Source organism: Fictibacillus arsenicus, assembly GCF_001999465.1.
In the GTDB taxonomy this organism is placed as follows: domain Bacteria; phylum Bacillota; class Bacilli; order Bacillales; family Fictibacillaceae; genus Fictibacillus; species Fictibacillus arsenicus.
On the sequence record NZ_MQMF01000005.1, the window covers coordinates 1 to 57,671 of the forward strand.

The following is a 57,671-nucleotide window of genomic DNA, read 5'->3' on the forward strand; positions in this document are numbered from 1 at the left end:
TCGGCTGCGCCTTGATTTATGAGCTCTAAATACAAAAAAATAAGCTGCCTCATTTATAAGAGACAGCTTATCACCGTTTTTACGCTTCCTTTTTGCAATATTCTTCAAAAGCGCTTCTTAATTTATTTACAACTTCCATTGGTTCATGTCCTTCGATCTCATGGCGTTCAACCATCATTTGAATCTCTCCGTCTTTTAATAGAGCAAATGAAGGCGATGATGGAGGATACCCTGTAAAGTAAGAACGTGCTTTTTCAGTTGCTTCTTTATCCTGACCAGCAAAAACAGTAACGAGATGATCTGGACGAACCTCTTGTTTTACTGAAAATGAAGCCGCTGGACGTGCGATTCCTCCTGCACATCCGCAAACGGAATTAATCATCACAAGTGTTGTACCTTTGTTACTAAACGCTTCTTCTACATCCTCCGGCTTAAAAAGCTGTGTATAGCCAGCTTCGGCCATTTCTTTGCGAGCCGTTTCTACAACATCGTTAAATAAATTGAATTGAAAGTTCATTTCGTCAGCTCCTTTCCTTCTTATTGTACTCAAAAAAAGAAATATAAAAAAGAAAAATGCCGTAACACTTACGGCATTTTTCTTAGGGGGTTATGGGGTTTGGAGGTGTTGATGTTAAACTCTACCCTGTTTCAAACCTGCATAAACCACTTTTTTAATATTTTTTAATAAATTGATGTGTTTTCTTTTGTCATGTTTTCAAGACGTTCTTTTACACGTGCTAAGAAACGTCCGCAAACAAGTCCGTCAAGTACACGGTGATCAAGTGATAGGCAAAGGTTTACCATATCACGTACTGCAATCATCCCATTGTTCATTACTACGGGACGCTTCACAATGGATTCAACTGAAAGAATTGCCGCCTGCGGGTAGTTAATGATTGGCGTTGACATAACAGATCCAAAAGAGCCTGTATTGTTTACTGTAAATGTGCCGCCTTTCATATCATCGCCTGAAAGTTTATTCGTTCTTACTTTATCAGCAAGCTCTTTAACATCACGAGCGATTCCCTTGATCGACTTCTCATCTGCATTCTTGATTACTGGCACATACAGTGCATCATCAGTAGCCACTGCGATTGAGATATTAATATCCTTCTTCTGGATGATCTTATCTCCAGCCCACATAGAATTCAATTGCGGAAATTCTTTTAGCGATTCTACTACTGCTTTAATAAAGAATGGCAAGAAAGTAATGTTATAGCCTTCTTTTGATTTAAAATCACCCTTTACAGAATTACGGTATTCCACAAGATTTGTAACATCAACTTCAACCATCGTCCAAGCATGCGGTGCTTCGTGTTTTGAACGAACCATGTTTTGAGCGATCGCTTTACGGATACCTGTAACAGGGATTTCCACATCGCCAGGCATAGATTCAACAGGGATTGGTTTTAAGCCTGATGCAGTTTCTTTTGACTGTGAAATAGCTTCTTGTTTAATTTCAGAAACTGCTGGAGCCGATGCAGCTGCTGGTTTGTTGTCTGCAGTTGGAATCTGACCAGAATCGATAATCTGCTGCAGATCTTTTCTTGTAATTCTTCCGCTTTGACCTGTTCCTTCAACTTGGCTCAAGTCAATTCCGTGCTCAGACGCCATTCGTACAACAGCTGGCGAATAACGGCCTCGTGCAGCTGTATCTTTTTTAGGAGCGGCTGCTGCATTACTCGTTGGAGCAGGTGCTTTATCAGCCGTTTTTTCTTCTTTTTTAGCAGGAGCAGGTTCAGCTGAACTGCTTCCTTCTTCAGTATCGATATAGCAGATTAGTTCACCTACAGAAAGAGTATCTCCTTCTCCAGCAACAAGTTCTTTAATTGTGCCGCTAAATGATGAAGGGACTTCAGCATTAACTTTATCCGTCATCACTTCAGCTAGAGGATCATATTTCTTTACTGTATCACCAGGCTGTACAAGCCATTTACTTATCGTTCCTTCTGTTACACTTTCCCCGAGTTGAGGCATTGTGATTTGTTCTGTAGCCATTTAAGTTCCCTCCTTTTTGTTAAAATGCCGCAAGATCTCTCATTGCTTTTTCTACCTTATCAGGATTCACCATAAAGTGTTTTTCCATAGTCGGTGCATATGGCATTGCTGGAACATCAGGACCAGCAAGACGCTGAATCGGTGCATCTAATTCAAACAAGCAGTTTTCAGCAATAATCGCTGCAACTTCACTCATGATGCTTCCTTCTTTGTTATCTTCTGTAACAAGAAGTACTTTCCCGGTCTTAGAAGCAGCTTCAATGATTGCTTCTTTATCCAATGGATAAACAGTACGAAGATCTAGGATATGAGCAGAAATCCCGTCTTTTTCTAACTTTTCAGCAGCCTGTAATGCGAAATGAACACAAAGTCCATATGTAATTACCGTAATGTCATCACCATCACGTTTAACATCTGCTTTTCCGATCTCCAGCGTGTACTCTTCTTCTGGAACTTCCCCTTTAATTAAGCGGTATGCACGCTTATGTTCAAAGAATAAAACAGGGTCCTCATCACGGATTGCTGCCTTTAATAGACCTTTTACGTCATAAGGTGTTGAAGGCATAACAATCTTTAAACCTGGAACATTAGCAAACAACGCTTCAACTGACTGAGAATGATAAAGAGCACCATGTACACCGCCGCCATAAGGAGCGCGAATGGTAATCGGACAAGACCAGTCATTATTTGAACGATAACGGATTTTAGCAGCTTCCGAAACAATTTGGTTTACAGCTGGCATGATGAAATCAGCAAATTGCATTTCTGCGATCGGACGCATCCCATACATAGCTGCACCAATTCCTACACCAGCGATTGCAGATTCCGCAAGTGGTGCATCAATTACTCTTTCCTCACCAAATTCTTCGATTAAACCAGTAGTTGCACGAAAAACTCCTCCGCGTACCCCAACATCTTCTCCTACAACGAAAACTTTTTTATCACGCTGCATCTCTTCGCGGATCGCATGCGTTACAGCATCAATATATGAAATTACCGGCATCTCGTTTTCCCCCTTTACTCTGCGTAAACATGCAGAAGCGCACTTTCAGCATCAGCGTATTTTGCGTTCTCTGCGTATTCTGTAGCTTCATCCACTTCTTTTTGGATATCTTCAGTGATCTGTTTCTCTAACTCTTCCGTTAAAATTCCATTCTCTCTTAAGTATGCAGCAAACGTATGAATCGGATCTTTTGCTTTTGCTTCCTCTACTTCTTCACGTGTTCTGTATGCACGATCATCGTCATCAGAAGAGTGAGGTGTTAAACGATAAGCAACCGTTTCAATAAGTGTAGGACCTTCACCTCTTCTTCCGCGGTCAGCTGCTTCTTTTACAGCTTCATAAACTGCCAAAGGATCGTTTCCGTCAACTGTTACACCCGGCATACCGTATCCAATCGCACGATCAGAAACGTTCACACAAGCCAATTGTTTTGAAATTGGAACTGAAATCGCATACTTATTGTTTTCGCACATAAAGATAACAGGCAGTTTATGAACAGAGGCAAAATTTGCACCTTCATGAAAATCTCCTTGGTTAGAAGATCCCTCTCCAAACGTAGTAAACGTTACAATATCTTTACCTTCCATTCTTCCGCCTAATGCAATACCTACAGCGTGAGGAACTTGTGTAGTAACAGGAGATGAACCTGTCGCAATTCGAAGCTTTTTAGAGCCGAAGTGACCTGGCATCTGACGCCCGCCGCTGTTTGGGTCTTCCGCTTTTGCAAATCCGGATAGCATTAGATCTTTCGCAGTCATTCCAAACTGCAATACAACACCCATATCACGATAGTAAGGCAGTACATAGTCTTTTTCGTTATCAAGTGCCATAGCTGCACCCACTTGAGCAGCTTCTTGACCTTGGCATGAGATAACAAAAGGAATTTTACCAGCGCGGTTTAATAACCACATGCGCTCATCAATCTTTCTTGCTAAAAGCATAGTTTTAAACATATGGATAACATCTTCATTCGTCAAACCTAATTGTTCATGACGTGTTTCTGCCATTATTTTTACCCCCTTAAAAATGAATTGCTTTTCCTTCAACTGCTAATCCAGCTTCACCAAAAACTTCTGAAAGAGAAGGGTGCGGATGGATCGTATGTGCAATCTCCCATGGTGTTGCATCTAGTACTTTCGCCAGTCCTGCTTCAGAGATCATATCTGTAACATGAGGACCAATCATATGTACCCCGAGAAGATCTTCTGTATCTTTGTCTGCTACGATTTTTACAAATCCGTCGCTTTCTCCGTATACAAGCGCTTTTCCTATCGCTTTAAATGGAAACTTTCCAACTTTAACATTGAAGCCTTGATCTTTCGCTTGTTTTTCTGTCAGACCTACGCTAGCCATTTCTGGACTCGAGTAAATACACTTTGAGATATTGTCGTAATTAATCGGCTCCGGCTTTAAATTACAAAGGTGTTCTACAGCTGTTATTCCTTCGTGAGAAGCTACATGTGCCAGCTGAAGGCCTCCGATAACATCTCCAATGGCATAAATATGACTTTCAGCAGTTTGGAAATACTCATTCGTCTGAATGTATCCGTTTTCAACTTTTATGGTGGTGTTCTCTAAGCCAATTCCTTCTGTATTCGCTTGTCGGCCAACAGAAACGAGCATTTTTTCAGCTGAAAACTGTTTCGTTTCCCCTTTATGTTCCGCAGAGATCATAACGCCATTTCCTGTTTCTAACGTATCAGGAAGTACTTTTGCAGATGTAACAAGTTTAATGCCTTTTTTCTTTAACACACGAGCCGCTTCTTTAGAGATTTCTTCGTCCTCGGTAGGTACGATTCTATCTGCATATTCTAATACAGTTACTTCAACTCCAAGGTCATTTAGCATAGAAGCCCATTCGATTCCAATGACTCCGCCTCCAACAATAATGATAGATGCCGGAAGTGTTTCCATCTCAAGAGCTTCGTCACTTGACATAACATATTTACCGTCAATTTCTAACCCCGGTAAAGAACGCGGTCTAGATCCTGTGGCAACGATTACATTTTGCGGGATTAAAATCTCGTTCTCTGTGCCGTCATTAAACTCTACTGATACAGTTCCTGGCATTGGAGAAAAGATAGAAGGTCCAAGAATGCGCCCTGTTCCTTCGTAAACTTCTATTTTACCTTTTTTCATAAGGCTTTGAACGCCCATATGAAGCTGATTGACAATCGATTGCTTTCGTTCCTGCATTTTTGAAAAATTAAGACCTAATCCTTCTATATCTACACCGAAGTCAGCAGCTTTTTTAGCTGTTTTGTAGACTTCAGCACTTCTCAACAATGCTTTACTCGGAATACAGCCTCTATGCAGACATGTTCCGCCAAGCTTACCTTTTTCAACAACTGCAACCGTTTTACCTAATTGAGCAGCACGGATGGCGGCTACATAGCCGCCTGTTCCTCCGCCCATTATGACCAAATCAAAATCTTTTGACATCGCTCATATCTCCTTTTGCTGTTAATCCAGCGGCAATTCTGCAGGAGTCTTCCCTCCTGGATATTCCTTCGCCTTCTCTTCATTCCTTAAAACACGAAGTCCGCCTTCTGCTAACGCTTGAAGTTCATTCTCTCCAGGCTGAATGATACAATCAGAAATCCACTCAACACGATCTGTTATTTTTTTGACAAATTCTTTGCCAAAAGCTAGCCCGCCTGTTAGAACGATCGCATCAACTTGACCGTGAAGGACCGTACTCGCGGATCCAATTTCTTTAGCGACTTGATAAGCCATTGCATTATAAATAAGTGCAGCTCTTTCATCGCCGTTCTCAATTTTCTCTTCCACTGTTCTTGCATCATTAGTTCCCAGATAAGCAACAAGTCCTCCTTGTCCCACGAGCTTTTTCATTACTTCATCCGCGTAATATTCGCCAGAGAAACAAAGAGATACTAAATCACCGATTGGCACTGTACCTGCACGTTCAGGGGAAAAAGGTCCTTCACCATGCAGGCCATTGTTTACATCAATTACCCGTCCGTTTTTGTGAACTCCTACCGTAATCCCTCCTCCCATGTGTACAACAATGAGACGAAGTGATTCATAGGATTTATCGAGCATTTTTGATACTCTTCTTGCTACCGCTTTTTGATTTAACGCATGAAATATACTTTTTCGTTCGATATCAGGTACACCTGATATACGAGCAATCTCATCCATTTCATCAACTACAACAGGATCTACAATAAATGAGGGAATATTTAATCCTTCTGCGATCTCATAAGCTAGGATACCGCCTAGATTAGAGGCATGTTCTCCATTAAAGCCTGTTTTCAGATCATGAAGCATTGGTTCGTTGACGCTGTAAGTTCCACCTTCGATTGGTCTTAATAACCCTCCGCGGCCAACCACACAGCTTAATTTTGAAATGTTAATTCCTTCATAATGCAATGCCTCTAGAATGGTTTCTTTTCTAAACGTATATTGATCAATAACAGAATCGAATTGATTAATGGTATCTATATCATGTCTTATTGTTTTTTCAAAAACAGGCCGTTCATTATCAAAAATACCTATCTTGGTAGAGGTTGAGCCCGGATTGATCACTAGTATGCGAAATTCTTTTTGATGCACGTTTCAAACCTCCATTAATACAAACTCTTAGCGAGTTCGGCTTGACAGAATGTGTCGTTCATTTAATAAAAATTGACTTCTTGATTTTCTCATTCGCTCGATGCGCTCTTCAGCAAGACGGTCAGCTGCAAGGTAAGTAGGAATGTTATCGCGCTTAGAAATTTCAATAACACTTGCAATATTGTCATAAATGGTTTCAACTTTCTTAAGTGCTCTTTCTCGGTTGTAGCCATTAAGTTCGTCAGCAACATTTATTACTCCGCCAGCATTGATTACATAATCTGGAGCATAAACAATACCCATTTCATGGAGAGCATCACCATGTCTTGTTTCTTTTAGCTGGTTGTTTGCAGCACCTGCAATAACCTTGGCTTTAATCTTTGAGATCGTGTCATCATTAATGATCGCACCAAGTGCACATGGAGCAAAAATATCGCAGTCAACACTATAAATATCATCGATGTCTACAGCTTTAGCGCCGAAATCTTCAACAGCACGCTGTACAGCTTCTTTGTTGATATCCGTCACAATGAGAGAAGCCCCTTCTTCATGAAGGTGTTTACAAAGTGTATAAGCAACATGTCCTACACCTTGAACGGCGATTACTTTTCCTTCTAACGTATCTGTTCCGAACGCTTCCATAGCTGCTGCTTTCATACCGCGATAAACACCATAAGCTGTTACTGGAGAAGGATTTCCACTTGAACCAAACGCTGGTGAAACACCTGTTACAAATGGTGTTTCCTGATAGATTAGATCCATATCTTCAACAGTTGTACCCACATCTTCTGCTGTAATATAACGGCCATTTAGACCTTGGATGTAGCGTCCGAATGCACGGAACATTTCTTCGTTTTTATCTTTCTTAGGGTCTCCGATAATAACTGTTTTCCCTCCGCCAAGGTTCAAACCAGCTGCAGCATTTTTGTAAGTCATTCCTCTTGCAAGTCTCAATGCATCTTCGATTGCTGCATCTTCAGAATCATATGTCCACATTCTTGTTCCGCCTAGAGCAGGACCTAATGTCGTGTCATGGATACAGATAATCGCTTTTAATCCAGATTGTTTATCTTGGCAGATCACCATTTGTTCGTAATCGTAAGTCTCCATATATTTGAAAATTTCCATTTTGTATTCCTCCTAAAGTTTCTTATCAGTGATGACAGATTTCACAGCCAAAGCAATTGAGAGGTATTTACTCTCAGAAGAATCAGCTCTTGAAGTTAGGACAATTGGCGCTTTAGCACCGCAAATGACTGCTCCAACTTTTGCACGGGCAAAATAAATGAGTGATTTGTATAAAATGTTGCCCGTTTCAATGGTCGGTACAAGTAAAATATCCGCTTTCCCTGCTACTTTTCCTGAGATTTCTTTATGTGCTGCCGCTTCCATCGAGATGGCATTATCAAGAGCTAAAGGTCCCTCCACAATTCCGCCAGTAATTTGGTTTCTTAGATTCATGACAGTAAGACTGGCAGCATCCAGAGTCGCTTGCATGGCAGGATTAACAGTTTCTACTGCAGCTAAAACGGCCGTTTTAGGCTGAGCTACACCTGTTTGCTGCACAAAGTCTATTGCATTTTGCAGTATTTGACTCTTCTGGTTAAGGTCAGGGTTGATATTCATTGCTGCATCTGTAACAAAGATCAGTCTGTCGTATCCAGAGATCTCAAACGCGGCTACGTGTGACAGAACTTTACCTGTCCTTAAACCAAATTCTTTATTTAATACAGCTTTTAAGAGTACAGAGGTAGAAACGAGTCCTTTCATCAAAATATCCGCTTTCCCATCATGCACTGCTTTTACAGCATCTGTTGCCGCTGTCGCCGTATTTGTTGAAACAATTTCAATTCCAGGTGTAGAATCGTTTGTATTCTTTTCTAGCCAGTCAGAAATTACTTCCCCATTTCCAAATAATATAAAATGAGCAATGCCCTCTTTATAAGCACGTAAAACACTTTCCATTACTTCTTGATCGCCTGCTTCTGCCACTGCGATGACTGGTTTCACTTGCTGATTTTTGGCTTGGCTGACCAAGTCTTCCAAAAGCATGTTATCCCCCCTTGTTAAGCACACATAATAACTATGCAAGTTTCATGCCAAGTTAATTCATAAGTTTTCAATATAAAAAGAGCAGGTTTTTGCAATACTTTGCAAAAAACACGCAACTTTTTGCATGAAATTATTTGCGCACCTTATCATCTAAGCCGTATTTTTCAAGTTTATAATAAAAATTACGCAATGAGATTCCTAGAGCTTTTGCGGTTTTCGTTTTATTGCCTTTATATCTGTTTATAGCATCTGTTAAAATGGTCATTTCAAACTTATCCATCTGTTCTGCTAAAGTGATTTCTTCCGTTGATTCGTTAAAAGACCCGTCCGAGTCTGAATTTGGCTTGTTATGATTAGTCTGCTGAAGCAGCGAAATATGTTCCCGGTTAATAATTGAATCTGTATGACTCATGTGAATGATCGCCCGGCCCAAAACATTTTCAAGTTCTCTAACATTTCCCGGCCAATGATATTGAAGCAGGAAATCTTCCGCGTCACTGCTTATAGTGTCAATATTTCGTCCGTAATCCTGATTCAGTTTTTGTAAAAGATGATTTGCCAGCATTAAAATATCGCTATTCCTTGCTCGAAGTGGCGGAATATAAATCGGCATCCGGTTTAAACGGTAATACAGATCCTGTCTGAAAGTGCCATCAGCTATCATCTTTTCAAGGTTTACGTTCGTTGCCGCAATAACTCTGACGTTTATGGGAATCGCTTTTGTGCCTCCAACTCGTCTAATTTCATTTTCTTGTAATACACGCAGCAGTTTAGCTTGAGTATTCTGTGAAAGCTCTCCCACTTCATCTAAAAAGATACTTCCTCCGTTAGCTTCTTCAAAGAGACCTCTTTTACCGCCTCTTAAAGCGCCTGAAAATGCTCCTTCTACATAGCCGAAAAGCTCACTTTCTAAGAGAGATTCTGAGAGTGCTGCACAATTGACCCTTATAAATTTATTGAACTTCCTGTCACTCGCGTTATGGATCGCATGAGCAAAAAGTTCTTTTCCAGTACCTGATTCGCCGCGCAGCAGGACAGTTGCAGGTGTTGAAGCTGCTAGCTTTGCTTGATCAACCGCAAACTTCATCTCATCTGATTCACCTATTATGTCTTCAAAAGAATATTTAGCTTCAAGTGTACGGATAATCTGCCTTGCCCTATTCAATTCCTCAGTTAAGCCTTTTATCTCAGAAACGTCATGAATCACACCAACGCTGCCTTTTAATAATCCATCAACAATAATTGGCGCGACATTAACGATTACATCTTTTCTTTTAGGACCAACCCTAAGTCTGGCTCCCCTCACTGGTTTCCTCGTCCTTAAAACTTGCATATGAATACTTTCACCTTCAGAAATATCTGTTGTTGCTGGCTTTCCAATCACCTGCTCTGCTGTGTAGCCAGTAAGTTTTGTGTAAGCAGGATTTATCATAATCCCTTTTCCTTCTTCATCCACAACAGATATAGCTTCCTCTGATGAATTGATAATTGAACTAAGCATAATTTGAATACTTTTTAAATTTGTAACTTCTTCTGCAAGGTCTACGATTTCAGTTATATCTTTAAAAACAGCAAATGCACCATGTTTCCTTCCAGACTGATCTAAGATCGGCGTTCTTGTGGTATAAATTTTTGTACCGTTAGCAAGAATCTGTTCTTGGTTTACTTCCTCAATTCCTGAATCCAAGACTCTTGGAAGCTGGCTGTTTGGCATGACTTCCAGAATAGATCTGCCTATTGCTTCAACAGCAGATAGCCCCGTCATTCTTTCGGCACTTTTATTAAAAATAGTGATGTTTAGTCTTTGATCAATAACGATCATACCGTCATGAGTATTATCTAAAATCGTTCTGAATTGCTGAAGATTTGCTTCAGCATCCTTAGATTGTTTAAGTTGATTTGCTATCTTATAAAATTGAGAATCTGAAATAATGTCTGATTCATGATAAACATCTTCCTGCAGCTGATGGGCTATTTTTTTATTTGAAGGTGAATAGACTACATAATTCGCCTCAAGCTTAGGTGGAGATGAATATGAGAAAACAGCCACATCATCATCCGTTTTTTCTGCACCTATTTCAGAAACAAAAACCCCTATAAGTTCAAAAAAGCTTAAAGACTTTATTAAACGAAGAATCTTCTTTGTTTCTTCAGGAGCGGTCATTAACAATACAGTTTGCAACAATACCCCTCCAAATTCTATGTAAAGTGGATGTGCAATATTTTTCACACATTTATCATACCGTAGCATGAAAGGGTTTGCAAACTGTAATTTCATCGACAATAAAATAAACTTTATGTACAATACATGTAGAGGAGTGAAACAATCATGAGCAGGTATGCAGCATTAGTAATCGTTTTGATTCCTGGTATCATGGCCGTAATGGGCATTAAATGGATGAGAGATACGTTATTCGGAGTATTGCAATTTCCTTTCCCCGTTTTATGGCTTCAGTTTATCGCAGGATTTATCAGTTTTTCGGCTGGATTGGCCTTTGTTGGGGGATTTATATTTTACCGTGATCGAAAAAGAAATAAAGTACAATTAAAGTTTAAGAAAAAATAACCAGACCACTTAGAGAAGTTGGCTGGTTATTTTAAATTGAGCGTAATATTATGTATGTTAATCGCACATACACATAAAGATTTCTGAGCGAGCGTGTAAAATTAAAGGCTGTTTTCGCATACTTTGTTGCTTTTGAAAGCGGTTGATTTCCGCTCCAGGATGCTCGCTTTCCACGGGGCGTGCGGTGAGCAGAGCCAAATTTATAGAACAAGTACTGTAAAACGGAAAAAGAACTAACTCAAACGAGTTAGCTCTTTCTATATTATCCAGCTTTGTGTTCAATTCTCAGTTTATCAGCGACCATCGCAATGAACTCACTGTTCTGAACGCTATAACCTCCGCTAAACTTACGTTAAACAACTTAACGCTAAGCTAACCGAATTTCCCTCCTTCCAATAAACATTATAGAAATTAGTCCGAACCTTTACCAAAAATTCTTCGTAAAAGGAGACGTGCAATATCATGCAAAAATACGGATTTATGAAACGAAAAGCTAGCCACAAACTAACGCTAAACCTTAACGAATGCATCGCGTTGTTTACCGCCGCTAAACGGTTGCAGAAACGTAGTGAGAGGATCTTAAACGTATCGAGCGTTTAACAGATGGCTTAAAGAGAGAAGCTACGATTATGTAGACGGTAGTATTGCTCGTGAATATATCGAATATATCTCGTTCGAAAAATGCCGGTGGGACGATCACCCTACGAGTCCGGACGGTGAACGCGGATTATCTCCGCGCGCGGTAAATAATACGCTCATAGAATACTGCATAAAGGTATCTGAAAGGTGAGGTTACTGAGGGTCGCGTCGGCTGGTTGCGTGCAGTTGGTGATATGACATATTAGCACCGGAATAAATCGCATATGTTAAACGATGTTAATGCGTTATATATCGTTCCATATTCCCTCCGTCTTCTTACGTTGTCTTTCGTATGCTGCTTTCATTTAATTTCGAAATCGTAATATTAGTTTACGCAAAAAGACCGCCAATACCCTGGCGGTCTCTTAACGAAATATATTCGATTATTTTCGGTATTTAGATACTAATGGTTGTAAACTTCGGACAACTTTATCGGTATTATGGATGGTTAACTTATCGGAATGATTTACGGAGGTTCCGATAAACTTTCGGGCAAACTTCCGTATAAGCTAACGTCAAACTAGCGTGGTTATGCGTTATGCCATCGCCTTATGTTCGATTCTCAGTTTATCAGCGACCATCGCAATGAATTCACTGTTCGTCGGTTTCGCTTTAGACATGGATACTGTGTAGCCGAATAGAGAAGAGATGCTGTCGATGTTGCCTCGGCTCCAAGCTACTTCGATCGCATGGCGGATCGCGCGTTCAACACGGCTTGACGTGGTGTTAAACTTTTTAGCGATATCAGGATACAATACTTTTGTAATTGATCCTAATAATTCGATATCGTTGTATACCATTGAGATAGCTTCTCTTAAGTACATATAACCTTTTATATGAGCAGGAACTCCGATTTCATGGATGATGCTTGTTATACTTGCGTCTAGATTACGCGGTTTATTTATTGATTGGAAACTGCTTCGATTATTTCCGGATGCACGCTGAACTGTTGTTTTCTCTGATCCGCAAATCTGGCGGATCTGACTAGCTAAATTATCCATATCAAATGGTTTTAAAATAAAATAAGAAGCTCCAAGATCAACAGCTTTTTTCGTTACATCTTCTTGTCCAAAAGCAGTTAGCATTATTACATTAGGCTGAGGCAGATCATCACTTGATCTGATTTTTTCTAAAACAGCTAATCCGTCTAAATGCGGCATGATAATATCGAGTACGAGTACATCAGGATTTTTATTTTCTAAAACGGAAAGACATTCTTGACCGTTATAAGCTACCCCAATTACTTCCATGTCATCTTGACTTGAAAGATATTCCCTCAAAAGACTAATTAATTCACGATTATCATCAGCTAGACACACTTTAACTTTTTGCACCATTAATTCCTCCCCATCCAACAATTTCTTGTTTTTCCCAATGTAAGATTTCAACAATAAAACTTAAATCCCTTTATTTTGTTTTAAATTTTTTAAAATTATTTTATTTTTGTTGTAGAAAAAGCTGTTTTCTTCAATTTACTTCGAATTTCGACAGTTATTAGTATGTAGACACATAATTTTGTCGAATTTTCTTTACAACTTCCATTATACAAAATTTTGTTAAAGATGTCTAAACAATAAAGAAAACCTTTTCATTAGATATTATAATCAGGCTATAAAAGCTTCTTTTCTGAAAGTTGTTGGCTAATAAGAGATTTTCAAAAGTTCTTCTTTGAATAGTTAATTGGAGCAGAAGGGCGAGACTCCTTCAGGACGAGCGGACAGGTGAGACCACTCATTGATCGCAGTACGGAGGGGGCTTAAAACCGAGCAACTGCAGAGAGAAGTAACCACTTTCAAAAGATTGTTGTTTTTGTCTTCGTAGAAAAAGTTGATTGAAGTGCAAGGTGCGTGCCAACTACATGAATACTCTTCTCGCAAGGCATGCGACGAGGAAAAACGCGCGTCAGGATTTGCTTGTAGACGCAGGAGCATATTACTTCCTTGAAGGTGAGACTCCTCAAGGCGCAAAGCGCCAGGAGGCTCACCGCACGCCCCACGGAAAGCGAGCGACCTAGAACGGAAATCAACTATTTTTTCAAAAATCAACCACTTCTAATAGCAACAAATTTTAAAAAAAACAGGCAACTGCATCAGCTCGCCTGTTTTCTTTCTTCGTATATATTTATACCAGCTTCATCAAGCATCCACTCAATATGAACACCATATCCTGAAGTCGGGTCATTTACAAATACATGTGTTACTGCACCAATAATTCTTCCGTTTTGAATGATTGGACTTCCGCTCATACCTTGAACGATTCCACCGGTAATTTTTAAAAGTTCAGGATCAGTTATTTTAATTACCATACCTTTTGTTGCTGGAAACTTTTGCGGAACAGAACTGATTACATCTACATCAAATTCCCTTACCTTTGAACCGTTAACAACGGTAAGGATTTTTGCAGGACCTTCTTTTACTTGATCTGACAATGCAATTGGCAGAGGCTTGTTCCAGCTGCCGTTAGAAATCTTATCGTTTAACCTTCCAAATATTCCAAAAGGGCTGTTTTTTGAAATATCACCTAAAACTCGTTGATCGTTTGAGAAACGTGCTAATTTTTCTCCAGGATGTCCATTCGAACCTTTTTCAATCGACGTTACTGTCGAACCTAAGATCTCGCCATTGTTTACTTTGATCGGCTTTTTGGTATCCATGTCTGAGATAACATGTCCTAAAGCTCCGTATTTAAATGATGCTGGGTCATAAAAAGTAAGGGTACCGACTCCAGCAGCAGAATCTCTAATGTACAATCCAATTCGATATGACTGATCATTTTTATCCTGAAGGGGTTTAAGCGTTTTGTGCAGGAATTTGCCGTCTCTGATAATTGTTACATCAAGAGGTTTTTGAGATTCCCCAGATTCTCTGACAAAAGGGCTGACATCGCCCATCTTTTTAATATCTTTTCCATTGATTTTGGTAATAATATCTCCTACCTGGATATCGGCAATTTCCCCTGGAGACTGCTTACCTGTACTTGTATTCACAAGATGATGACCAACAATAAGGACTCCGAGTGTATTTAGTTTTACGCCTATAGATTGTCCGCCGGGTACAACCTTTAAATCGGAAAGTACTTTTACATCCATCTTTTTAATGGGAAAACTTCCTGCTTCGAGAGTTGCCATATGATCACCATTTGTTTTGGCTTGTATCGAAACGATCTTTTCACTTTCCATTGCTGTTGTATAAATTTCATTCTCTTCCTGTTGAATCGATGTACCAGCAGGAAGTGACTGAATAGAATTTTGTCCTTCAAAAATCGTCACAGATTCAGGCAGTTTCACATAATCACGCACTGGAGACAAAAAACCGATTCCCACTAAACTTCCAAGGAGAATAACGCCGATCATTCGCCGAAGTAAATCCTTAAACATCTTTCACTCTCCTCGCTCCAAGCTCACACCCTCACCATGGCTGTACCTTTAATTTAGCCTACGGACCTTAAGATTATAACCGGCAAAAAAGAAAAAGCTATTCCTTAAATGGATAGCTTTTTCATGCATAAATGTTTTAAGATGATTTTTTTATGGTCTCTGCTAGCTGTAGCAATTCCTGTGCGTGCTGTTTAGTCAAATCAGTAATTTCCACACCAGAAATCATCCTGCCGATTTCATGAACTTTTTCATCAGTCTTTAAAGAAAGCACTTTTGTCACAGTTCTGCCTTGGAGAGTTGATTTTGAAATATGGAGATGTGTATCAGCCATAGCAGCAACTTGAGGAAGATGGCTTATGCATAGCACTTGTGAACCGACTGACACACGGTAGATCTTCTCTGCAATAGCCTGAGCAACTCGTCCCGATACTCCTGTGTCCACTTCATCAAAGATAATAGCAGTAATTCCTTGATTTTCAGAAAAAATGGTTTTCAAAGCCAGAATTACCCTGGATAGTTCTCCGCCAGAAGCAACTTTTGATAAAGGCTTCAAAGGCTCACCTTGATTGGGAGAAATAAAGAATTCTACAGAATCCATACCTGTCTTCAAGAACTGATTATCTTCCGTTCTATCCATCACAACCTCAAATTCTGTTTTTTCCATGTAAAGCTCTTTAAGCTGCTGCTGAATGGCTTTCTTTAAAGTTTTCGCTGTTTCTGATCGCCTTTTTGTTAGCTTTTTACCTGAAGTCTCTAATTTCGAAATGATTTTTGACTGCTTAATTTTAAGTTCTTCTATATGGTTATCTTTGTTTTGAATAAGTTCAAGTTCCTTTTTGACCTTTTCTCCATAACTTAAGATTTCCTTTACAGAAGTACCGTATTTGCGTTTCAGTTTACTTATTTCGTCAAGACGCATTTCGATGCTATTTAATCTTTCCGGATTATATTCCAATGAATCAAACATATCGCGAATTTTGTACGTCAGTTCTTCAAGCACGTAGAAACTGCTTCCAAATTGCTCTTCGTCCGCCTTTAGTGATTCATCCAGTGCTGCTACCTGTGAAAAATCAGCCATGGCACTTGAAATAAGTTCAAGACCTTTACCTTCTCCATAAAGACTGTGATATGCGTCCTGGAGGTGTCCATGAATTTTTTCAAAGTTGCCGAGCATTCTTTTTTCTTCTTCAAGCTTAATATCTTCATCCTCGAGCAAATTTGCTCCAGTAATTTCATCGTATTGATACTCTAATAAATCAATTCGCTGAGCGATCTCTTGTTCATTTCTTGATAGTTCAGAAAGCTGTTTGCTTATATCTTTATATTCTTTAAATGCTTCTTCGTAAGTAAAGAGCTCTTTCTTAAAATCTTTGTCACCGAAACTGTCTAATAAGAATAGATGTTTATCGGGCTGCATTAAATATTGAGTTTCATGTTGGCCGTGAATATCAACTAAGGCTTGTCCAATTTCTTTTAATACAGAAAGTGTGACCAGCTTTCCGTTTACTCGGCAGATGCTTTTTCCACTTTCAGTTATATCACGTTTGAGTACAACCATTTCATCCGTTATGGTTATCCCGACTTCCTCACATTTCTCGTAAACACGATGGTCCTCAAGAATGTAGAATAATCCTTCGATTTCTGCTTTTTGTGTTCCATAACGAACGAACTCAGTTGAGCCGCGCCCTCCTATTAAGAGGCCTATTGCATCAATAATGATCGATTTTCCTGCACCAGTTTCCCCCGTTAGAACAGTTAGCCCTTTTTTAAAAGAAACGCTTAAAGAATCGATAATAGCAAAATTACGAATATTTAATTCTGCTAACAAGTACATCACACCTTATTAAAAGATTTACAGCATATCTAAAAAGCGCTGCGAAATATCTGAACTTACATCTTTTGAACGGCAAATGATTAAAATGGTATCATCACCGCAAATCGTTCCCATAAGATCTTCCCAATCCAACCTATCGATCAATGCACCTATTGCATTTGCATTACCTGGAAGGGTCTTCATAATAATCAAATGATCGGCATGATCTATGCTTATGAAGCTGTCTGTCAGGGTTCTCCGAAGCTTTTGAAGAGGGTTGAACCTCTGATCAGCCGGAAGACTATATTTATAACGTCCGTCATTCATGGGAACTTTTACAAGGTGAAGTTCTTTAATATCACGCGAAACCGTCGCTTGCGTAACATTAAAGTTTGCTTTCTTTAATAGTTCAACAAGATCATCTTGGGTTTCAATATCATGATTGCTGATCATCTCTCGAATTTTAATATGTCGCTGTCCTTTATTCACTAGTAAATCCACCTCAATTTTTACACTGTCACATTCTGCCTTTATCTTATACTATTGTGCATAGGATGTAAATTTTTCATTAATGGAATAAAAAGAAAAGACTCTTTTCTAAAAGATTGTTGCTTTTAAGTAGTTTTTTTTTCCTTCACTGACAAGTTGATTGGAGTGGAAGGTGCGTGCCTACCACATGAGAAGCTTCTAGCTAGGCATGCGACAGGAAGCTAAAATCTGTAGCATTTACTTGTAGACGCAGGAGCAAGGGTACTTCCATGAGGCGGTCAGGTGAGACCACTCAATGGCGCAAAGCGGCGAAGGGGGCTCACCGCACGCCCCGCGGAAAGCGAAGCAACCTGGAACGGAAATCTACTACTTTCAAGAGCAACAAAGTTTGCGAAAACAGCCAAAGAAAAAGAGCAGGAATCTGGCTATTCCCGCTCTTTTTTAAAAGTATTATGTGCTTCAGTAACCACTTCTTTAATTCTTTGGTCAGAAATCGCTGGTCTATCCTGCTTATTTACTTCCCCATGAAGCAGAAATTCAATATTTCCGTCTCCACCTGTTATTGGTGAATATGACAAACCTACAGGATTAATGCCTGTTTTATTGGCAAATTCAATGATTTCAAAAATAACTCTTTCGTGAACTTTCGGGTCTCTGACAATTCCTTTTTTGCCTACTTCTTCTCTGCCCGCTTCAAATTGAGGTTTAATAAGAGCTATTACTTCTCCCTCTTCCATAAGCTGAGTGAGAACTGGAAGAATAATTCTCAGTGAGATAAAGGAAACATCAATTGTGGCAAAATCCGGAATTCCATTTTCAAGCTGGTCAGGAGTTACATAACGAAAGTTGGTTCTTTCCATTACAGCAACACGAGGGTCATTCCTCAGCTTCCAAGCTAACTGGTTATACCCCACATCGATGGCATAAATAAATTTAGCACCATTCTGCAGTGCGCAATCAGTAAAGCCCCCTGTTGAAGCCCCAATATCCATACCCGTTTTATCTTTTACATCAAAAGAAAAGACTTTTAAGGCTTTTTCTAGCTTTAAACCGCCTCTTCCCACATAAGGGATTAAATTCCCTTTAACGTGCAAAGGGGCATCGGTTTCAATTTTTTCTCCAGGCTTCTCCATACGTGTTGTTCCAGAATAAACAAGGCCTGCCATGACAGACCTTTTAGCTTTTTCTCTCGTTTCACACAACCCGCGGTTGACAAGCATCACATCTACACGTTCTTTTTTCATGTAAAAAGACCCTTTTCTGCTTTTCTCTTCACCAGTTTTTTAACTCGTTCAACAAGATCTGGAGTCGTTAGACCGATCTCTTCAAGAAGCTTTGTCACACTTCCATGTTCGATAAAGCAGTCAGGGATACCCATGCGGTCTATTAATACGTTCACTTGATTATCGGCGGCATGTTCCAGCACAGCACTGCCGAAACCGCCCTGTAAAATAGCTTCTTCCAAAGTAAGAATCGGCATGTTTTGAGCATAGAGATCGTTCAGCATTTTAAAATCCAGCGGCTTAATGAACCTTGCGTTAATTACACGGGCAGATACTCCAGATTTCGCGAGGATTTCCCAAGCCTCAAGCGCCATAGGAACTGTTGTCCCAAAAGTAAGAATGGCAACATCATCGCCTTCTTTCAAGACTTCCCAAGATCCAATTGGAATATTTTCAAACTTATCGTCCATTTGAACACCAATTCCATTGCCTCTAGGGAACCGGATAGCGATTGGTCCGTCTTCATATTTCAGCGCTGAATATACCATATGCTGAAGTTCGTTTTCATCTTTACCCATCATTAGCACCATGTTTGGTATATGGCGCAAAAACGCAATATCAAAAACACCTTGGTGTGTTTCTCCATCTGCACCAACTAAACCTGAACGGTCAATAGTAAATAGAACATTCAAGTTTTGTCTCGCAACATCATGTACTACTTGATCATACCCGCGCTGCAAGAAAGTAGAGTAGATGGAAAGCACCGGTTTCATGTTTTGTGTAGCAAGTCCTGCGGCCATAGTAGTTGCATGCTGTTCAGCAATTCCTACATCGAAAAGACGGTCTGGAAAGGCTTTTCCATAGTCTACAAGCTTCGAACCAATTGTCATAGCAGGTGTTATAACTGCTATCCTCTGATCTTTATGCGAGAGCGTTTCTAATGTTTTACTAACAACACCACTGTATGAAGGACCTGTTTGCTGAGGCTTGATTTGTTCACCGGACTCAATCTTATATGGTCCAACACCATGCCAGCTGTCTTTTTTATCACTTTCAGCTGGTTCATATCCTTTTCCTTTTTTAGTAAGAACATGAATGATAACAGGACCTTTTGTTTTCTTTGCATATGAAAGGTTTTCAATCAAGTCGTCCAAGTCGTGTCCGTCTACAGGACCTAAGTACGTATATCCAAGCTCTTCAAAAAACATGCCTGACACCAACAAATATTTCAAGCTGTCTTTTACGCGCTCAGCAGTAGCAGCAAGCTTGCCTCCAAAGGCAGGTATTTTACGGATTAATGATTCAAGTTCATCCTTGGCTTTATTGTACTTTCTGGCTGTCCGCATACGTCCAAGAACGTTGTGCAGAGCACCGACATTTGGTGCAATGGACATTTCGTTATCGTTTAGGATGACAATAAGGTCTTTCTTTTCATGACCAATATGATTCAAAGCTTCCAGAGCCATCCCGCCTGTTAAGGCACCGTCTCCTATCACTGCAATTACTTTATCATCCGTCTTTTTGAGATCACGTGCAATTGCCATTCCCATAGCAGCAGAAAGAGATGTTGAACTATGTCCTGTTTCCCATACATCATGTTCACTTTCATTTCTCTTAGGAAACCCGCACAAGCCTTTATACTGCCGCAGTGTATCGAACTGAGATGCTCTTCCTGTCAGGATTTTATGAACATACGCCTGATGCCCGACATCCCAAATGAATTTATCTTTCGGGCTGTTAAATACCTTATGCATTGCGAGTGTCAATTCAACAACTCCAAGGTTAGGGCCTAGGTGACCACCTCTTACAGAAAGTTTCTCAATTAGAAAAGAACGGATATTACCCGCTAATTTATTTAATTGTTCAGTCTCATATGATTTTATAAAATGAGGATTCTGAATGTCTTCCAGGTTCATGGAATATGCCTCTCTTTCCATTAACGCCTTTTTTTCTCTTTCTTAGCAGGCGATAGCAGTTTAATTCTTAACTTTTCCTCTATAAAATATATTAAACGCCCAACCTGAAAAATAATAAAGGTTGAGTGATTGATCGCATAAGATTTTCCTAACGCTTTACCGCCGACTGTCAATGCAGCAACAACACTTGTGAAGATAATTGTAATCAAGTACTCGAGATTTGAGCCATTATCATTACCCATTGAAAGCGTGAGCTCTACCACAACTGCAGCAGATGCTGTACCACTAACTATACCAGATATATCCCCAATTACGTCATTGCAAAAGTTCGCTACACGATCAGCGTTTCTTGTTATTAGAATAGCATGTCTTGCACCTGGCACTTTTTCTGAAGCCATTGCGTGAAATGGAACTTCTTGAGCCGCTGTGGACGCTACTCCGATAATATCAAAGATAACACCTGTTAACACGATTAAGAAGACGATTCCCATCCCGATGCCCCACGAAACACCGTTAAGGAGGGCAGAAGAGACAACTGTAAAAATAGCCGCTAACACAAGAGTGATAACGGCAATGCTTGTACTCCATTTAAGTGTTTTAGAAAAGGAATGCTTCATGCATAACTCCTTCTTTTTTGGTAACTTTATGTAATAAGGAGTGGTCACCTTATTAAGTAAAGACTGCGGCTTAGGTCCAGTAGGTTTTCCCAGAAGAGTACGAAATGTCGCCATATTCGCGGTTTCCCTTTACTCTCTTCTTAACGCTGTCACCAAACGTTAGACTAGATTACCACTTAGTCCGCACTATAATCCCTAACAGGTGTCTAGGTAGCAGAACAGTCTAGGAGTTTTCCTCAACAGCCCTTTGCACATTCCCTAGCCTCTTTTGCAGAGTAGATTTCATATGGCATAAAGCTCAAAATCAGCGGCCAACCGATACAGGCTTTTCACACCATAATCCCCTCTAGCACCACTCAAGGCAGGCTACGCTGCTCGCCTTTTCTTTTCCTGAAAATCAAGAAAAGCGGCAAAGCAGGTTCAAACCCCATTTCGCAGTAAGGTCTTTTGAACGCAAACCGCAAATATGGGGGCCTCCGCGGAAGAAGGGTCATCGCCCACATGCCATTGTGGATCGCCCTTCAACCTTAACTCCCAGCGTTAACCCAAGGCTGGGCGCCTCAAGCCAACACAAGGAACTTCATCGATGTGCCCTTTGGCGGATTTTTAGGCCCGCCTTCAGGAACGGGGGGCTGACTAGAATACTGCACCACTCCAAAGCAAATAATATCATATCATACTTCCAATTGCTCAACAATCTCTTAGTGATTTCTTTTTATAATGTAGTCCGCAATCGAAGCTAATATGCCTGTATTTCTATTGATTTTACCTAAATGTTCCAAAGAAATACGAATATGATTTTCCATTTCTTTTTGTGCTCCATCAAGACCCAGCAATTTCGGATATGTTGTCTTCAGATTTGCCTCATCACTGCCAATCGGTTTGCCAAGCTCATCCTGATTGCCCGTTATATCCAAGATATCATCTTGAATTTGAAATGCGATTCCAATATGCCGAGCATAGAGCTGTAAAGCTAAAAGCTCCCCTTCAGTCGCGTCAGCCGCAATTCCACCAGTTAAAACAGAGCACTCCAGCATTTTTCCTGTTTTCTTTTCATGAATGCTCTCAAGCTCTTTGAGAGAAAGTTCTTTGTTTTCCCCTTCAAGATCTTCTACTTGGCCGCCAACCATTCCTTCTGCACCTGCTGCACGAGAAAGAACAGAGAGCAATCTGACTTTTTGTTCCGCATTAAGGAAAACATTCTCTGTAACCATAGAAAAACTTTCTGTTAAAAGGGCATCTCCTGCCAAAATGGCTTGCGCTTCTCCAAACACTTTATGGGAAGTGAGCTTTCCTCTTCTATAATCATCATTATCCATAGATGGAAGGTCATCATGAATAAGAGAATATGTATGTACAAACTCAATGGCACAAGCTGCATCTAGAACAAATTCAGGATCTTTTTGAAAGGATTCCATGACTGCAAGTGCTAATATGGGGCGCAACCTTTTTCCTCCTGCAGAAATGGAATACAGCATAGAATCTTTTAAGGTTGCCGGAGCATTAAGGCTATTGAGATAATCAATCATCCTATCTTCTACTAATTGTTTCTTAACCTGAAGATATTGTTCAAAATCAATCAATGATCTTCCTCCTGGATGACGTATGGTTCTTCCTTCCCATCTTCATGCATGATTGTATCCATTTTCTTCTCAACGTTTTTAAGCTTTGTATGACAAAGCTTTGAAAGCTTCATACCCTGCTGATAAAGATCAATACTTTCTTCTAGCGGAACATCACCTTGTTCAAGTTTCTCAACAATTTCTTCAAGCTGTACCATTGCATCTTCAAATGTTAATTTTTTTCCGTTTATCAGCCATTGCTTAAAGAACCTCCGTTCCAGTGATATGACAATCAATCTGCCCATCTTTAAGTTTTATCGTTAACGACTCGCCAGAATTTACTTGTTTTACTGACTTGACGAGTTCGTTTTTTCCTTTTTTATAAGTAAGACTGTATCCTCTATCCATTATAGCTAACGGATTTAATGAGGACAGCCTTGAAATTTTATTGGAAAAATTCGTTTGGTGCTGTCTTACATGTCTGTTTGTTTCTTTAATTAAGTTCTTATGAAGCACATTCACTTTTTCATTTGCTTTTTGCAGCTGGCCAGCTGGCGAGAATAGAGCTAGCTGACGCTGAACCTGAGTTAATTCCCTCTGATGCTCTCCAAGAAAGGTTTCTGCCGTTCTTTTCAGCTTATCTAAATATCTGTCTAGTTCCTGTTCCTTCTGCTTGACAAGCTGAGTCGGATATTTAAAAGCATAAGATTTCTGCAGACGGTTTAAGTGGTGCTGATGTCCAGCTATAAAATCAGCCATAACTCTTTTCAGTCTTACTCTTCTTTGGTGCAGACTGTCTCCGAGTTCATCCAAATGCGGAACAGCTAACTCTGCTGCTGCAGTTGGAGTAGGTGCTCTTAGATCAGCTACAAAATCTGCAATCGTAAAATCTGTTTCATGACCAACCGCAGAAATAACCGGTAATCGTGAAAAATAAATAGCGCGTGCTACGATTTCCTCGTTGAATGCCCACAACTCCTCGATCGAACCCCCGCCACGACCGACAATCAATACATCAGCGTCACTTAATTCGTTTGCTTGTTCAATAGCACGAACAATTGATGGAGCTGCACCCGGCCCTTGTACCAGAACTGGAAACAGTGTAACGGTCGCTAAAGGAAAGCGGCGTTTTATCGTAGTAAAGATATCCCTGACCGCAGCTCCTGTTGGTGATGTGATAACACCTATTCTTTTTGGAAACTTTGGCAGCAGCTTCTTCCGTGAAGCATCAAAAAGCCCTTCACGTTCTAGCTTGTTCTTCAATGCTTCATACGCTAAATAGAGATTCCCTACACCATCCTGCTGCATCGATCTTGCATAAAGCTGATATTGTCCTTGTGGTTCATATACGGAAAAGGAACCTTGGATCAAAACATTCATGCCTTCTTTTGGCTTGAAGTTTAAATATTTATTATTTCCTGCAAACATAACTGCACTGACTCTGCTATTTGCGTCTTTTAAAGTGAAATACAAATGACCTCTGCTATGCAGCTTAACATTTGACAATTCACCTTTAACCCATACATCCTGCAGGTTGCCGTCATTTTCAAATAATCGTTTAATATATCTGGTTACAGCAGATATTGGTACATACCGATCGTTTTGCATTAGTGAACTTCCTTTGTCTTCTTTCTCCATTTTGATGCAAGCACAGTGTTGTTCATCAGCATCGTGATCGTCATTGGACCTACCCCGCCAGGAACAGGAGTGATATGTTTTGCTTTTGGCTTAATTGCTTCAAAATCAACATCTCCGCATAATTTACCGTTCTCAAGACGGTTTACACCTACATCAATAACAACGGCACCAGGTCTAACCATATCTTCTGTAATAATGTTCGGTTTTCCTACTGCGGCGATTAATATATCGGCTTGCAGCGTTTGTGCTGACAGATTCTTTGTTCTTGAATGACAAAACGTTACGGTTGCGTTCTCTTGCAAGAATAGCTGTCCTGCAGGTTTTCCTACTAAGTTGCTTCTGCCTACTACAACAACATGCTTTCCAGAAATCTCTTCACCTGTCTGTTTTACCATCTCTAATATACCAAGCGGTGTACATGGAATAAACGCATGCTCATCACCAGCATGCATTCTTCCGATATTTATAGGATGAAAGCCATCAACATCTTTTTCAGGCAGAATTGTTTCAATAACTTTTGATTCACTTATATGTGAGGGTAAGGGGAGCTGAACAAGAATTCCGTCGATTTGTTCATCATTGTTAAAGGATTGAATGCAGTTTAACAAATCATTTTCAGAAATGGACTCGGGCAATTCAGTTAATACTGAGTGCATTCCAAGTTCTTTGCATGTTCTTTCTTTTGCAAGAACATATGAACGTGATGCAGGGTGATCGCCTACTAGAATAACAGCCAGTCCAGGGACATTTCCTTCCAGCTTCAGTTCCTGTATCTCTCTAGCTAGCTGCTCTCTTATCTCTTTTGCAATTTGCTTTCCATCTAATACAGTCATTCTAGGTCCCCCTCAAAAATTATTATTTTTTCCGGATATCTGAGATTATCTTACCTAATACACCATTAACGAAGCGGCCGGCTTCCTCACCGCCAAATATTTTAGCAATTTCTATCGCCTCATTCAGTGTTACATTCTTCGGAACTTCTTCCATGTAAAGCCATTCATAAGCTGCCATTTGCAGAACTACCCGTTCTACATTAGCAAGTCTTGAAAAGCTCCATTTTTCTAAATAAGGAGTTAAGAATTTTTCAATCTCTGTTTTATTTTCAACGGTTCCATTCACGATCTCATTTAGAAAATCATCTGATGGTTCTCCTTCTAATACATGCTCCATTGCTTCTTCAACACTAATGTCACTCACTTCAATTTGAAAAAGCGATTGAAAGGCTTTTTCTCTAGCAAGTCTACGTTTCATAATTCGACTTCCTTTCTATATGCGAACAATTTCTAACTAGCATAATACCATATTCGGACGAGTGGTTACAATCCGAACATTTAACACTAAATCCCTTCGAAACATTCAGTTTTTTAATTATAAAAGACAGCTATTACATACATTGTTGCTCATGGAAGGAGTTGATTTCCGTTCCAGGTGTTCGCTTTCCGCTTCAGGGTAGTATTCTTGCGCCTGCGTCTACAAGGAATTTCTACCGACGTAAGCATCCTCGTCGCATGCCTAGCAAGAAGCTTCTCATGTGGTAGGCACGCACCTTGCTCTTCAATCAACTTGTCAATGAAGAGAATTAAATATGAACCAATAGCAACAATCTTTTAGAGAAGACCTTAGAAAAAAGTATTTCTAAAAAAAACCAAAGAAAAAAATCAAAGGAGGAATCCCCCTTTGATTTCTGTATCAATCTACTTCAGGTGCTTCATACTGTTTTTCTTTGGAGTCGAATTGAACGCCTACCACAAAAACATTAATGTCTGTTGCTTCAAGAGCAGTCATATCTAATAATGCCTGTCTGACATAATCTTGAATTTTTTGAGCAACATCTGGAATCGCAACGCCATATTTCATAGAGACATAAATATCGATTGAAATTCCTGACTCTGACAGCTCTACTTTAACGCCTTTACCGTGTGTTTTCTTTCCAAGCCGCTCTACAACCCCACTTGCAAAGCTTCCTCTCATTGACGCTACACCTTCAACATCTGAAGCTGCAATACTTGCAATAACTTCAATTACTTCAGGTGAGATTTCAACTTTACCTAACTCTGATGAATAACTCTCCATCTCAAATGATAGTTCATTCATTTTATGCACCTCCATTGTTATTCACTTTTTGAAGTTAAATCATGATTTTCTAAAAACTTAGTATTAAAGTCGCCATTCACAAATGTTTCATGGTTTAAAAGACGCAGATGGAAAGGAATGGTCGTGTGGACTCCTTCAATAACAAATTCACTTAATGCGCGCTTCATACGATTGATTGCTTCTTGTCTAGTGTTTCCATAAGTGATTACCTTAGCAATCATAGAATCGTAGAATGGCGGTATTGTATATCCAGGATACACGGCTGAATCAACGCGGACCCCAAGTCCGCCTGGAGGCAGATACATGTCAATCTTTCCAGCAGAAGGCATAAAGTTCTTTTCCGGATTCTCTGCATTTATTCTGCATTCGATCGACCATCCATTAAACTCAATATCTTCCTGTGTATATATTAATTTTTCGCCTGATGCCACTTTGATCTGTTCTTTTATGAGGTCAATTCCCGTAACCATTTCTGTTACAGGATGCTCAACTTGAATACGTGTGTTCATTTCCATGAAATAAAATTCACCGGTATTATGATCAAAAATAAACTCAACAGTACCGGCACCGGAGTATTGGACGGCTTCAGCGGCTTTAACAGCTGCTTCTCCCATTTCTTGGCGTTTTTCCGGACTTATTGCTGGAGATGGCGTTTCTTCTAAAAGCTTTTGCAAGCGTCTTTGAATACTGCAGTCTCTTTCTCCTAAATGAATAACATGTCCGTAATTATCTGCAAGAACTTGTATTTCTACATGACGGAAATCTTCAATGTATTTTTCGATATAAACACCTGGATTACCGAAAGCAGTTGCAGCTTCTTGCTGAGTAATTGCAATACCCTTTAATAGTTCAGCTTCGTTTTTGGCTACTCGAATACCTTTCCCTCCGCCGCCGGCAGTCGCTTTAATAATGACGGGATATCCAATTTTATTGCTTAATTCAATGGCTTCTTCCTTGTCCCTGATTATCCCCTCTGACCCGGGAACGATCGGAACACCTGCATCTGCCATTGTTGCTCTGGCAACATCTTTAATCCCCATCTTGTTGATGGCTTCTGAACTAGGGCCTACGAATGTTACATTGCATTCCCTGCAAAGCTCAGCAAAATCGGCATTTTCAGCTAAGAATCCGTATCCTGGATGAATAGCATCTGAACCTGTCAATGTAGCGACACTCATAATATTTGTGAAATTTAAATAACTGTCTTTTGAAGCAGTAGGTCCGATACAATAAGCCTCATCTGCCAAACGGACATGCAATGCATCCTTGTCAGCTTCTGAATAAACGGCTACCGTTTCAACACCTAGTTCTTTGCATGCTCGAATAATCCGTACTGCAATCTCACCACGGTTTGCTACTAATAGCTTATTAATCATCGACATACCCTCCTATTCTGCTTTCACGAGGAACAGAGGTTGTCCATATTCTACTAGTTGTCCGTTCTCCACCAATACTTTTACAATTTCACCGTTCACTTCGGATTCAATTTCATTAAACAATTTCATAGCTTCAATGATACAGACGACGCTGTCTTTAGATACTTGGTCTCCAGGTTTAACAAAAGGATCATCTTCTGGAGAAGAAGCCGAGTAGAATGTACCAACCATCGGTGACACTACTTTATGTAATGATGCATCTTCTTCTGCAGCCTTTGTTTCTTGCTGAACTTCCGGACTAGCCTTTACCGGTTCTGCAGCAGGAGCTGACTCTCTTGCAGGTGGTGCTTGATTCACTACTGGCTGAACAGGTACTTCTTCTGTTTGGTATGAAACAGCAGTTCCTGCATTCTTTTTAAGAACGATTTTTGAACCGTCATTTTCATATTTGAATTCATTAATACTTGATTTGTCGATAAGTTTAATTAGTTCTCGGATTTCTTGTATTTTTAGCATAAAATCTCGACTCCTTTAAACAATCCTATTCAGGTTTATTTTTGGTTTAGCACCTTCTATTGTGACTAGGTCTTAACAAAAGTAATATACCATAATTCTTTTTTCATGGATACATTACTTTCATGTACAAATTTAATAGTACACGATTCGTAAATAGATTGTAAGCGATTACCGCTATGAATACTTTAATATTCTATTTTTACCTATAAAAAATAAATACAAACCGGGTTCCTATCTTTTCTGTCAAATCATTTTGCTTGTTGCTCTTATTTGACTAGTTGATAGAAGCAGAGAACTTAGGCAACTAAACTTACAAAATGCTCTTTTTGTTGCTTAAAGCTCTTTCTATTCTCATCATTTGCAAGTTGACTGGAGCGCAAGGTGCGAGACTCCTACGGGACGAGCGGTCAGGTGGAGACTCCTAATGGCGCAAAGCGGCAGGAGGCTCACCGCACGCCCCGTGGAAAGCGAGCAGCCTGGAGCGGAAATCAACTACTTTCAAAAGCATCAATGTATGTGAAAAGCAACCTTATATAAACGACTTATTCAAAATATAACACGAAATGCCACAAAATAAAAAAAGCCGGAATCAATCCGGCTTCATTTTATTTTGCTGCATGATATTCTACAGCTACTGTTTTGCTGTTGCCCAGGTGTTCGTTTGCTAAATTCATAATCTCAACAACTTCTTTTTTGGATAGTTTATCCGCTTTTACAATAACTTTAATCTCATTATTCATCGTGCTTACTAATGCATCTTTAAAGCCCATTGATTTAATTAGCGTTTCGAGAGTTGCTTCTTTCATTGTAAGTGACTGCAGTTCTGTCATTTTAGCCCATGCTTCCGCCTGTACTTCTGCAGACGCATCTTCTGATCCTGCTACAGCAACATAATCAGCACTCATCTCGTCACGAACTTCATCACGTTCTAAACGAAGGGCTGTAAACATATCATCGTTTGCAACTCCTGAAACTGTTGCATCCTTACCAGATTTTTTACCTGCCTCCAAGTAGGCAAGATCATCAGTTCCACCTGGTGCGGTAATGTAATACACTGACAATACAATAATCAGGCTAAGCATTGTTAAAAGCCAAACTGTTTGTTTTTTAAGTAACATTCTTTTAATCCCCCTCGTATTTTTTTGGTACCACAGATACATTGTGGCTGCCGATATCAAATACTTTTGTTATCACATCGATGATCATTGCTTTTGTTTGCAGATTTTCTGCACCTTGAGCTACAACCGCTATACCTCTTATTTTTGGTTTTTCAGTTGTTATTACAATAGGTTCTTCTTTTCCATCGTTTTGAACGATTACGATCTTTTCTTCTGTTTTTTGATCTTCAATCGTCCGTTTTCCTCCACTTTTATCTGTCTCTGATGTTGTTTGCCTTTGAATGTTTTCGTCGGTTGCAACTTCTTTTCTCTCCGTTGTTTCGAGTTCTACATAGACCGAAGCACTCTCCACTCCTTGGATCTGCTCTAACAGATCTTTCAGCTGATTTGCATATCTGTCTTCATAAGATCGAATGTTCTTGTTGGTGACTTCTTTTGAATCTTTGAAGACCGTTTCTGATTCATTCGATTGTTTGTTGAGAGAAAGTGTTTGCATGGAAACATTTTTAGCAGGGGAGTCAATTATTTTACTTATAAACATAAGCGCTATTCCCAACAGAAGCAGTACAAGTAAGTATTTTTGTTTATTCCCTGCTTTATCACTTAGCTGCAGCCATTTTTTTATCTGTTCCCAAAATGAATGTTTCATTGGGATGACTCCTCTCCCCCTTTCATTTCCACCTCAAGCTGCTGTGCATCTAGCTGCCATTGGCTGGCCAAGAACTCAACTATCTCTTCAGGAACTCCATCTTTTTCAGCTTGGCCACTCTTTTCAGAAATACTCACTTCCACTTCTGATACTTCTGAGACACCAGCCGATTCATGATGGTTAGCTAGTACTACCTTTACACCTGTAATATCTTCAGGCTTTAAAGACTCCGTACCGCTATTCGTGTGGATTTGAAGATCGACTATTTCTAATTCATACGTCTTATTCAACTCCTCCTGAACTTTCTCTTTCATTGGGACAGCCATTTGCTCTAATATATATGCACGTTGTGCGCCTTGTATTTCACTTTTATTTTTTTCTATCGAATTTTTTATTTCATTTTCTTTCGCAGCAGCTGGCAGATCCATAGCTTGAAACACTTGATCCATATCAGAATTTAATAGTTTAAATAATGGAGACAGCATTGCAAGCAAGATAAGTAGGCCGATTACCATTTTGATATAACTCTGAAATTGGTTGCCGGGCAATAAGAGCTCGATGACCCCTGCGAGCAAAACGAGTACAATAATATTTGTGATCCATTCAGTTAAGAATCCCAATTTTAACGCCTCCTACCGAACCATCAGTGTGACATTGCCAGCAGCAATTATGATGGTTATCGCAAGGAAAAACATGATAGACACCGTCATTAGGGCTGCAAAGATAAACATGACACTTTTGCCGATAATTCCTAAACATTCTACGATTGGTCCTCCGCCAAGAGGCTGCAGCAAGGCAGATGCCATACTGTAAATGAAAGCTAAGATTAAAACTTTAATAGCAGGGAAAATTGCAATCATCAATAAAAGCGCCGCACCAATAATTCCTATAGAATTCTTGAGAAGTATCGAAGCACTCATGACGGTGTCGGTTGCGTCAGTAAACATTCTTCCTACTACCGGAATAAAATTGCCCGTAATAAATTTTGCAGTCTTTATTGTAATTCCATCAGCTACTGCTGCTGTTGCCCCCTGAACACTCATGACTCCTAGAAAAACGGTAAAGAAGAATGCTAGTGAGCCTATGCTGATATTTCTAAGCAGCTTTGCTAACTGAGTAACTTTGTGATGCTCAGACATTGTAGAGACAATACTTAACAAAGCAGATAAAAAAAGCAGAGGAAGTACAAAATTTTTAATGAGCAGTCCGCTCGTGTTAACTAAAAATAAGATGACTGGATGGAAAAAGGCGACAGAAGCTATACTGCCTACAGTTGCCATCAAAGCTAGAAGGAGAGGGATAAGTGCAATCATAAAACTGAGCATGGTGTCTATCGCTTCTACAGCATATGAGATGGCGACATGAAAACTATTAAGTGCCAATATGATCAGAACCATATAGATAATCGCATAAGCAACCTTAGATATTGCTGATTTATCGAATGCATTTTGAATGGACTGCAATAGCATGCTAAACACCGTCAGTAAGATCAAGGTGCCGAGAAGTTTTCCATGAACAGCCATTTCATGAAACATAAATTTAATAAGACCTATGAAATACGCTTTTATAGAGAATTCTTTATCCCCTTTTACAAATTCAAAAAAAGTACCTTTTTGGCTTTCTGGCAAGAAGCCCCCGTATTTATTAGAGACACTGTCCCAAAAATCTTTAATTTCATCAAGCTGCATAGATGAGATCTGATGCTCTACTATCTCAGACGTGATTGATTCAGCGGAAACAGAAGCATGGCTGCCGAAAGTTATTATTATTACAAATATGAGTACAAAAAAGCTTGTCCGCGTCATACTTCTTCTCATCCTTACGACCCGCTTTCTTATTTGGGAATAAGCGTCAGCACGGTTTCAATAATTACCGTTAAAATTGGGATTGCCATAACTAAAATTAATATCTTTCCTCCAAGCTCTATCTTTGATGCAATTGCACCTTGACCAGCATCTCTCGTAATCTGAGCTCCAAATTCTGCAATATAAGCAATTCCAATAATTTTTAAGAGTGTTTCAACATAAATCATATTTACATTGGCATTAACTGCGAGTCTTTGAAGCATCGTAATAACCTGTCCGATCTTATCAATCAGGAATAAAAAAATTCCCGCACCTACCATTAGGGTGATCAAAAATGCAAAATTCGCTTTCTGCTCTTTCAGGACTAAGGCTAAGAAAGCTGCGACCAGTCCAAAACCAACGATTTGGATAATTTCCAATTGGTCTCCCTCCTTAGTTCTGGAACAAAAAGACTCCTTTTACTTTCTGGAAAAGATCATCAAGCAGCGTGATCACCATGAATAAAGCCACCACAAACCCCAATAAAGTCACCCAATGTGCATAATCTTCTTTCCCAATCATTTTTAAGACCGTATGCAGCATAGCCACAATTATTCCTAAACCAGCGATTTGAAACACTGCGTTAACATCAAGTCCCATGTAAAGTTCCTCCTGTTACATTAAAAGGATTACGATTAAAAGTCCCAAAAGTACGCCTAGACTTTTGCACATTTTTTCATAACGCTCCTGTATATCTCTCGCTTCTTTTTCTTCACGATTCAGATGAGCAAGGGTTAGTTGAATTTGTTTCTGCTGATGTTCCTTATCGTGTCTGCCAAGCGTAGATCCAAACTGGCGAAGCACTTCGATTTCTCCGCTTTTAAACGATGTTTCTTGTGCCAAAACTTCCAGCTGGCACTCCCAGGCTTCTTGAACAGTAAGGTCTCCATCGTTTAACAAGTTAGAAATGGTTAGAAAAAAAGAAGCTAACGGCTCTTTTAACGGTTTTCCTATATGCTGAAATGCTTCACTTAGCGGCGTCGACCCATACATGATCTCAGCTTCCAGTGCCTGCAGCGTAACCTTTAGCTCACGCAGCCGCTTCGGTCTTTCTCTAACGCGCTTAGCCCATTCAAAACCAAATATCGTTGTAGCTGACAATATAGCAGCGGCACCGAACCAGCTCATCATGCCGCACCTCCTGACGACCGGAAAATCTCATTAAATGAGCCGTCATAAATACGCTGAATCGTACCTGGTCCTTTTTCGCGGCTTAAGATAACATATCTTTGAAATAATGAAAGACCAGATAAAGGTTTCATCACCGGTCTTTTAAGAGCATCTTCCAAACTGCTGCCATGCGCCGTGAATATCATCTGTACACCTGCATGCATAGCCTCTTGGATTGCTTCACCATCTTCTTTTCTTCCTATTTCATCTACTATTAAGACTTGAGGACTCATTGAACGTATGAGCATCATCATGCCTTCAGCTTTTGGACAAGCATCGAGCACATCTACTCGTTTACCAAGTGAATGCTGCGGAATTCCTTTAATAGATCCTGCTATTTCAGAACGCTCGTCCACGATTCCTACCTTAAAAGATGGAATGTTTCTTTGTTTTATCCCGCAGCTGACAAGTCTGGCGATATCTCTTAAAAGTGTCGTTTTTCCTGTTTGAGGAGGTCCGATCAGCAAAGTATTATGCCATTTTTTTTGAAAAAGATATGGAATAAGCGGTTCGGCAATCCCTATTTTTTCTCTGGCAATCCTGATATTAAAAGAACTTATCTCTTTAATTGCTTTTACAAAACCCTTTTCTGTAATTACTTTCCCAGCAAGTCCAACACGATGACCGCCAGAAATCGTAATATATCCGCGTTTTAGTTCCTCTTCCAATGCGTATAGAGAATGCTGACTCAATCGATTTAGTAAAATTTGTGCTTCTTCTGCAGACACTGGTTTATCTGATGGATAGATTGGATTGCTTGAACATACGATTTCTAACGGCTGTTCGATCCTAATTCTTATTTCTTCCACAGATTGAATAACGGCTGCAGGAAGATTACGCAGCAACTGCTGAATTTCTTCTGGAAACAATCTGAATATTTTTTCCATAGCCGGGGTCTCCTTTTAAAGGCTCGTACTATAAACGTATGGTCTATCGTTTAGCTTTATGCCAATAAAGAGAGGGTTTAGTTATGTACGGGGGAGATGTGAAGAGTATTTAATTAGGTCTGATTTAAAATAATTAAGTCTAAGTGAGATAGAATTAGGTCAAATTACAGTCACATTAAGTCTAAATTTATAAAATTAGGTCTTTCGCCAAACTTCGACATCTACTCAATTGCCTGTTCCTCTTTTAGAAATAGGCTCTTTTCAAAAAGATTTTTGTTTTTGGATATTTTATATCTTCATTGACAAGTTGACTGGAGTGCAAGGTGGGAGACTCCTTCGGGACGAGTGGGACAGGTGAGACTCCTAATGGCGCAGAGCGGCAGGAGGCTCACCGCCCGCCCCGCGGAAAGCGAGCATTCTAGAACGGAAGTCAAACACTCCCAAGAGCAACAAAGTTTGCGAAATCAGCCTAAAAAAGCAATAAAAAAAGCCTTATTCCGAAATGGAATAAGGCTTTAAATCTTTATTCATTATTTTACGCGCGTGAAACATATGCTCCATTTCTAGTATCGATCACCAGTTTGTCGCCTTGATTAACGAAGAAAGGAACTTGGACAATCAAACCAGTTTCAAGTGTAGCCGGCTTTGTACCACCTGAAGCAGTATCACCTTTAATTCCAGGCTCTGTTTCAGCAACCACTAATTCAACTGTGTTCGGAAGCTCAACTCCGATCGTTTCACCTTGATAAGTCATGATTTGAACAGTCATGTTCTCTAGTAAGTATTTTAGTTCGTACTCAATCTGAGATGCAGGAAGTTCAATCTGTTCGTAAGATTCATTGTCCATAAATGTGTGTGTATCGCCTGAAGCGTAAAGATATTGCATTTTGCGATTTTCAATGTGTGCTTTAGATACTTTCTCTCCGCCACGGAACGTTTTTTCCTGGATTCCGCCAGTTCGCAAGTTGCGCAATTTTGAACGTACGAAGGCTGCACCCTTTCCTGGTTTTACGTGCTGGAATTCTAGTACTTGCCAGATTCCTCCGTCAACTTCAATTGTTAAGCCTGTTTTAAAATCGTTTACTGAAATCATGTTTTTTCCTCCTGATTGTTAACTTATCGTTATAAGTGACTTTGTAGAGTGGGTTAGTGATTCATTACCATCTTTTGTTATGAGGGCATCGTCTTCAATTCGTACTCCGCCAAGACCTGAAATATAGATTCCAGGTTCGACTGTTACAAGCATACCCGGCTCTAGTACTGTATCAGATTTAACTGACAAAGCAGGACCTTCGTGAACATCTAACCCGATTCCATGACCTGTCGAATGTCCAAAATAATCTCCATAACCTTTAGAAGCTATATAATCCCTTGTTAACGCGTCTGCTTCTTTACCAGTCATTCCTGGTTTAATACCTTTCATTCCAAGCATTTGTGCATCATATACAACTTGATAAATTTCTTTTAATTCATCTGAGACATTCCCAATGGCCACCGTACGTGTAATATCTGAACAATAACCTTTGTAATATGCACCAAAGTCCAAAGTTACTAATTCACCAGTCTCGATCGTTTTATCAGATGCTACACCATGCGGCAGAGCTGAACGATAACCCGAAGCCACTATAATATCAAATGATGAAGAGATTGCTCCGTTTTTCCTCATGAAAAATTCAAGTTCATTTGAAACTTCCCGTTCAGTCAGACCAGGACGTATGAACTCGATAATATGTGAAAAAGCGGCATCTGCAATAGACGCGGCATCCTTTACTATCTTAATCTCTGATTCATCCTTTATCAAGCGCAACTTTTCCACTAATCCTGTAACAGGCACGAGCTTTGTTTCCGCTTCCTTTAACTTGCTGTCATATGTACGATATGTAGAGAATGTAACATCATCTTGTTCAAATCCTAGTTTTTTAATAGATAAATCTTTTGCTAATTTAGCAACCTCTTCAGGAATAGGAGCAGTGTGCATAACTACACGGTACCCTTTTGCTTGTTCTGCGGCTTGTGTCTTGTATCTAAAGTCCGTTACCAAAACAGCGTCGTTTTTTGTAATAAGAAGCACTCCTGAACTGCCTTTAAAACCGCTTAAATAGAATCGGTTTGAAGAAGAAGTAACTAGTAAAGCATCAATATCAAAGTTCTCAAATAATTGTCTCGCTCTTTCTACACGATCCATTTTCATTCCCCCTATTTTACATTGTGGCTAAAAGCCTGAAGTGCAAGTTTATAGCTATCAAATCCAAAGCCTGAGATTTGTCCGATCGTAACAGGAGCAATTACAGATTCCCGGCGAAATTCTTCCCTGGCATGTACGTTTGATAAATGAACTTCAATTACAGGGACATCCACACTGGCAATTGCGTCTCTAATCGCATAACTATAATGAGTATAAGCCCCTGCGTTTAAAACGATTCCTTCATGTTTACCGGAAGATTCATGGATGCAGTCAATAATATCGCCTTCTGAATTACTCTGATAAAAAGATACATGGAAGGAAAGCTCAGAAGCTGTTCTTTCCAGTTCTAACTGAAGATCGTCTAATGTTTTCGCACCGTAAATTCCTGGCTCCCGTTTTCCTAACCGATTTAAGTTAGGACCGTTAAGAACAAGAATAGACTTTTTATAGTCCACAAACGCCACCTCGCCTTTACACCAAAAAAAATAGAATGTTCTTACAACATTCTATCATAGCGCTTAATCTTTTGGATAGTTACGAACTTTGTGCAGGCTGATTCTTTTCCTGGGCTTCACCGTATCGTTCTCTATATTCAAATGAAATAGAATACCCTATAAAAACACCATATAATATATAAATACAGAGTGTTGTTGTAATTGTATTTTTACCAATTGTATTCATCGGCTCTAATCCCGGAAAAATGGGATGAAGTAAATAGAACACAATACCCCATAATGCAGCTCCAAAGACAATTCCGCCCCACATGGATTTAATTTTCGCAAATGCATAACGGTACCCGATCGCCACTAAAATAGAGAGCAATGCAATAATCAGAATGCTTATAAGCTGACCGATCCACCGAGATTTCCATACTCCTAATGCCCAAGGTGCCAATACCAGAGCGGGTCCCACCTTAGAGAAATTTAAATAGTATGCAATGAAGCCAAATGAAGACCAAATCAGTCCTCCAAAAAAACCTACTCCCACAACTCGGCTCATAAAAGAAGACTGAGATTCTTGTTTGTTTTGCTCTAATTGTTTTTCGTCCATAAACGAACACCTCCAACAGAATATAGTATGTCCATAAAATACCACGTCAAACTCAATTAGGCTTATTCAATCATAATCCGTGTAAAACGTGTATAAAATGGGAAAAATACAAATAAATCATACCTTCTGGAGGAATATCCAGCTTTACTGTAGAATAGAAAGTACCTACAAAATTTTAGGCTGGGGGTCCAACATGACAAAAGAGAAAAAACCCGTATACGGCGGTCAAGCTGTACTAGAAGGGGTTATGTTTGCCGGAAGACACACATATGTCACGGCAATTAGAAGAAACGATGACTCAATTGAGTATTTTGAACTTAAAAAAAAGCCAGCTCCTGTTTTAACAAAGCTTAAAAAGATTCCTTTTTTAAGAGGATTTATCGCTATTATCGAAGCAAGTATGAATGGCACTCAGCATTTGAATTTTTCCGCTGAACGATTCGGGGTTAATCCTGGTGAAGAACAGGCAGAGGAAGAAGAGGAAAAAACTTCGAAATTTACTTTTTTCTTTAGTCTGGCGATAATCGGTGTCCTATCATTTCTGTTCGGAAAATTCGTATTTACTCTTGTTCCGGTGTTCTTAGCAGAAGCATTTCGGTTCATTGTTCCAGGACATCTAGGGCAAAATCTTTTAGAAGGTTTGTTCAAATTTATCTTCTTATTAAGCTATATTTATTTTGTTTCATTGACTCCTGCAATTAAGAGGGTGTTTATGTATCACGGAGCCGAGCACAAAGTAATCAATACTTTTGAAGCTGGAGATGAATTGACTGTTGAAAATGTTAAACGACATTCACGGCTTCATTACCGCTGCGGCAGCAGTTTCATACTATTTACAGTACTTGTTGGAATGGTGATCTATTATTTTGTGCCTTCTGACGTACTTTGGCAAAGAATTTTATCAAGACTTGCGCTTATTCCTGTCGTTTTAGGGGTATCTTTTGAAGTATTACAGCTGACAAATAAATTAAGAGACGTTCCAGTTCTTCGATATTTAGGATATCCGGGACTTTGGCTGCAATTACTGACAACAAAAGAACCTGATGAAAAACAAATAGAAGTTTCTATACTATCTTTTAATGAAATGCTTAAACGTGACGCATCCTATGAAAGTGAGAAACAACAAAATCAAATTGTTTAATTTTAAGGAGGTGAACCTGTTGCAACAGAATAGCAGAAGATTGCATCCTATCATTTGGTTTGTCATTTCACTGGCTGTTGTCGGAATCCTATATCAACTGATCACTTCACCTCGCCAACTATTTACAACCCTTCTGATCGGAGCAGCAGTGGTCGCCGTTTTTTACTTTATATTTCGCAGAACTTCATCTGGAGTAAACGGCAAATATAGAAAAGCAGTAAAGCAATCAAAAAAACGGTATGGTTCTAACCAAAAACCTTCAAAAGCTTCGCCGTTATTTTCAAACAAGAAAGTTAAAAGTACCGCTCAGAAAAAACGGGCAAGAGAACATCATTTAACTGTTATTGAAGGAAAAAAGAACAAGAAAAAAAATCGAGCCTCCTTTTAAGGATTAGGCTCGATTTTTAAATGCTGGGTGCGGATATGTTTTCCCTGCGATCCAGCTCTGCAGAAAATGCTCTGCCCTGTCATATCCAAACTGATAAAGTTCATTTTTCGCTTCAGCAGACAACTGAAAGTCGATAACAGATACATGCTTAACAGGCATAAATATAATATCTCTAGCATCGTGGGTATCAATATAACGATTATCATGAGCTTGCATCATCGTTTCAAACAAAGCTTTAAAAAGCTGTACTGCATTTTTCACCTGGTGTGTCGGAATATGATCATTGATATAGGAACTGAGCTGAAATCCTAACACAGGACGTATCGGCACCCTGTCTTTCCTTTGAAAAAGCCACATTGGAAAATTACTTAATACACCGCCATCCACGATATAACTTTTTTGTCCAACCCGATTAAACAGCTTTATCGGATAAAAAAAGTAGGGAAGGCTGCAGCTCATCCGAACAGCCCTTGCTATCGGGAAACGTTCTGGAAGCAAACCGTATTCTTCAAGATCATCCGGCAGAACAATAAGCCTGCCCCGGGTAATATCTGATGCGATAATCTTTAAACTTCCATAAGGAATATCGGCAAACGTTACGATTCCCCGGTTTGCAAGAAGCGTTGCCACCCAGTTTTCTAAATAATCTCCTTTAAACAAACCTAGCTTCCAATAGAGCTTCAGCCAGTTCATAAACGGTATTGGAACCTTACTTGTGTCCAAAAACTTTTTAAAATCAAGTGTATCAATTATGCTTTTCATTTCATCAGCTTTATACCCGGCTTTTACTAAAGCAGCCATCAACGCACCCGCACTTGTCCCCGCTACCCTTTCAAAACAAAGTCCTCTGTGTTCTGCCGCCTCAACTGCGCCGATCAACGAAAGAGCTTTAATTCCTCCACCTGAAAATACGCCGTCTATTCGCATTGACCATCTCCTCCACTACTATCCTAATCACAAGAAGATGTCCTTTATAACCTATTTTTTTAAAATAAAAAAACAACCATAAAAATTATGATTGTCCTTGTTCTTCGTTTTTAGCTTGTACTTCTCTTAATTCATTCAGGCGATCTTTGTCTTCTTCAAAGAATTGCACGAGATCTCCTATTCGATCAATAGCGTTCCAGCTTAAGTGGTGCTCAATTCCTTCTACATCTTGAAAGATGTTTTCCTCATTTACCCCGATTACTTTTAAAAATTCTTCTAACAATTCATGTCTGTATACTAAACGCTTACCTAGTTTTTTTCCATTCGGCGTTAAAACAAAGCCTCTGTATTTTTCATAGACGACATACTTGCCTTTGTCGAGTTTCTGAATCATTTTGGTTACAGAAGAGGGATGTACCTCAAGGTTTTCTGCAAGGTCTGATACTCTTGCATATCCTTTCTCTTCTATTAGGGCATAGATGCGTTCAATATAATCTTCCATACTTGGGGTTGGCGGCAAAATGTTCCCTCCCTATAATAAAACCAATTGGTCTCTATAAAAAGGATACTATAGAAATGTTTGAGTGACAAGGGAATACCCTTTACCTGAATATTACGTAAAATACTCGATCTTGGCTTGCGGAAACATGGTATTAATATAGTTTTCTACCGTCTCTCGGAGCTTCGTAGCTTGATCGTCTTGATACACATACTTGCCTATTCCATATTTGCCCCACTTGTATTTACGTTCTTCCTCGTTCATTTCGAGCTTGCTTTTCGGATAATTTTTTTCGATTACCCTTTTGGCGGGCTTTGTAAAACGGTGCTGAATCAGTTCAAAAGTTAAATCGTTTGTTAAATATTTTGGGAGCTTAGCCTCCAATATATCAAAAAGCTCTTTATACCCCTCTTCCCAATCCTTATGAAGATAAAGCGGCGCCACAATAAAACCTAATGGGTATCCGGCTTCAGCTACTTTAATGGCAGCATTGATTCTCTCCTCTAAAGGGCTTGTGCCTAATTCAAAGTTTTTGATTACATAATGTGAATTAATACTAAATCGAAACCTGGTCCGCCCTTGATGATTGGCGTCTAGCAAATGATCAACATGATGATATTTCGTTGTGAAACGAAGTCTTCCTAAGTCCGTTTGACCAAAAAATTCAATCGCTTTTTTCAGAGAGTGGGTAAGATGATCAATTCCAACGATATCTGATGTGCATGACGCCTCAAACCGCGTAACCTCTGGTGCTCTTTCCTGCATATACTTTTCAGCCTGAGCAAAGATTTCGTCTGTATTTACATACGTTCTTAAATAAGGCTTGCTGCCAAGGGTGGTTTGCAGATAACAATAATGACAATGTCCCATGCATCCCGTAGCAAGCGGTATTGCGTATTCTGCTGACGGTTTTGACGTATCAAATTTTAGTGTTTTTCGAATACCGACAACAAGCGTTGATTTTGCTGTTCTATACTTTTGAAAATCGTTATCTCCAGGCAAGTCGCGTATTTGATTATGTGAAGTTGTTTCTCTTATTTCAACCTCGAGCTTACTGAACTTATCGAAAAGCTCTTTGCCTAATGGATATTCAAGTGCACACGGTTCAAAATAAATGAGCTGCGGCATAAACGGTTTATTAGCACCGGCCATTTTATATACCCCCAAAATTCACAAATAATGAGGTTAGTATGTCCGAATATGAGCATATAAAAAGAAGGAACCATTTCCAGTTCCTTCTTGCTTATCGTTCATGTTTATAGGCCGCACTTTAATTGAGCGTTGCAGTTCGTACACGTATTGCAGCCGCCGATTTCTTTTACTTTTCCTTTTCGGCATACAGGGCATGTGTTGCCTACTTCGTTGCCGATTGTAACATCTGTTGAACGAAGGTCAGTAATTGTATCAAGAATAACGACTTTTTTCTTTTCTTCTTCCATTCCAAGATCGATCTCTGTTTGTTCAAATGTTTCTTCTGCTTTAAGCGTCAGAACTTGTGCATCACGGCTTCCATCAACATAAACAGTTCCGCCTTTTGCGCCGCCTTTATACAAACGCTCATAAACTTTCTGAACTTGATCAACCGTATATCCTTTTGGCGCATTTACCGTTTTGGAGATTGAACTGTCCACCCAGCGCTGGATGACACATTGTGTATCCGCATGTGCTTCTGGGGCAAGCTCCATCGCTGCAACAAACCATTCAGGAAGTTCATTTTCATTCGCTTCCGGATTATTATCGAGATATTCTTTTACAATATCAGCTTTTACTTCAATAAACTTCCCAAGACGTCCGCTGCGGAAGTATGAGAATGAGAAGTAAGGTTCAAGTCCTGTTGAGACTCCAACCATGGTCCCGGTGCTTCCAGTAGGAGCGACCGTTAACAAATGGGAGTTGCGAATTCCATATTGTAAAATATTTTTTCGAACTTCTTCAGGAAGTTTCTTCATATATCCTGTTTCAATAAAACGATTTCGAAGGTCATTAGTAGCAGTTTCTGTCTCACCTTCTAAGAATGGGAAACTTCCCTTTTCTTTAGCAAGCTCGATTGAAGTTTTATAAGCGGTAACCGCAATCGTCTCAAAGATTTCATCAACTAATTTATTACCTTCTTCAGATCCGTAAACCGTCTCACAGTAGATGAGTAAATCATGAAGTCCCATTACTCCTAAACCGACACGGCGCTCTCCTAATGCTTGAACACGGTTTGGTTCTAAGAAGTATGGTGTTGCGTCAATTACGTTGTCTTGCATTCGTACGCCGACTTCAACCGTTTGTTTCAACTTCTCAAAATCGACCTTCTTGTTTTCTTTGTCTGCCATATTGCCTAAATTTACAGCAGCTAAATTACAAACAGAATATGGTGCAAGTGGTTGTTCTCCACATGGATTAGTAGCTACAACTTTTTGTCCATAAGCTGTAGCGTTCGTCATGTCATTGGCATTATCGATAAAGAAGATTCCTGGTTCTGCAGAGTATGTTGCACAAATGTTGATCAGGTTCCAAAGTTCACGTGCTTTAATACGTTTGTAAACGCGAATTCCGTATCCTTTTTCTTCCCAAACACGAACATCTCCAATTTCATGCCACTCATTATTGTAAGCTTCCATTTCTTCAGGAGAGTATGCTTCAACACTCGGAAAACGCAACATGTATTCTCCGTCGTTCTCAACAGCTTCCATAAATTCTTTCGTGATTGTTACAGAAATATTAGCTCCTGTCAGGAACTCAGAATTATGAACACTGTAAGTACCTCCATCGCGGAGCATCGTTTCTGCATCGCGTAAAACATCAGAGTCGAAACCGCCTGTTCCCGGAATATCTTTATAACGCAGAATTCCTTCGTACATTGCTTTTTGAGCTGGTGTTAACGGTGTGAACTTCAGCTTATCTTGTGCGACTTGTTTAATCTTCTCGTCGTTTGTATTTTCAATCAAGTAACGCAAAATACGGGGATTTTGCATTTTAGAAATAATGAAGTCAATAATGTCAGGGTGCCAGTCCGCAAGCATGATCATCTGGGCCCCCCTGCGCGACCCGCCCTGCTCAACCAAATGCGTCAGTTTCGCAATATCATCGAGCCAAGATACTGATCCAGATGATTTACCGTTTACGCCTCGTGCCAGTGCATTTTTAGGTCTAAGTGTTGAGCCATTTGTTCCAACACCGCCGCCTCGGCTCATGATCTCCATTACTTGCTTGCGGTGATCTGAGATTCCTTCACGCGAGTCTTTTACATATGGCATAACGTAACAGTTAAAATACGTTACATCCGTTTCAGCCCCTGCACCATAAAGAACTCGTCCAGCGGGTACGAAGTTCATTTCCGAAAGTTCTTTATAGAACCTCTCGAACGACTCCTGGCGCTTTTCCTCTGTCGTTTCAACAGATGCTAACCCTGTGGCATTCCTTAGCGCAATCTGCTCGTAGAATACTTCCAGCGGCTTGTCCATTACATCGAGTGAACGTGTAATAAGTCCTGTTTCTGCTTCTTCCGGTTTTTCAAGGACCGCTTTGAATTCATCCTCAACTAAAACTACTGCATTTTTATCGTCCCAGTTGACTGATTGAATGTAACCAAGTCCTCTCGCCGGAAATTTCGGATCCTCTTTGACCGTTAATACAACAAAATCACCCGGTTTGAGTGTTTTCTTTTCTGTGTCTTTAAAACTGTATCGATCAAGCATCACCAGTCGTGAAACACCTTTATGCGTTGTTTTCATTGTGGATGATACGGGATGTACTTGTGGGAACTGTGCTATATCTTGATTAAGAGCTTCGTAGTCGATACCCTTTTTAACAGTGGCAACCGCGTCCATATTTCTCCTCCTTTTTCATATTCTCACACAACTATGAATATCTATATCTTGTATGTAGTTCTTCTACCCCTATACTATATATACGTAAACATCATGTCAAAGAAAAAATCTTGTCAAACTTGAAATCAAGAGTAATTAATAGAATATTAAAGAAAAAAGAATAATTTATATGATTTTATTTACTATTTGGCTAAATACTAGATTTGTATTATCTGGGAGTTTTATAACCCTATATAAGACAAAGGTTTTCACAAAATCCTTCTTTTTCCCAAAAAAAATTAATATCTTGACTTCCCTTTTGTTTACTTCTTTTCCCAAAAGAAAAAATCGAGACCTCTTTTAAGGTTTCGATTTTCTGTTTTTATCGTCTAAAAGTCCATTCGTCATTTCTATATCTTGTGTCAGCAATACGTTCTACTTCAGCCCATTGTTCTTCAGTTAACGTATACGGAATAAGATTAATATTCAATCCATCTTCAAATCCTTTTTTGAAGGCTGTTTTTGCATCATTAATCGTAACAGGTGAATCTAGCAGATCATTAATAGCTACTGCCTTTTTCTTAAAAGCATCCTGCATTCTTTCTCTCAGACGGTCACTGGAATACTTAAATAAATCAAAGAGTTTATCCTCGTCTAGATCTAATAAAATAGAACCATGCTGAAGAATGACGCCTTTCTGTCTTGTTTGAGCGCTTCCTGCCACTTTCCTTCCTTCAACAACTAATTCATACCAGGAAGGTGCATCAAAACAAACGGCTGAACGGGGATTTTTTAAACCTTCGCGCTCTTCATCGGTTTTTGGAACCGCAAAATATGCATCCAGACCTAAGCCTTGAAATCCTTCTTTAATGCCCTCAGAAATAACTCTATAAGCCTCCGTAACAGATTGCGGCATCGCTTTATGATCTTCAGAAACAATCACACTGTATGTCAGCTCCTGATCATGAAGAACGCCTCGCCCGCCTGTTGGCCGTCTAACAAAGCCTAAATTATATTTTTTTACGGCATCAAGATTTATCTCTTTTTCTACTTTTTGAAAATATCCAATGGACAATGTTGCTGGATCCCATCCGTAAAAACGTATTACAGGCGGGCTTTTCCCTTCACTATGCCATGTTAATAAAGCTTCATCCATGGCCATATTAATGGCTGGTTCACAGTTACCTGAATCAATGTAATACCAATTTTCTTTTTCCATGTTTTCGTCTCCCTGCAATTCTATCGTAACTAGTGTACCAAATTCGGTGATTGTGTCAAAAACAATCGCTTAATTCCTATTATTTTCTTTGCCTATCGTGTCCAGCACCGCTATAATTGGGGTAGATTGTTTAAAGGAGTGCAAGCATTATGGGATGGATTATTTTAATCGTTATTGTAGTAGCAATACTTGCTTATGTTGTTACTATGGGGCTTTATCAAAAGAAATTCTTAAAAACTCTCAATGAAGAAGAGTTTAAAGCTGGTTATCGTAAAGCTCAGTTAATTGATGTACGGGAACCTGAAGAATTTAAAAAAGGCCACATTCTTGGAGCTAGAAATATTCCGTTATCTCAAATGAGACAGCGATTAAAGGAAGTTAGAAACGATCAGCCAGTGTACCTATACTGCGAGAGCGGATTTAGAAGTGCACGTGCGGCAAACTTCTTAAAGAAAAAGAAGTACAGCAACCTGCATCATTTGCAAGGCGGGTTCCGAAAATGGACAGGCCGTGTAAAATCAAACTAAAAAAACAAAGCAGCCCATCACAGGCTGCTTTTTTATTCGGTTATTTAAGCTTGTTTGCTGTATTTTAGAATCGGTTTTCTCGCAGCAGTTGCTTCATCCAGTCGTTTAACAACAGTTGTATGAGGTGCTTCTTGTACCAATTCTGGAGTTTCTTCAGCTTCTTTTGCGATTTGTATCATTTTTTCGATGAATTCATCAAGTGTTTCTTTCGATTCCGTTTCAGTCGGCTCGATCATAATTGCCTCTTCTACGCTAAGAGGGAAGTAGATTGTTGGCGGGTGGTAGCCAAAGTCAAGCAAACGTTTTGCAATATCAAGTGTTCTTACCCCAAGTTTCTTCTGGCGTCGTCCCGATAATACAAACTCATGCTTACAGTGCTGCGTAAAAGGAAGATCGAAATGCGGCTCTAATCGGCGCATCATATAGTTTGCGTTCAGAACAGCATTCTCTGAAACTTGATGCAGACCATCTGGACCCATTGTCATGATGTACGTGAAAGCACGAACATTGATTCCGAAGTTTCCATAAAACGGCTTCACTCGTCCGATCGATTGCGGTCTGTTGTACTCAAACTTATACACATCGTTTTCTTTTACAAGGACTGGTTTCGGCAAGAACGGAATAAGATCCGCTTTTACACCTACAGGACCAGAACCAGGACCTCCGCCGCCATGCGGACCAGTAAATGTTTTATGCAAGTTAAGATGAACTACATCAAAGCCCATATCTCCAGGTCTAGCAAAACCAAGGATTGCATTAGCGTTTGCTCCGTCATAATAAAGCTTTCCGCCAGCTTCGTGAATGATTTTTGCCATTTCTAAAATATGCTCTTCAAAAAGACCAAGAGTGTTTGGATTCGTTAACATCAATGCTGCTACATCTTGATCCACAACACGTTTCAAATCTTCTAAGTCAACAAGACCGCGCTCATCAGATTTAACTGTAACCGATTCAAATCCAGCAACTGTTGCAGAGGCAGGGTTTGTTCCATGGGCAGAGTCAGGTACGATAACCTTTGTACGGTTAAAGTCACCATTTGCTTCGTGATATGCACGAATCATCATAAGACCTGTCCATTCACCATGAGCGCCGGCTGCCGGCTGCAATGTCACTTCATCCATGCCCGTAATTTCAGCTAATGAAGTTTGCAGACGGTACATCATTTCCATTGCGCCTTGTACTGTTCCCTCTTCTTGAAGCGGGTGAATATGAGCAAATCCAGGGAAGCGAGCAACGTCCTCGTTTATTTTAGGGTTGTATTTCATCGTACAAGATCCCAGTGGATAAAAACCAGAATCCACCCCATGGTTACGATTTGATAATGCGGTGTAGTGTCGGACGATCTGCAGTTCAGAAACCTCAGGAAGTTCTGGTTCTTCTGTACGCAAATAATCGGAAGGAATAATAGATTCTACATTTACTTCTGGTACATCAAGATCCGGAATACTATAGCCCACTCGGCCCGGCTTTGACAATTCAAAAATTAGTGACTGATGTTCTGTACGCATGACAACCCCTCCAATACATTTGCAAGCTGATCGATTTCTTCTTTTGTTCGCATCTCAGTTACTGCGATAAGCATATGATTTTTCAATTCAGAATAAGAAAGACCAAGATCGTATCCTCCGATAATACCGGATTCTAATAACTTTTGGTTTACTTCCTTGGCAGAACATTTAAGTTCGATAACAAATTCATTGAAAAATGGTCCAGTAAATGCCGTTCTCAAACCTTTGTCTTCAAGCACTTTTTTCGCGTAGTGAGCTTTTTGAATGTTTTGGTGAGCCACTTCTTTAACACCTTCTTTACCAAGAGCAGTCATTGCAATAGATGCAGCAAGAGCATTTAAAGCCTGGTTTGAACAGATGTTACTTGTAGCTTTATCACGTCTGATGTGCTGTTCTCTTGCTTGAAGAGTCAATACAAATCCACGTTTGCCGTCTTCGTCAACAGTCTGGCCAACTAATCTGCCTGGTACTTTACGCATAAGCTTATTTGTAACAGCAAAGTATCCGCAGTGAGGTCCGCCGAAACCTTGAGCAATACCAAACGGCTGCGCATCCCCAACAACGATGTCCGCTCCAAATTTCCCTGGAGGAGTTAATGCTCCTAACGCGAGTGGATTAGATGAAACGACGAACATTCCTTTATTTTCATGAATGATTTCTTCAATCTCTTTTAATGGCTCGATCTGACCAAAGAAGTTAGGATATTGAACGATAACACAAGCTGTTTCTTCATCAACTGCAGAACGCAGGCCGTTTATTGAAGTCAACCCGTTTTCAGCATCTACTTCCACTACTTCAAGGTGCTGTCCTTTTGCATAGGTTTTCAGAACATCTCTGGATTCTGGATGCACGGATTTTGAAACGACGATTTTCTTTCTTCGAGTTTGTGCAGCTGATAATAATCCAGCTTCAGCTAGTGAAGTTCCACCATCATACATCGATGAGTTGGCTACATCCATTCCTGTTAATTCACAGATCATTGTCTGGAATTCAAAGATAGCCTGCAGTTCACCTTGGGAGATCTCTGGCTGATAAGGAGTATATGCCGTATAGAACTCTGAACGTAAAAGCATATGGTTAACGATGGATGGTGTGTAATGGTCATAAACACCTGCACCTAAAAAGGAAGCATAATCCTTCGTGTTTTTATTCATGGCTGCAAGCCTGCCCATTTCTTTTACAAGCTGCGGTTCTGGCAATGCTTCTTCTATGTCGAGGCGGCCTTTAAAACGTACCTCTTCAGGGATATCTTTAAAAAGTTCTTCTGTAGTTTCGATTCCAATCGTCTCAAGCATTTCCTTTTTATCTTGATCTGTCATCGGCAAGTAACGGAACGTCATTGTTTCTCCTCCTTATTAGAACGATTTATTTTCCACGTTTGTAAAATGGTGATGCTACCACTTTTGCTTTTAAGCGTTTTTGGCGTATTTGCACTTCTACTTCTGTTCCAAGTTCGCTGTATTCCTTGTCAATGAGGACAAGTCCCAGGTTCTTCTTAAGTGAAGGAGATTGCGTGCCAGTAGTTACTTCACCGATTCTTTTGTCACCTGCAAACACTTCATAATGAGAACGAGGAATACCTTTATCTATCATCTCGATACCAACAAGCTTGCGAGGTGCTCCATTTTTCTTTTGCTCAGCGAGCACTTCTTTCCCGATAAAGTCTGCTTCTTTATCCGTCTTCACTGCAAATCCGATACCAGCTTCTATCGGTGTGATATCTTTTGTCAGCTCCTGCCCGTAAAGTGCAAGTTTCGCCTCAAAACGAAGCGTGTCACGTGCTCCTAGACCAGCCGGCAGCAATCCATCTTCGCTCCCCGCTTCTAATACGGATTTCCATAGTTTTTCAGCATCAGCTGTTTTTAAGTAGATCTCGAATCCATCTTCACCTGTGTACCCTGTTCTAGATACTAAAGAAGGAATCCCAGCTAGTGATACGTCTTCTTTGAAACGGAAGAAACCGATTTCAGAAAGGTCAGTGTCTGTCAGTTTTTGAAGAATCATTTCAGCTTTTGGCCCTTGAATAGCAAGCTGAGCATATTCAGGTGACACGTTAACAAGCTCAACACCCTCTTGTTTGTGGCTGTTTAGCCATTCGAAATCTTTTTCAATATTTGAGGCATTCACAACTAGCAAATAGTCATTTTCATCTCTTTTATAGATCAAGAGATCATCTACAGTTCCGCCGTTTTCATAGCACATCGCCGTATATTGAGCTTGTCCATTTTGAAGTTTGGAAACATCATTCGTCATTGTATATTGCAAGAATGATAGTGCATTTGGCCCTTTTACTTCGAACTCACCCATGTGAGAAACATCAAATAAACCTGCTTGAGTACGTACAGCCTCATGTTCCTCTTTAATACTTGAAAACTGAACTGGCAATTCCCAGCCACCGAAATCAATAACTTTTCCACCGTGTTCTTTATATGTGTTAAATAACGGTGTGCGCAACAATGTAGCCATGTGAATTCCTCCTTTTTCATACTTTAAAATTTTCAATCAAATTTGGACAAAAAAAGGACAGAGAGATCCCTTATAAATAGGAATCCTCTGTCCTGCAACCGGTAAGTTTCTCATGATATTTCCTGAGTTTCTTCGTTGGTGGCTTTCATCTATTTAAAAGCTCTCTCCAGAGATGCGTCTAGCAAGAGTCTTTTTGCCTGAGAGTTTCACAATTGTTTGCTCCTTCGGCGCCGCTAAAGCAGTCTCTCCTCTTACTTTCATTCGCGAGTATGTTATTGTCCAAGGTCGCACATACTACTACTATGTTTACTACATTATTATCCTATCATTTTTATAAATGGAATGGCAATGAACTTTTTTATGGAAAGGATATCCGGTATGAAAATCGACGTTCAGTTTCAGCGAGAATGGCATGATGACTTTTTAAAGCGTGTGGAAGAAGATGGACCATGGGCCAACTGGGAGTTGTACAACTTGGCACTTGAGGCCGAACATCATCTTGCAATACCTGAGTTTTTGGGGCTGCAAGCTCCAGCTCATCTCCCACAGATGACTTTTCTGCCTCATCAGCTGGACGTTGCAACAACCGTTATTGAGCAAATGAACGGAAAAGCGATTCTAGCAGATGAAGTCGGATTAGGAAAAACGATTGAAGCTGGATTAATTTTAAAAGAATACATGATTCGACGCTTAGCGAAGAAAATCCTGATTCTAGTGCCGGCTTCTTTAGTTATACAGTGGACGAATGAACTTAATCAAAAATTCTTTATACCTGCGATTGCTCAAAAGAAGGCTTATGTTTGGGAGCAATGTGATGTTGTCGTTTCATCAATCGATACTGCAAAACGCGCCCCGCACCGCGATATTGTTTTGAATCAGGAATACGACCTTATCATTATCGACGAAGCCCATAAATTGAAGAATAAGAAAACGAAAAACTATGAATTTGTACAGCTTCTGAAAAAGAAATTTTGTTTATTGTTAACCGCTACTCCAGTACAGAATAGAGTAGAGGAAATCTTTAATCTTGTTTCTCTGCTAAAGCCGGGACACCTTGGCAACAGAGAAAATTTTGATAAAGACTTTAAAGAAGATAAGTATTCTTTGAAAAACGAAGAAAAACTAAAGCAGCTGGTCAATAAAGTAATGGTCAGAAACAGAAGAGAAGAAACTGGCTTAAAATGGCCAAAACGGCTAGTAAAGACCATCCCTATAACATTATCAAAAACAGAGCGGGACCTTTATGATGAAATATCTAAACTTAAAAGAGAACCCTACTTTGACAGAAGCAAATTCTCTGTTGTTACCTTGCAGCGTGAGGCATGCAGTTCAAGAGAAGCTGTATTTTTAACGCTTAAAAATATGCTTCAAAAGGATGTTCCATCAACATTAATGGAAAACCGTATCGTTGAACTAATGAAGAAAATTGAATTGGTGGATCAAAACTCAAAAGCATTAAAAGCGCTTGAGCTTATTCAGTCCATTAATTCAAAAGTTATTATTTTCACTGAATATCGTGCCACCCAATTATATTTACAATGGTTTCTTCAGCAGCACGGCATTTCTTCTGTTCCCTTCAGAGGGGGCTTTAAACGAAGCAAGAAAGACTGGATGACACATCTTTTTAAAACGCGTGCTCAAGTATTGATTGCTACTGAAGCTGGAGGCGAAGGAATAAATCTTCAATTTTGTCAGCACATCATAAACTATGATCTGCCTTGGAATCCGATGAGGATTGAACAGCGTATCGGCCGTATCCATAGAATTGGCCAGCAGGGAGATGTTCACATCTATAATTTCGCCACTCAGAACACCATTGAAGAACATATCTTAAACCTGCTTTACAACAAGATTAACTTGTTTGAGAGTGTCATCGGGGAACTTGATGAGATCTTAACGAAGTTTGAAATTAAAAATATTGAGCGCCATATTTCTGATATTTTGAACACTTCAGACAGTGAAGGCGAAATCAGGATAAAGATGGATAACCTTGCTTCCCTTATCAATTTAGATGGAGGAATAAAGCAGAAAGGATGGGAAGAGCATGCAGCAGCACGAGATACATCGATTTCTTGAAAGGTATTTTGATGCTAACGAATGCCGGATTCTAGAGAAAAACTTCAGTTATATAAAGGTTCAATTAACGACTGAGCTGGACAAAGTACTGATGAATCGTCCATTCTATTGGCACTACCTTGAAAAAACCGGCGGAACTCCTAATCCTATGACATTAACACTGGTTACAGGACAGCAGCAGTCACCAGATGGTAAAGGAGAGTTTATTCATTTTGGCTCTCCCCGCCTTCATCAAATATTTGCATCTACAAAAAAACTCGCTTCTTTTATCCGTTTATACGAATCTGTTCCGCAGCAAGGAGCACAAGTTCCTCTTCAGCCCTGGCTGTGTTTAAATGTGAAAGTTTCCTATCAATGTGATCAGAAAAAGGATCAAGTGCTATCGTATGGAATTCAGCTGATTAACGGGACGATAGAAGACCAGTTTCATAACCGGCTTCAGAAGCTTTTATTAACGAAAAGAATTCCTGATTTTTGTTACACACTCTCTCCTTTTATAAAACCAGAAAGTGCTTTTAAAAGGCTTGAAACTAAAATACAGGAAGTGATCGATCGGGATGATCATACTTGGGCAGACGATGCAAAGAATCGCTGGAAGGAAGATCAGGACCTTCTAGAAAGTTTTTATGAAGATCTTTTAACGAAACCAGAAGCTTACCATGTAGAAAAAGAAGCACTTCGAACACAATACGAGCCAAAGATCATTGTAGAAATCATAAACGGAGGGCTCTTTTATCTTTCATAAAGCAACAATCTTTTAGATATATTACAAAATTAAAAAGCCGGGTTAGGCTCCCGGCTTTATCCTTTTTCCAGCCAATGCTTATCTTTTTCTTCTCTTCCTGAACATAAGACCTAAACTCATTGGCAAAACGCCAAAAAGGTATGTTAACATCGGTTCTTTCTCGTTTTTCCGTGTACGCTTTCTTTCTTTTCGGACCGATTTTGGCTCGTCAAAATATTTCACTATTTTCTGAGTTAGATACTTCACAACATCATTTCCCGCAGCCATTAACAAAACTCCTTTAATTTATACCATTCACTGTCTAGTCTTGTCTATTTGCTCAGGAATTAAACCGCTGTAACTCAACAAGAATCTGCTCGCATACTTCTTCTGCAGTCAGTACATCCGTTAAAATCGTGATATCACTTTTTTCATAATGCTTTCGCCGCTCATTATAAAGCCGAAAAACATCTTCTTTCGTATTTGTCAGCAATAATGGTCTTTTCTTTCGCTCCTCTTCTTTCATTAACCGATCCCACAATACAGGAAAGCTTGTTTTTAAATAAATCACTGTTCCTTTACTCTTCATATAAGTAAGGTTCTCTTCACGAACAACAGCTCCCCCTCCTGTCATGACAACTGCATGTTCCAGCGGAAGCTGACGAATAGCTAGAGATTCATAGTTTCTAAAAGCTTCTTCTCCTTCATGATGAAAAATTTCTTTTATCGTTTGTCCTCTTTGCTTCTCAATTGCAGAATCTACATCATATGGTGGTACTTCAAGCTGTTTGGAAAGATGTTTTCCAACAGACGTTTTACCGCACCCCATGAAGCCTACTAAATATATGGTGTTCAACTTTAACCCTCCACCCATTTTGTAACGCTATTCTGGGTTACATTATAATATACTTTCACCTTTTTTGTATGTTGCTTATCTGTAAATGCTTCAATCAAAATGAGCCTTTCGTCTTCTGTCGTGTGTTCGATCACCAAATTAACAATTCCTTCATTCAAGATTAGATTCTTCTCCACCGGGAGAAGCACAGAAGTATCCCTGGCATAAATAATTGCTCTCTCCACCCCTTGCTGAAGGAGCCGAGTTTGCTTTAATTGTTCTTCCTGCATATAAACAAACTGCCTTTCAGAGGAAACCTTCCCTGTAAAGTATCCAAAAAAGACAAGGATAACAAAACACAGTGTAATTACGAGAGGGTAAATGATCCCCTTTTCATTTTTCATTACTCAATCCTCCGAAAAAAACGCTCATATTCATTTCCTTGTGTATCTATAAGTTTTACGGCTAACAGTACGTCTGAATGCTTTTTTAGCACCATCTCACTAATATTCTGCACCCACACTTCATGTCCCAGTCCATTTACTTGCTTGCGAATAAGAGAATGATATCTTGAGAAACTCAAAACATTGCCATTTGTAAGCGTAATGTACAATGAGTTATTGTTTACTTCAACAGACTTTCCTTCTCTTATTTCTTTTCCTAACATAGAGAAAAATAGTGAGGATTCTTCCACCTGAGGATTTGGTGGCTGTTTTTGGATAGGAATAAACAATACTGGTATAAGCGATGAGAGCATGAGGAGTACTGACAAAGCTATGAAAGCTTCCATTATGCTATAGCCCTTCTGAGAATCAGCATATTTAATAATAGCTTGAACATGCCGTATACTCTTTTTGGTTAGCTCCCTCAAATGTAATACAGATTTCATACTCATCTGTAACTCCCTTTTTAGTTAATAACGAATATGCTGTTCCGTTTTGACTCCACTCCATATCATGCAATTGGATTTTCAATAAAGAAAGCCGGTCAGCCTCTTCAATAGCAAACATTAGTTGCCTTGTTGTCTTTTGCTCCTGGTTCAATATATAAACATAGGGAAGACAAATAGAAGCTATAGCAGAAAACAGCAATAAACCTAGCATGGACTCAAGCAGCAAATATCCATTATTGTTTCGCAACATAAAATTTCCCTTTACCAAGCTGAAACACCATTTTATAAACAGCTTCTTCTGAATATATATAAAGTGTTCCTGCACGGCTTATGTTTCCGTTTTGATTATATTGGATCGTCATTTCCATAGCTTGTCCTTCAATGGTAATATGTTTTGGAATAGGCCGGTTCAATACCTTAATTGAACTATAGGTTCCTATCTGGTACATATCTTGTTCATTATTGAAGGTTAGACGGTACACACTGCTTTCATTAATTGCTTTTTGCTGCATAAGCATAATGTCCTTTTCAAGAGAATTTAAAAAGTACTCTGTCTTTCTGTTTTTTATAAACGCATTGAACTTCGGATAAGCAACAGAGCCTATTAGTCCAATTATTAAGAGTACGATCATCATTTCAATCAATAAATGACCAGACTGTTTATATTTAATCAGGGTGTTTCATCCTCATTATCGACATACACTTTCCCTTCACTATCGATGAGCAAAGGTTCTTTATCGGGACAGACTTTTGTATCAATATATTTTTCATCAAAAAGCTGTTCAATTGTAGGCAGCTCATTCTTTTCCGCTTCATAAGCGCCTACCTGACCTTGCACGAGATCTATCGTTGCTTCACAGCCAAGAGATTTAACGATAGCATTATTCTTAGTCATACTCGGCAATGCAATCAGCATCAAAACTGAAATAATAAGTAAAACAATCATCATTTCAATCAGGGTAAAACCATTTTCATTTCTCATAAAAGCGTTTTCCTCCCTATAAAGCATCCATTAGTTGAAACATCGGCAAAAGCATAGAAGCAAACATAAGCAGGACAAAACCACCAATAATAGCAAAAAGGATAGGCTGTATTTTTTGCAGATTAGAAAGGACTTTCTCCTCCAACTCTATAAATATCCACTCTCCATATTGAACGAGCTCAAATCCTAGTGCCCCTTGTGCTTGTCCGAAACGAATAATATCCGTCATTTCCTTTGCATAAAAAGGTTTATGAAGTAAAAGCTCGGGCAATGTTTTTCCATCCAATAAACCTTTTTGCAGCCTCATACTCTCTTCTTGAAAAAAACCTTTTTTCATATGATTTTCCATTACGATTAATGCATCTGTTACCGGCAAACCGCTTTTTAACATAGAACCAAAGTTAATGCTGAAATAATGTGAGTTCATCAGCAAAAGAAATTTCTTTAAAAAGGGTATAGATGTTAATAACCTCATCTGATCAGAGTAGCTTGTGTTTTTCCTTATATAGTAAACAGCGATCCATCCAACCAGAAATGTTAATAAAGCTGCAATTAGGAGGTAAGGAAACAAAGATAGGAAAGACAGCATTATTGAGGTGAACGCGGGTGTCTTTACTTCCAAAGAAGAAAAAAGAAGAGAAAATTGAGGAAATAAAAAATAGTAAAAAAGAATACCGATCCAAACTGTAAGAAATAACAAAAATAAAGGATATCTAATCGCTTTATTTAATCGCTCTCGCCATTCTGCCTTTTTTCTCATATAATTTCCGTTTTCCATTAAACTGTCTGTTAAATTTCCGTTAACGCTGTTTATAGATAATGAACTTATTACTTCATCCGGCAAATTTAATTTTGAGAAAACATCTAGAACAGAATTACCTGCAGACAATGCTTCTAATAATTCTTCTATTAAATGCTGTTCTTTATCAGGTAAATGCGATTTTAAAAGTTCTATGCTTTTATTGATCGAGTAACCATGACTTTGCAAAAGTCCAAGTTTATAAAGGAAAATGCCTTGAGAAGCTCTTTTCCACTTCTTCTTAAACATTCCCATGCCACCCCATCCATCTTTCATAACTTTCTTTCGTTACAAATCCTGCTGCATATGCGTGATTAAAATAATATGGGAGACTTTTATAAAACGGCGGAACGGAGGTGTCTTGCTTAAAAGCAGTTTCCAAATCTTGATTACTTAAGATTTCATAAATCCCTACTCTTCTAAAAGTCCTTGATTTAAAACAAAAGTCACTGCAATGATCACCGCAAAAACGGCAGGGCATGGAAATCAGACTTTGCGAAACTACACCCATTAATGTCTGTTTCAATTCTGCCTCGCGGATTCCAAACTCCCTTAAACGTTCTAAACAGCCTATACAATCCGAGGCATGCATAGTTGAGAGAACTAAATGCCCTGTTAATGACGCACGGATAACTAGCCGGGCTGCAGCTTCATCGCGTATTTCTCCTATCATGATGACATCGGGATCGTGCCGCAATAAAGATTTAAATCCTTCACCATATGTTACACCAGCTTTTTCATTAATTTCCATTTGAAGAAATGTGTCAACTTTTCGTTCAACAGGATCTTCTAAAGTAACTACCTGACGCTTGTAGTGGTGTTGGAGGTATTGAAGCAAAGAATAGAGCATTGTCGTTTTTCCTGAACCGGTAGGGCCAGTAAATAATAACAAACCACTTGAACGTTTAATGAGAAAAATGAGTTTTTGAAGTGCATGCGGGAAGAGTGATAATTCATTAATTGAAAAGGATTCTTGCTGAGGAAGTATGCGGATTACAAGAGATTCATTAAATGCAGAAGGAATGGAAGAAAGTCGAAGATGTACGTTAATATTATCTATTAGTACATCCATAGCACCGCTTTGAGGTTTACGGTGTTCACCGATATCCATTCTGGCTGAATACTTGAAATGAGAAATGACACGGACGTACTCTTCGAAATTAAGAGTTCTGTATTCGAGCAATCTTTCATCAATGCGAAATTGTACTACTCCTCCTTTTTTTAATGGGATGAAATGAATGTCAGATGCATTTTGATTTACCGCATCATGCAAAATTAAACTGCCTAAAATTTTTATTGGCAAGCATTATCGGCCTCCTTTTTGTTTCGTGTTATAAAACATACTTCACACAAATTAAAATTCCTTCATCTTTTTTTGAAATAACGCATATAAATTTCGACACGGCTCATACTATTATTGTTGTATTGGGCTATAGCCAAGCGGTAAGGCAACGGACTTTGACTCCGTCATGCGTTGGTTCGAATCCAGCTAGCCCAGCCAAAAAATATACACTCTTAAAGTTTAAGAGTGCAT

Annotated in this window: 59 protein-coding genes, 1 tRNA gene and 1 riboswitch; of the genes, 7 read left to right on the top strand and 53 right to left on the bottom strand. The window is 39.4% G+C overall.

Going from position 1 to position 57,671, the window contains the following annotated elements; genetic code table 11:
• Window positions 1–79 precede the first annotated feature (79 nt).
• From UN64_RS17470 to UN64_RS17510, 9 genes are all read right to left on the bottom strand, one after another.
• The gene (locus UN64_RS17470) at window positions 80–517 is read right to left on the bottom strand and encodes a BrxA/BrxB family bacilliredoxin (protein ID WP_077365234.1); all 438 of its coding nucleotides are present in this window, start codon (window positions 515–517) and stop codon (window positions 80–82) included.
• 164 nt (window positions 518–681) lie between these two features.
• On the bottom strand, window positions 682–1,998 hold the full coding sequence (locus tag UN64_RS17475; RefSeq protein WP_077365237.1) for a dihydrolipoamide acetyltransferase family protein: 1,317 nt from the start codon (window positions 1,996–1,998) through the stop codon (window positions 682–684).
• 19 nt (window positions 1,999–2,017) lie between these two features.
• Window positions 2,018–3,001, bottom strand: coding sequence for an alpha-ketoacid dehydrogenase subunit beta (locus tag UN64_RS17480; protein ID WP_077365240.1), 984 nt, complete (start codon window positions 2,999–3,001; stop codon window positions 2,018–2,020).
• A gap of 14 nt (window positions 3,002–3,015) precedes the next feature.
• Window positions 3,016–4,008 (bottom strand): thiamine pyrophosphate-dependent dehydrogenase E1 component subunit alpha, encoded by a 993-nt coding sequence (locus tag UN64_RS17485; protein WP_077365243.1) that lies wholly within the window; start codon window positions 4,006–4,008, stop codon window positions 3,016–3,018.
• A gap of 13 nt (window positions 4,009–4,021) precedes the next feature.
• The gene (lpdA, locus tag UN64_RS17490; protein ID WP_077365246.1) at window positions 4,022–5,443 is read right to left on the bottom strand and encodes a dihydrolipoyl dehydrogenase; all 1,422 of its coding nucleotides are present in this window, start codon (window positions 5,441–5,443) and stop codon (window positions 4,022–4,024) included.
• A 21-nt stretch (window positions 5,444–5,464) separates the two neighbouring features.
• Window positions 5,465–6,577: a butyrate kinase gene (buk, locus tag UN64_RS17495; protein WP_077365249.1), complete on the bottom strand. Its 1,113-nt coding sequence runs from the start codon at window positions 6,575–6,577 to the stop codon at window positions 5,465–5,467.
• A gap of 27 nt (window positions 6,578–6,604) precedes the next feature.
• Window positions 6,605–7,705: a branched-chain amino acid dehydrogenase gene (gene bcd, locus UN64_RS17500; RefSeq protein WP_077365252.1), complete on the bottom strand. Its 1,101-nt coding sequence runs from the start codon at window positions 7,703–7,705 to the stop codon at window positions 6,605–6,607.
• Between the two features lie 12 nt (window positions 7,706–7,717).
• Window positions 7,718–8,629, bottom strand: coding sequence for a phosphate butyryltransferase (yqiS, locus tag UN64_RS17505; RefSeq protein ID WP_077365255.1), 912 nt, complete (start codon window positions 8,627–8,629; stop codon window positions 7,718–7,720).
• 130 nt (window positions 8,630–8,759) lie between these two features.
• A complete protein-coding gene (locus tag UN64_RS17510) occupies window positions 8,760–10,859 on the bottom strand; it encodes a sigma 54-interacting transcriptional regulator (protein ID WP_425590126.1) in 2,100 nt (699 codons plus the stop codon).
• A 99-nt stretch (window positions 10,860–10,958) separates the two neighbouring features.
• On the opposite strand from UN64_RS17510, the gene UN64_RS17515 reads away from it, so the two are divergent.
• Complete coding sequence (locus UN64_RS17515) at window positions 10,959–11,195, top strand: DUF2627 domain-containing protein (protein ID WP_077365257.1); 237 nt, start codon at window positions 10,959–10,961, stop codon at window positions 11,193–11,195.
• A 1,175-nt stretch (window positions 11,196–12,370) separates the two neighbouring features.
• On the opposite strand, the gene spo0A is transcribed toward UN64_RS17515, so the two are convergent.
• The 27 genes from spo0A to UN64_RS17650 form a co-directional block, all read right to left on the bottom strand.
• On the bottom strand, window positions 12,371–13,168 hold the full coding sequence (gene spo0A / locus UN64_RS17520) for a sporulation transcription factor Spo0A (RefSeq protein WP_077365436.1): 798 nt from the start codon (window positions 13,166–13,168) through the stop codon (window positions 12,371–12,373).
• A gap of 755 nt (window positions 13,169–13,923) precedes the next feature.
• A complete protein-coding gene (gene spoIVB, locus UN64_RS17525) occupies window positions 13,924–15,210 on the bottom strand; it encodes a SpoIVB peptidase (RefSeq protein WP_077365260.1) in 1,287 nt (428 codons plus the stop codon).
• Window positions 15,211–15,346: 136 nt separating this feature from the next.
• On the bottom strand, window positions 15,347–17,038 hold the full coding sequence (recN, locus tag UN64_RS17530; protein ID WP_077365263.1) for a DNA repair protein RecN: 1,692 nt from the start codon (window positions 17,036–17,038) through the stop codon (window positions 15,347–15,349).
• Between the two features lie 24 nt (window positions 17,039–17,062).
• Window positions 17,063–17,512: a transcriptional regulator AhrC/ArgR gene (ahrC, locus tag UN64_RS17535; protein ID WP_077365265.1), complete on the bottom strand. Its 450-nt coding sequence runs from the start codon at window positions 17,510–17,512 to the stop codon at window positions 17,063–17,065.
• A 425-nt stretch (window positions 17,513–17,937) separates the two neighbouring features.
• Window positions 17,938–18,756 (bottom strand): TlyA family RNA methyltransferase, encoded by an 819-nt coding sequence (locus UN64_RS17540; RefSeq protein WP_077365267.1) that lies wholly within the window; start codon window positions 18,754–18,756, stop codon window positions 17,938–17,940.
• Window positions 18,753–20,651, bottom strand: a complete 1,899-nt coding sequence (gene dxs, locus UN64_RS17545) for a 1-deoxy-D-xylulose-5-phosphate synthase (RefSeq protein WP_077365438.1) — start codon at window positions 20,649–20,651, stop codon at window positions 18,753–18,755. Before dxs ends, UN64_RS17540 begins: the two co-directional genes overlap by 4 nt.
• 20 nt (window positions 20,652–20,671) lie before the next feature.
• Window positions 20,672–21,268 (bottom strand): hypothetical protein, encoded by a 597-nt coding sequence (locus UN64_RS17550; RefSeq protein ID WP_077365269.1) that lies wholly within the window; start codon window positions 21,266–21,268, stop codon window positions 20,672–20,674.
• A 701-nt stretch (window positions 21,269–21,969) separates the two neighbouring features.
• Entirely contained in the window at window positions 21,970–22,848 is an 879-nt protein-coding gene (locus UN64_RS17555; RefSeq protein ID WP_425590129.1) for a polyprenyl synthetase family protein, read from the bottom strand.
• Window positions 22,848–23,084 carry an exodeoxyribonuclease VII small subunit gene (locus tag UN64_RS17560; protein ID WP_281249481.1) on the bottom strand — a complete coding sequence of 79 codons (237 nt, stop codon included), beginning with the start codon at window positions 23,082–23,084 and terminating at the stop codon, window positions 22,848–22,850. The genes UN64_RS17555 and UN64_RS17560 overlap by 1 nt, the downstream gene beginning before the upstream one ends.
• A gap of 7 nt (window positions 23,085–23,091) precedes the next feature.
• The gene (gene xseA / locus UN64_RS17565) at window positions 23,092–24,438 is read right to left on the bottom strand and encodes an exodeoxyribonuclease VII large subunit (RefSeq protein WP_077365273.1); all 1,347 of its coding nucleotides are present in this window, start codon (window positions 24,436–24,438) and stop codon (window positions 23,092–23,094) included.
• Window positions 24,438–25,301: a bifunctional methylenetetrahydrofolate dehydrogenase/methenyltetrahydrofolate cyclohydrolase FolD gene (gene folD, locus UN64_RS17570; RefSeq protein WP_077365275.1), complete on the bottom strand. Its 864-nt coding sequence runs from the start codon at window positions 25,299–25,301 to the stop codon at window positions 24,438–24,440. Before folD ends, xseA begins: the two co-directional genes overlap by 1 nt.
• Window positions 25,302–25,323: 22 nt before the next feature.
• Window positions 25,324–25,719: a transcription antitermination factor NusB gene (gene nusB, locus UN64_RS17575; protein WP_077365277.1), complete on the bottom strand. Its 396-nt coding sequence runs from the start codon at window positions 25,717–25,719 to the stop codon at window positions 25,324–25,326.
• 438 nt (window positions 25,720–26,157) lie between these two features.
• Complete coding sequence (locus UN64_RS17580) at window positions 26,158–26,562, bottom strand: Asp23/Gls24 family envelope stress response protein (protein WP_066290809.1); 405 nt, start codon at window positions 26,560–26,562, stop codon at window positions 26,158–26,160.
• Window positions 26,563–26,579: 17 nt separating this feature from the next.
• A complete protein-coding gene (gene accC, locus UN64_RS17585; protein ID WP_077365279.1) occupies window positions 26,580–27,938 on the bottom strand; it encodes an acetyl-CoA carboxylase biotin carboxylase subunit in 1,359 nt (452 codons plus the stop codon).
• Between the two features lie 12 nt (window positions 27,939–27,950).
• Window positions 27,951–28,454 carry an acetyl-CoA carboxylase biotin carboxyl carrier protein gene (gene accB / locus UN64_RS17590; protein WP_077365281.1) on the bottom strand — a complete coding sequence of 168 codons (504 nt, stop codon included), beginning with the start codon at window positions 28,452–28,454 and terminating at the stop codon, window positions 27,951–27,953.
• 605 nt (window positions 28,455–29,059) lie between these two features.
• Window positions 29,060–29,572, bottom strand: a complete 513-nt coding sequence (locus UN64_RS17595) for a SpoIIIAH-like family protein (protein WP_077365283.1) — start codon at window positions 29,570–29,572, stop codon at window positions 29,060–29,062.
• Between the two features lie 4 nt (window positions 29,573–29,576).
• Window positions 29,577–30,221, bottom strand: coding sequence for a stage III sporulation protein AG (gene spoIIIAG, locus UN64_RS17600; RefSeq protein ID WP_077365285.1), 645 nt, complete (start codon window positions 30,219–30,221; stop codon window positions 29,577–29,579).
• The gene (gene spoIIIAF / locus UN64_RS17605; RefSeq protein ID WP_077365287.1) at window positions 30,218–30,841 is read right to left on the bottom strand and encodes a stage III sporulation protein AF; all 624 of its coding nucleotides are present in this window, start codon (window positions 30,839–30,841) and stop codon (window positions 30,218–30,220) included. The genes spoIIIAG and spoIIIAF overlap by 4 nt, the downstream gene beginning before the upstream one ends.
• 12 nt (window positions 30,842–30,853) lie before the next feature.
• Complete coding sequence (gene spoIIIAE, locus UN64_RS17610) at window positions 30,854–32,026, bottom strand: stage III sporulation protein AE (RefSeq protein ID WP_171978962.1); 1,173 nt, start codon at window positions 32,024–32,026, stop codon at window positions 30,854–30,856.
• A gap of 29 nt (window positions 32,027–32,055) precedes the next feature.
• Window positions 32,056–32,445, bottom strand: a complete 390-nt coding sequence (gene spoIIIAD, locus UN64_RS17615; protein WP_077365291.1) for a stage III sporulation protein AD — start codon at window positions 32,443–32,445, stop codon at window positions 32,056–32,058.
• A gap of 13 nt (window positions 32,446–32,458) precedes the next feature.
• The gene (spoIIIAC, locus tag UN64_RS17620; RefSeq protein ID WP_066290831.1) at window positions 32,459–32,665 is read right to left on the bottom strand and encodes a stage III sporulation protein AC; all 207 of its coding nucleotides are present in this window, start codon (window positions 32,663–32,665) and stop codon (window positions 32,459–32,461) included.
• A gap of 15 nt (window positions 32,666–32,680) precedes the next feature.
• A complete protein-coding gene (gene spoIIIAB / locus UN64_RS17625) occupies window positions 32,681–33,196 on the bottom strand; it encodes a stage III sporulation protein SpoIIIAB (RefSeq protein WP_077365292.1) in 516 nt (171 codons plus the stop codon).
• Window positions 33,193–34,122, bottom strand: a complete 930-nt coding sequence (gene spoIIIAA, locus UN64_RS17630; protein WP_077365294.1) for a stage III sporulation protein AA — start codon at window positions 34,120–34,122, stop codon at window positions 33,193–33,195. The genes spoIIIAB and spoIIIAA overlap by 4 nt, the downstream gene beginning before the upstream one ends.
• A 535-nt stretch (window positions 34,123–34,657) precedes the next feature.
• Entirely contained in the window at window positions 34,658–35,215 is a 558-nt protein-coding gene (gene efp / locus UN64_RS17635) for an elongation factor P (RefSeq protein ID WP_066290836.1), read from the bottom strand.
• Window positions 35,216–35,233: 18 nt separating this feature from the next.
• Complete coding sequence (locus tag UN64_RS17640; protein ID WP_077365296.1) at window positions 35,234–36,307, bottom strand: M24 family metallopeptidase; 1,074 nt, start codon at window positions 36,305–36,307, stop codon at window positions 35,234–35,236.
• A gap of 11 nt (window positions 36,308–36,318) precedes the next feature.
• Complete coding sequence (aroQ, locus tag UN64_RS17645) at window positions 36,319–36,762, bottom strand: type II 3-dehydroquinate dehydratase (protein WP_245802079.1); 444 nt, start codon at window positions 36,760–36,762, stop codon at window positions 36,319–36,321.
• 79 nt (window positions 36,763–36,841) lie between these two features.
• A complete protein-coding gene (locus UN64_RS17650; RefSeq protein WP_077365298.1) occupies window positions 36,842–37,357 on the bottom strand; it encodes a YqhR family membrane protein in 516 nt (171 codons plus the stop codon).
• A gap of 193 nt (window positions 37,358–37,550) precedes the next feature.
• On the opposite strand from UN64_RS17650, the gene UN64_RS17655 reads away from it, so the two are divergent.
• Window positions 37,551–38,498, top strand: a complete 948-nt coding sequence (locus UN64_RS17655) for a DUF1385 domain-containing protein (protein ID WP_077365300.1) — start codon at window positions 37,551–37,553, stop codon at window positions 38,496–38,498.
• 19 nt (window positions 38,499–38,517) lie between these two features.
• Window positions 38,518–38,886, top strand: coding sequence for an SA1362 family protein (locus UN64_RS17660; RefSeq protein ID WP_425590127.1), 369 nt, complete (start codon window positions 38,518–38,520; stop codon window positions 38,884–38,886).
• Between the two features lie 3 nt (window positions 38,887–38,889).
• Here the strand turns inward: UN64_RS17660 and UN64_RS17665 are convergent, their stop codons facing one another.
• The 5 genes from UN64_RS17665 to UN64_RS17685 all read right to left on the bottom strand — a co-directional run bounded on the left by UN64_RS17665 (window position 38,890) and on the right by UN64_RS17685 (window position 45,328).
• Window positions 38,890–39,813, bottom strand: a complete 924-nt coding sequence (locus UN64_RS17665) for a patatin-like phospholipase family protein (protein ID WP_077365304.1) — start codon at window positions 39,811–39,813, stop codon at window positions 38,890–38,892.
• An 85-nt stretch (window positions 39,814–39,898) separates the two neighbouring features.
• Window positions 39,899–40,315 (bottom strand): transcriptional regulator MntR, encoded by a 417-nt coding sequence (gene mntR, locus UN64_RS17670; RefSeq protein ID WP_077365444.1) that lies wholly within the window; start codon window positions 40,313–40,315, stop codon window positions 39,899–39,901.
• A 111-nt stretch (window positions 40,316–40,426) separates the two neighbouring features.
• Window positions 40,427–41,464 (bottom strand): spore photoproduct lyase, encoded by a 1,038-nt coding sequence (gene splB, locus UN64_RS17675; RefSeq protein ID WP_077365306.1) that lies wholly within the window; start codon window positions 41,462–41,464, stop codon window positions 40,427–40,429.
• Between the two features lie 104 nt (window positions 41,465–41,568).
• A complete protein-coding gene (locus UN64_RS17680) occupies window positions 41,569–44,130 on the bottom strand; it encodes a vitamin B12-dependent ribonucleotide reductase (protein WP_077365308.1) in 2,562 nt (853 codons plus the stop codon).
• A gap of 361 nt (window positions 44,131–44,491) precedes the next feature.
• Window positions 44,492–45,328 (bottom strand): lipoate--protein ligase family protein, encoded by an 837-nt coding sequence (locus tag UN64_RS17685; RefSeq protein ID WP_077365310.1) that lies wholly within the window; start codon window positions 45,326–45,328, stop codon window positions 44,492–44,494.
• Window positions 45,329–45,477: 149 nt separating this feature from the next.
• Between UN64_RS17685 and UN64_RS17690 the strand changes: the two genes are divergently transcribed.
• Entirely contained in the window at window positions 45,478–45,855 is a 378-nt protein-coding gene (locus UN64_RS17690; protein WP_077365312.1) for a rhodanese-like domain-containing protein, read from the top strand.
• Window positions 45,856–45,899: 44 nt separating this feature from the next.
• Here the strand turns inward: UN64_RS17690 and gcvPB are convergent, their stop codons facing one another.
• From gcvPB to gcvT, 3 genes are read right to left on the bottom strand one after another with little or no spacing between them, the layout of a single operon-like run.
• A complete protein-coding gene (gene gcvPB / locus UN64_RS17695; protein ID WP_077365314.1) occupies window positions 45,900–47,363 on the bottom strand; it encodes an aminomethyl-transferring glycine dehydrogenase subunit GcvPB in 1,464 nt (487 codons plus the stop codon).
• Window positions 47,339–48,703, bottom strand: a complete 1,365-nt coding sequence (gcvPA, locus tag UN64_RS17700) for an aminomethyl-transferring glycine dehydrogenase subunit GcvPA (protein ID WP_077365316.1) — start codon at window positions 48,701–48,703, stop codon at window positions 47,339–47,341. The genes gcvPB and gcvPA overlap by 25 nt, the downstream gene beginning before the upstream one ends.
• 25 nt (window positions 48,704–48,728) lie before the next feature.
• Window positions 48,729–49,829: a glycine cleavage system aminomethyltransferase GcvT gene (gcvT, locus tag UN64_RS17705; RefSeq protein ID WP_077365318.1), complete on the bottom strand. Its 1,101-nt coding sequence runs from the start codon at window positions 49,827–49,829 to the stop codon at window positions 48,729–48,731.
• Window positions 49,830–50,004: 175 nt separating this feature from the next.
• Window positions 50,005–50,090: riboswitch (glycine riboswitch) on the bottom strand.
• A gap of 117 nt (window positions 50,091–50,207) precedes the next feature.
• Here gcvT and UN64_RS17710 point away from each other — a divergent pair.
• Both UN64_RS17710 and UN64_RS17715 read left to right on the top strand, forming a co-directional pair.
• Window positions 50,208–51,905: a DEAD/DEAH box helicase gene (locus tag UN64_RS17710; protein WP_077365320.1), complete on the top strand. Its 1,698-nt coding sequence runs from the start codon at window positions 50,208–50,210 to the stop codon at window positions 51,903–51,905.
• Window positions 51,874–52,650 carry a YqhG family protein gene (locus tag UN64_RS17715; RefSeq protein ID WP_077365322.1) on the top strand — a complete coding sequence of 259 codons (777 nt, stop codon included), beginning with the start codon at window positions 51,874–51,876 and terminating at the stop codon, window positions 52,648–52,650. Before UN64_RS17710 ends, UN64_RS17715 begins: the two co-directional genes overlap by 32 nt.
• A 78-nt stretch (window positions 52,651–52,728) precedes the next feature.
• Here the strand turns inward: UN64_RS17715 and UN64_RS17720 are convergent, their stop codons facing one another.
• From UN64_RS17720 to comGA, 9 genes are read right to left on the bottom strand one after another with little or no spacing between them, the layout of a single operon-like run.
• A complete protein-coding gene (locus UN64_RS17720; RefSeq protein ID WP_077365324.1) occupies window positions 52,729–52,917 on the bottom strand; it encodes a YqzE family protein in 189 nt (62 codons plus the stop codon).
• 52 nt (window positions 52,918–52,969) lie between these two features.
• The gene (locus tag UN64_RS17725) at window positions 52,970–53,485 is read right to left on the bottom strand and encodes a shikimate kinase (protein WP_171978963.1); all 516 of its coding nucleotides are present in this window, start codon (window positions 53,483–53,485) and stop codon (window positions 52,970–52,972) included.
• Between the two features lie 2 nt (window positions 53,486–53,487).
• Entirely contained in the window at window positions 53,488–53,868 is a 381-nt protein-coding gene (gene comGG, locus UN64_RS17730; protein WP_077365328.1) for a competence type IV pilus minor pilin ComGG, read from the bottom strand.
• Entirely contained in the window at window positions 53,868–54,254 is a 387-nt protein-coding gene (locus UN64_RS17735; protein WP_171978964.1) for a competence type IV pilus minor pilin ComGF, read from the bottom strand. The genes comGG and UN64_RS17735 overlap by 1 nt, the downstream gene beginning before the upstream one ends.
• Window positions 54,255–54,285: 31 nt before the next feature.
• Entirely contained in the window at window positions 54,286–54,606 is a 321-nt protein-coding gene (locus UN64_RS21020) for a hypothetical protein (protein ID WP_171978965.1), read from the bottom strand.
• Window positions 54,590–54,991, bottom strand: a complete 402-nt coding sequence (comGD, locus tag UN64_RS17740; RefSeq protein WP_281249482.1) for a competence type IV pilus minor pilin ComGD — start codon at window positions 54,989–54,991, stop codon at window positions 54,590–54,592. Before comGD ends, UN64_RS21020 begins: the two co-directional genes overlap by 17 nt.
• Before the next feature lie 35 nt (window positions 54,992–55,026).
• Entirely contained in the window at window positions 55,027–55,338 is a 312-nt protein-coding gene (gene comGC / locus UN64_RS17745; RefSeq protein WP_077365334.1) for a competence type IV pilus major pilin ComGC, read from the bottom strand.
• A 16-nt stretch (window positions 55,339–55,354) separates the two neighbouring features.
• Window positions 55,355–56,386, bottom strand: a complete 1,032-nt coding sequence (gene comGB / locus UN64_RS17750) for a competence type IV pilus assembly protein ComGB (RefSeq protein ID WP_171978966.1) — start codon at window positions 56,384–56,386, stop codon at window positions 55,355–55,357.
• A complete protein-coding gene (gene comGA / locus UN64_RS17755) occupies window positions 56,379–57,440 on the bottom strand; it encodes a competence type IV pilus ATPase ComGA (protein ID WP_077365338.1) in 1,062 nt (353 codons plus the stop codon). Before comGA ends, comGB begins: the two co-directional genes overlap by 8 nt.
• Window positions 57,441–57,563: 123 nt before the next feature.
• On the opposite strand from comGA, the gene UN64_RS17760 reads away from it, so the two are divergent.
• Window positions 57,564–57,638 (top strand) — tRNA-Gln (locus UN64_RS17760).
• The last annotated feature ends 33 nt before the right edge of the window (window positions 57,639–57,671 follow it).

Coding starts and splice junctions, on each gene's coding strand:
- UN64_RS17470 (WP_077365234.1), bottom strand. CDS start 517: ATGAACTTTCAATTCAATTTATTTAACGATGTTGTAGAAACGGCTCGC.
- UN64_RS17540 (WP_077365267.1), bottom strand. CDS start 18,756: ATGAAAAAAGAACGTGTAGATGTGATGCTTGTCAACCGCGGGTTGTGT.
- yqiS (WP_077365255.1), bottom strand. CDS start 8,629: ATGCTTTTGGAAGACTTGGTCAGCCAAGCCAAAAATCAGCAAGTGAAA.
- spoIIIAG (WP_077365285.1), bottom strand. CDS start 30,221: ATGAAACATTCATTTTGGGAACAGATAAAAAAATGGCTGCAGCTAAGT.
- UN64_RS17665 (WP_077365304.1), bottom strand. CDS start 39,813: ATGCGAATAGACGGCGTATTTTCAGGTGGAGGAATTAAAGCTCTTTCG.
- efp (WP_066290836.1), bottom strand. CDS start 35,215: ATGATTTCAGTAAACGATTTTAAAACAGGCTTAACAATTGAAGTTGAC.
- gcvPB (WP_077365314.1), bottom strand. CDS start 47,363: ATGCGTACAGAACATCAGTCACTAATTTTTGAATTGTCAAAGCCGGGC.
- folD (WP_077365275.1), bottom strand. CDS start 25,301: ATGACTGTATTAGATGGAAAGCAAATTGCAAAAGAGATAAGAGAGCAG.
- bcd (WP_077365252.1), bottom strand. CDS start 7,705: ATGGAAATTTTCAAATATATGGAGACTTACGATTACGAACAAATGGTG.
- comGB (WP_171978966.1), bottom strand. CDS start 56,386: ATGTTTAAGAAGAAGTGGAAAAGAGCTTCTCAAGGCATTTTCCTTTAT.
- spoIVB (WP_077365260.1), bottom strand. CDS start 15,210: ATGTTTAAGGATTTACTTCGGCGAATGATCGGCGTTATTCTCCTTGGA.
- comGD (WP_281249482.1), bottom strand. CDS start 54,991: ATGATGATCGTACTCTTAATAATTGGACTAATAGGCTCTGTTGCTTAT.
- spoIIIAC (WP_066290831.1), bottom strand. CDS start 32,665: ATGGGACTTGATGTTAACGCAGTGTTTCAAATCGCTGGTTTAGGAATA.
- UN64_RS17595 (WP_077365283.1), bottom strand. CDS start 29,572: ATGTTACTTAAAAAACAAACAGTTTGGCTTTTAACAATGCTTAGCCTG.
- UN64_RS17715 (WP_077365322.1), top strand. CDS start 51,874: ATGCAGCAGCACGAGATACATCGATTTCTTGAAAGGTATTTTGATGCT.
- UN64_RS17710 (WP_077365320.1), top strand. CDS start 50,208: ATGAAAATCGACGTTCAGTTTCAGCGAGAATGGCATGATGACTTTTTA.
- UN64_RS17655 (WP_077365300.1), top strand. CDS start 37,551: ATGACAAAAGAGAAAAAACCCGTATACGGCGGTCAAGCTGTACTAGAA.
- spoIIIAE (WP_171978962.1), bottom strand. CDS start 32,026: ATGACGCGGACAAGCTTTTTTGTACTCATATTTGTAATAATAATAACT.
- gcvT (WP_077365318.1), bottom strand. CDS start 49,829: ATGGCTACATTGTTGCGCACACCGTTATTTAACACATATAAAGAACAC.
- UN64_RS21020 (WP_171978965.1), bottom strand. CDS start 54,606: ATGTTGCGAAACAATAATGGATATTTGCTGCTTGAGTCCATGCTAGGT.
- dxs (WP_077365438.1), bottom strand. CDS start 20,651: ATGAACCTGGAAGACATTCAGAATCCTCATTTTATAAAATCATATGAG.
- UN64_RS17650 (WP_077365298.1), bottom strand. CDS start 37,357: ATGGACGAAAAACAATTAGAGCAAAACAAACAAGAATCTCAGTCTTCT.
- UN64_RS17735 (WP_171978964.1), bottom strand. CDS start 54,254: ATGGAAGCTTTCATAGCTTTGTCAGTACTCCTCATGCTCTCATCGCTT.
- nusB (WP_077365277.1), bottom strand. CDS start 25,719: ATGAAACGTAGACTTGCTAGAGAAAAAGCCTTTCAATCGCTTTTTCAA.
- spoIIIAB (WP_077365292.1), bottom strand. CDS start 33,196: ATGATGAGCTGGTTCGGTGCCGCTGCTATATTGTCAGCTACAACGATA.
- splB (WP_077365306.1), bottom strand. CDS start 41,464: ATGGCCGGTGCTAATAAACCGTTTATGCCGCAGCTCATTTATTTTGAA.
- mntR (WP_077365444.1), bottom strand. CDS start 40,315: ATGGAAGATTATATTGAACGCATCTATGCCCTAATAGAAGAGAAAGGA.
- xseA (WP_077365273.1), bottom strand. CDS start 24,438: ATGCAAAACGATCGGTATGTACCAATATCTGCTGTAACCAGATATATT.
- UN64_RS17720 (WP_077365324.1), bottom strand. CDS start 52,917: ATGGCTGCGGGAAATGATGTTGTGAAGTATCTAACTCAGAAAATAGTG.
- gcvPA (WP_077365316.1), bottom strand. CDS start 48,703: ATGACGTTCCGTTACTTGCCGATGACAGATCAAGATAAAAAGGAAATG.
- UN64_RS17690 (WP_077365312.1), top strand. CDS start 45,478: ATGGGATGGATTATTTTAATCGTTATTGTAGTAGCAATACTTGCTTAT.
- UN64_RS17685 (WP_077365310.1), bottom strand. CDS start 45,328: ATGGAAAAAGAAAATTGGTATTACATTGATTCAGGTAACTGTGAACCA.
- UN64_RS17485 (WP_077365243.1), bottom strand. CDS start 4,008: ATGGCAGAAACACGTCATGAACAATTAGGTTTGACGAATGAAGATGTT.
- UN64_RS17550 (WP_077365269.1), bottom strand. CDS start 21,268: ATGAAGCATTCCTTTTCTAAAACACTTAAATGGAGTACAAGCATTGCC.
- lpdA (WP_077365246.1), bottom strand. CDS start 5,443: ATGTCAAAAGATTTTGATTTGGTCATAATGGGCGGAGGAACAGGCGGC.
- comGG (WP_077365328.1), bottom strand. CDS start 53,868: ATGAAAAATGAAAAGGGGATCATTTACCCTCTCGTAATTACACTGTGT.
- accB (WP_077365281.1), bottom strand. CDS start 28,454: ATGCTAAAAATACAAGAAATCCGAGAACTAATTAAACTTATCGACAAA.
- spoIIIAA (WP_077365294.1), bottom strand. CDS start 34,122: ATGGAAAAAATATTCAGATTGTTTCCAGAAGAAATTCAGCAGTTGCTG.
- comGC (WP_077365334.1), bottom strand. CDS start 55,338: ATGAGAAATGAAAATGGTTTTACCCTGATTGAAATGATGATTGTTTTA.
- UN64_RS17475 (WP_077365237.1), bottom strand. CDS start 1,998: ATGGCTACAGAACAAATCACAATGCCTCAACTCGGGGAAAGTGTAACA.
- accC (WP_077365279.1), bottom strand. CDS start 27,938: ATGATTAATAAGCTATTAGTAGCAAACCGTGGTGAGATTGCAGTACGG.
- UN64_RS17680 (WP_077365308.1), bottom strand. CDS start 44,130: ATGGACGCGGTTGCCACTGTTAAAAAGGGTATCGACTACGAAGCTCTT.
- UN64_RS17515 (WP_077365257.1), top strand. CDS start 10,959: ATGAGCAGGTATGCAGCATTAGTAATCGTTTTGATTCCTGGTATCATG.
- UN64_RS17480 (WP_077365240.1), bottom strand. CDS start 3,001: ATGCCGGTAATTTCATATATTGATGCTGTAACGCATGCGATCCGCGAA.
- UN64_RS17580 (WP_066290809.1), bottom strand. CDS start 26,562: ATGAATGAACTATCATTTGAGATGGAGAGTTATTCATCAGAGTTAGGT.
- UN64_RS17640 (WP_077365296.1), bottom strand. CDS start 36,307: ATGGATCGTGTAGAAAGAGCGAGACAATTATTTGAGAACTTTGATATT.